The sequence below is a fragment of the Natronohydrobacter thiooxidans genome (assembly GCF_001884735.1).
Taxonomy (GTDB): Bacteria; Pseudomonadota; Alphaproteobacteria; order Rhodobacterales; family Rhodobacteraceae; genus Roseinatronobacter; species Roseinatronobacter thiooxidans_A.
Map to the genome: position 1 here is coordinate 1 of NZ_MJAP01000035.1, position 57,671 is coordinate 57,671.

General features: G+C 61.4%; 54 protein-coding genes. 18 read left to right on the plus strand and 36 right to left on the minus strand.

From position 1 onward, the window contains the following. The 12 genes from BG457_RS18325 to ubiA all read right to left on the minus strand — a co-directional run. Positions 1–489 (minus strand): GTP-binding protein (locus BG457_RS18325; protein WP_139257687.1); only part of this gene is annotated, 489 nt, incomplete at its 3' end. Between the two features lie 88 nt (positions 490–577). Continuing rightward, the gene (gene fusA / locus BG457_RS18330; RefSeq protein WP_071799310.1) at positions 578–2,695 is read right to left on the minus strand and encodes an elongation factor G; all 2,118 of its coding nucleotides are present in this window, start codon (positions 2,693–2,695) and stop codon (positions 578–580) included. A 32-nt stretch (positions 2,696–2,727) separates the two neighbouring features. Beyond that, positions 2,728–3,198: a 30S ribosomal protein S7 gene (gene rpsG, locus BG457_RS18335; protein ID WP_071799311.1), complete on the minus strand. Its 471-nt coding sequence runs from the start codon at positions 3,196–3,198 to the stop codon at positions 2,728–2,730. A gap of 12 nt (positions 3,199–3,210) precedes the next feature. After that, the gene (rpsL, locus tag BG457_RS18340; protein WP_071479239.1) at positions 3,211–3,582 is read right to left on the minus strand and encodes a 30S ribosomal protein S12; all 372 of its coding nucleotides are present in this window, start codon (positions 3,580–3,582) and stop codon (positions 3,211–3,213) included. Positions 3,583–3,847: 265 nt separating this feature from the next. Then, positions 3,848–4,654 (minus strand): glycosyltransferase, encoded by an 807-nt coding sequence (locus BG457_RS18345; protein WP_071799312.1) that lies wholly within the window; start codon positions 4,652–4,654, stop codon positions 3,848–3,850. A 99-nt stretch (positions 4,655–4,753) separates the two neighbouring features. After that, a complete protein-coding gene (gene rpoC, locus BG457_RS18350; protein ID WP_071799313.1) occupies positions 4,754–8,983 on the minus strand; it encodes a DNA-directed RNA polymerase subunit beta' in 4,230 nt (1,409 codons plus the stop codon). A gap of 97 nt (positions 8,984–9,080) precedes the next feature. Then, positions 9,081–13,214, minus strand: a complete 4,134-nt coding sequence (gene rpoB / locus BG457_RS18355; RefSeq protein ID WP_071799314.1) for a DNA-directed RNA polymerase subunit beta — start codon at positions 13,212–13,214, stop codon at positions 9,081–9,083. Between the two features lie 261 nt (positions 13,215–13,475). Beyond that, a complete protein-coding gene (rplL, locus tag BG457_RS18360) occupies positions 13,476–13,853 on the minus strand; it encodes a 50S ribosomal protein L7/L12 (RefSeq protein WP_071799315.1) in 378 nt (125 codons plus the stop codon). 73 nt (positions 13,854–13,926) lie between these two features. After that, positions 13,927–14,442 (minus strand): 50S ribosomal protein L10, encoded by a 516-nt coding sequence (rplJ, locus tag BG457_RS18365; RefSeq protein ID WP_071799316.1) that lies wholly within the window; start codon positions 14,440–14,442, stop codon positions 13,927–13,929. Between the two features lie 357 nt (positions 14,443–14,799). Further along, positions 14,800–15,120 carry a hypothetical protein gene (locus tag BG457_RS18370; RefSeq protein WP_071799317.1) on the minus strand — a complete coding sequence of 107 codons (321 nt, stop codon included), beginning with the start codon at positions 15,118–15,120 and terminating at the stop codon, positions 14,800–14,802. Between the two features lie 45 nt (positions 15,121–15,165). Next, positions 15,166–17,199 carry an OmpA family protein gene (locus tag BG457_RS18375; RefSeq protein ID WP_084657731.1) on the minus strand — a complete coding sequence of 678 codons (2,034 nt, stop codon included), beginning with the start codon at positions 17,197–17,199 and terminating at the stop codon, positions 15,166–15,168. A gap of 36 nt (positions 17,200–17,235) precedes the next feature. Beyond that, positions 17,236–18,216 carry a 4-hydroxybenzoate octaprenyltransferase gene (gene ubiA, locus BG457_RS18380; RefSeq protein WP_071799319.1) on the minus strand — a complete coding sequence of 327 codons (981 nt, stop codon included), beginning with the start codon at positions 18,214–18,216 and terminating at the stop codon, positions 17,236–17,238. A gap of 12 nt (positions 18,217–18,228) precedes the next feature. On the opposite strand from ubiA, the gene BG457_RS18385 reads away from it, so the two are divergent. The 5 genes from BG457_RS18385 to BG457_RS18405 all read left to right on the plus strand — a co-directional run bounded on the left by BG457_RS18385 (position 18,229) and on the right by BG457_RS18405 (position 22,833). Then, entirely contained in the window at positions 18,229–18,963 is a 735-nt protein-coding gene (locus BG457_RS18385; protein ID WP_071799320.1) for a 16S rRNA (uracil(1498)-N(3))-methyltransferase, read from the plus strand. Continuing rightward, positions 18,960–19,922 (plus strand): phosphotransferase, encoded by a 963-nt coding sequence (locus BG457_RS18390; RefSeq protein ID WP_071799321.1) that lies wholly within the window; start codon positions 18,960–18,962, stop codon positions 19,920–19,922. The genes BG457_RS18385 and BG457_RS18390 overlap by 4 nt, the downstream gene beginning before the upstream one ends. Further along, positions 19,913–20,437 carry a hypothetical protein gene (locus BG457_RS18395; protein WP_071799322.1) on the plus strand — a complete coding sequence of 175 codons (525 nt, stop codon included), beginning with the start codon at positions 19,913–19,915 and terminating at the stop codon, positions 20,435–20,437. The genes BG457_RS18390 and BG457_RS18395 overlap by 10 nt, the downstream gene beginning before the upstream one ends. Positions 20,438–20,505: 68 nt before the next feature. Further along, entirely contained in the window at positions 20,506–21,876 is a 1,371-nt protein-coding gene (locus tag BG457_RS18400; RefSeq protein WP_071799323.1) for a glutamate--cysteine ligase, read from the plus strand. Between the two features lie 54 nt (positions 21,877–21,930). Next, positions 21,931–22,833: a lysophospholipid acyltransferase family protein gene (locus tag BG457_RS18405; RefSeq protein ID WP_084657732.1), complete on the plus strand. Its 903-nt coding sequence runs from the start codon at positions 21,931–21,933 to the stop codon at positions 22,831–22,833. On the opposite strand, the gene ccoS is transcribed toward BG457_RS18405, so the two are convergent. The 5 genes from ccoS to BG457_RS18430 form a co-directional block, all read right to left on the minus strand. Then, positions 22,821–23,000 (minus strand): cbb3-type cytochrome oxidase assembly protein CcoS, encoded by a 180-nt coding sequence (gene ccoS, locus BG457_RS18410; protein WP_071799325.1) that lies wholly within the window; start codon positions 22,998–23,000, stop codon positions 22,821–22,823. The genes BG457_RS18405 and ccoS overlap by 13 nt on opposite strands. Positions 23,001–23,008: 8 nt before the next feature. Beyond that, positions 23,009–25,192 (minus strand): heavy metal translocating P-type ATPase, encoded by a 2,184-nt coding sequence (locus BG457_RS18415; protein WP_071799326.1) that lies wholly within the window; start codon positions 25,190–25,192, stop codon positions 23,009–23,011. 11 nt (positions 25,193–25,203) lie between these two features. Then, the gene (locus BG457_RS18420) at positions 25,204–25,674 is read right to left on the minus strand and encodes a FixH family protein (protein WP_071799327.1); all 471 of its coding nucleotides are present in this window, start codon (positions 25,672–25,674) and stop codon (positions 25,204–25,206) included. Then, positions 25,671–27,101, minus strand: a complete 1,431-nt coding sequence (ccoG, locus tag BG457_RS18425) for a cytochrome c oxidase accessory protein CcoG (protein ID WP_071799328.1) — start codon at positions 27,099–27,101, stop codon at positions 25,671–25,673. Before ccoG ends, BG457_RS18420 begins: the two co-directional genes overlap by 4 nt. 250 nt (positions 27,102–27,351) lie before the next feature. Next, the gene (locus BG457_RS18430; RefSeq protein WP_084657733.1) at positions 27,352–28,263 is read right to left on the minus strand and encodes a LysR family transcriptional regulator; all 912 of its coding nucleotides are present in this window, start codon (positions 28,261–28,263) and stop codon (positions 27,352–27,354) included. A gap of 96 nt (positions 28,264–28,359) precedes the next feature. Here BG457_RS18430 and BG457_RS20380 point away from each other — a divergent pair, with 96 nt between their 5' ends. Further along, positions 28,360–28,527: a hypothetical protein gene (locus BG457_RS20380; protein ID WP_175546834.1), complete on the plus strand. Its 168-nt coding sequence runs from the start codon at positions 28,360–28,362 to the stop codon at positions 28,525–28,527. A 59-nt stretch (positions 28,528–28,586) separates the two neighbouring features. On the opposite strand, the gene ccoP is transcribed toward BG457_RS20380, so the two are convergent. Genes ccoP through ccoN form a run of 4 tightly spaced genes read right to left on the minus strand, consistent with a single transcriptional unit; the run spans position 28,587 to position 32,103 of the window. Next, the gene (gene ccoP, locus BG457_RS18435; RefSeq protein WP_084657734.1) at positions 28,587–29,519 is read right to left on the minus strand and encodes a cytochrome-c oxidase, cbb3-type subunit III; all 933 of its coding nucleotides are present in this window, start codon (positions 29,517–29,519) and stop codon (positions 28,587–28,589) included. Beyond that, positions 29,519–29,737, minus strand: coding sequence for a cbb3-type cytochrome c oxidase subunit 3 (locus BG457_RS18440; protein WP_071799329.1), 219 nt, complete (start codon positions 29,735–29,737; stop codon positions 29,519–29,521). The genes ccoP and BG457_RS18440 overlap by 1 nt, the downstream gene beginning before the upstream one ends. 12 nt (positions 29,738–29,749) lie before the next feature. Beyond that, positions 29,750–30,481 carry a cytochrome-c oxidase, cbb3-type subunit II gene (ccoO, locus tag BG457_RS18445; protein ID WP_071799330.1) on the minus strand — a complete coding sequence of 244 codons (732 nt, stop codon included), beginning with the start codon at positions 30,479–30,481 and terminating at the stop codon, positions 29,750–29,752. A 14-nt stretch (positions 30,482–30,495) separates the two neighbouring features. Then, complete coding sequence (ccoN, locus tag BG457_RS18450) at positions 30,496–32,103, minus strand: cytochrome-c oxidase, cbb3-type subunit I (RefSeq protein ID WP_071799331.1); 1,608 nt, start codon at positions 32,101–32,103, stop codon at positions 30,496–30,498. Positions 32,104–32,305: 202 nt separating this feature from the next. Between ccoN and BG457_RS18455 the strand changes: the two genes are divergently transcribed. After that, positions 32,306–33,145, plus strand: a complete 840-nt coding sequence (locus tag BG457_RS18455) for a universal stress protein (RefSeq protein ID WP_071799332.1) — start codon at positions 32,306–32,308, stop codon at positions 33,143–33,145. 65 nt (positions 33,146–33,210) lie between these two features. On the opposite strand, the gene BG457_RS18460 is transcribed toward BG457_RS18455, so the two are convergent. Both BG457_RS18460 and fnrL read right to left on the minus strand, forming a co-directional pair. Continuing rightward, complete coding sequence (locus tag BG457_RS18460) at positions 33,211–33,642, minus strand: hypothetical protein (protein WP_071799333.1); 432 nt, start codon at positions 33,640–33,642, stop codon at positions 33,211–33,213. A gap of 101 nt (positions 33,643–33,743) precedes the next feature. Then, entirely contained in the window at positions 33,744–34,496 is a 753-nt protein-coding gene (gene fnrL, locus BG457_RS18465) for a transcriptional regulator FnrL (RefSeq protein ID WP_071799334.1), read from the minus strand. A 55-nt stretch (positions 34,497–34,551) separates the two neighbouring features. On the opposite strand from fnrL, the gene hemN reads away from it, so the two are divergent. Next, complete coding sequence (hemN, locus tag BG457_RS18470; protein ID WP_071799335.1) at positions 34,552–35,907, plus strand: oxygen-independent coproporphyrinogen III oxidase; 1,356 nt, start codon at positions 34,552–34,554, stop codon at positions 35,905–35,907. A gap of 16 nt (positions 35,908–35,923) precedes the next feature. On the opposite strand, the gene BG457_RS18475 is transcribed toward hemN, so the two are convergent. The 6 genes from BG457_RS18475 to BG457_RS18500 all read right to left on the minus strand — a co-directional run bounded on the left by BG457_RS18475 (position 35,924) and on the right by BG457_RS18500 (position 43,655). Beyond that, positions 35,924–37,141 (minus strand): glycosyltransferase, encoded by a 1,218-nt coding sequence (locus tag BG457_RS18475; RefSeq protein WP_071799336.1) that lies wholly within the window; start codon positions 37,139–37,141, stop codon positions 35,924–35,926. 16 nt (positions 37,142–37,157) lie between these two features. Further along, positions 37,158–38,762 carry an ABC transporter ATP-binding protein gene (locus BG457_RS18480; protein WP_071799337.1) on the minus strand — a complete coding sequence of 535 codons (1,605 nt, stop codon included), beginning with the start codon at positions 38,760–38,762 and terminating at the stop codon, positions 37,158–37,160. Next, positions 38,759–39,901 (minus strand): ABC transporter permease, encoded by a 1,143-nt coding sequence (locus BG457_RS18485; RefSeq protein ID WP_084657739.1) that lies wholly within the window; start codon positions 39,899–39,901, stop codon positions 38,759–38,761. Before BG457_RS18485 ends, BG457_RS18480 begins: the two co-directional genes overlap by 4 nt. A 63-nt stretch (positions 39,902–39,964) precedes the next feature. After that, the gene (locus BG457_RS18490; protein ID WP_071799338.1) at positions 39,965–41,053 is read right to left on the minus strand and encodes a microcin C ABC transporter permease YejB; all 1,089 of its coding nucleotides are present in this window, start codon (positions 41,051–41,053) and stop codon (positions 39,965–39,967) included. A 3-nt stretch (positions 41,054–41,056) separates the two neighbouring features. Further along, positions 41,057–42,958 carry an extracellular solute-binding protein gene (locus BG457_RS18495; protein ID WP_139257867.1) on the minus strand — a complete coding sequence of 634 codons (1,902 nt, stop codon included), beginning with the start codon at positions 42,956–42,958 and terminating at the stop codon, positions 41,057–41,059. Positions 42,959–43,148: 190 nt separating this feature from the next. Next, the gene (locus BG457_RS18500) at positions 43,149–43,655 is read right to left on the minus strand and encodes a c-type cytochrome (protein ID WP_071799340.1); all 507 of its coding nucleotides are present in this window, start codon (positions 43,653–43,655) and stop codon (positions 43,149–43,151) included. 122 nt (positions 43,656–43,777) lie between these two features. Between BG457_RS18500 and BG457_RS18505 the strand changes: the two genes are divergently transcribed. After that, the gene (locus tag BG457_RS18505) at positions 43,778–44,608 is read left to right on the plus strand and encodes a prephenate dehydratase (protein ID WP_071799341.1); all 831 of its coding nucleotides are present in this window, start codon (positions 43,778–43,780) and stop codon (positions 44,606–44,608) included. Between the two features lie 9 nt (positions 44,609–44,617). Here BG457_RS18505 and BG457_RS18510 read toward each other — a convergent pair whose 3' ends face one another. From BG457_RS18510 to BG457_RS18530, 5 genes are all read right to left on the minus strand, one after another. Next, positions 44,618–45,211, minus strand: a complete 594-nt coding sequence (locus BG457_RS18510) for a glutathione S-transferase family protein (protein ID WP_071799342.1) — start codon at positions 45,209–45,211, stop codon at positions 44,618–44,620. A gap of 11 nt (positions 45,212–45,222) precedes the next feature. After that, entirely contained in the window at positions 45,223–46,245 is a 1,023-nt protein-coding gene (gene holA, locus BG457_RS18515) for a DNA polymerase III subunit delta (RefSeq protein ID WP_071799343.1), read from the minus strand. Further along, on the minus strand, positions 46,242–46,727 hold the full coding sequence (locus BG457_RS18520) for a hypothetical protein (RefSeq protein WP_071799344.1): 486 nt from the start codon (positions 46,725–46,727) through the stop codon (positions 46,242–46,244). Before BG457_RS18520 ends, holA begins: the two co-directional genes overlap by 4 nt. Next, positions 46,714–49,278 carry a leucine--tRNA ligase gene (leuS, locus tag BG457_RS18525; RefSeq protein WP_071799405.1) on the minus strand — a complete coding sequence of 855 codons (2,565 nt, stop codon included), beginning with the start codon at positions 49,276–49,278 and terminating at the stop codon, positions 46,714–46,716. Before leuS ends, BG457_RS18520 begins: the two co-directional genes overlap by 14 nt. A 96-nt stretch (positions 49,279–49,374) precedes the next feature. Further along, complete coding sequence (locus tag BG457_RS18530) at positions 49,375–49,884, minus strand: DUF3576 domain-containing protein (RefSeq protein WP_071799345.1); 510 nt, start codon at positions 49,882–49,884, stop codon at positions 49,375–49,377. Positions 49,885–50,144: 260 nt separating this feature from the next. Here BG457_RS18530 and BG457_RS18535 point away from each other — a divergent pair, with 260 nt between their 5' ends. From BG457_RS18535 to BG457_RS18545, 4 genes are all read left to right on the plus strand, one after another. Then, entirely contained in the window at positions 50,145–51,047 is a 903-nt protein-coding gene (locus tag BG457_RS18535) for a porin (RefSeq protein ID WP_071799346.1), read from the plus strand. Positions 51,048–51,175: 128 nt separating this feature from the next. Beyond that, on the plus strand, positions 51,176–51,316 hold the full coding sequence (locus BG457_RS20385; protein WP_175546835.1) for a hypothetical protein: 141 nt from the start codon (positions 51,176–51,178) through the stop codon (positions 51,314–51,316). A gap of 4 nt (positions 51,317–51,320) precedes the next feature. Beyond that, positions 51,321–51,605, plus strand: a complete 285-nt coding sequence (locus BG457_RS18540; RefSeq protein ID WP_071799347.1) for a porin — start codon at positions 51,321–51,323, stop codon at positions 51,603–51,605. 4 nt (positions 51,606–51,609) lie between these two features. Further along, entirely contained in the window at positions 51,610–52,257 is a 648-nt protein-coding gene (locus BG457_RS18545) for a YggS family pyridoxal phosphate-dependent enzyme (RefSeq protein WP_071799348.1), read from the plus strand. A 10-nt stretch (positions 52,258–52,267) separates the two neighbouring features. On the opposite strand, the gene BG457_RS18550 is transcribed toward BG457_RS18545, so the two are convergent. Together BG457_RS18550 and ribA are read right to left on the minus strand one after the other, a co-directional pair. Continuing rightward, a complete protein-coding gene (locus BG457_RS18550) occupies positions 52,268–52,777 on the minus strand; it encodes a L,D-transpeptidase family protein (RefSeq protein ID WP_071799349.1) in 510 nt (169 codons plus the stop codon). Between the two features lie 73 nt (positions 52,778–52,850). Continuing rightward, a complete protein-coding gene (gene ribA, locus BG457_RS18555) occupies positions 52,851–53,933 on the minus strand; it encodes a GTP cyclohydrolase II (protein WP_071799350.1) in 1,083 nt (360 codons plus the stop codon). A gap of 162 nt (positions 53,934–54,095) precedes the next feature. Here ribA and BG457_RS18560 point away from each other — a divergent pair, with 162 nt between their 5' ends. From BG457_RS18560 to BG457_RS18580, 5 genes are all read left to right on the plus strand, one after another. Then, on the plus strand, positions 54,096–54,782 hold the full coding sequence (locus tag BG457_RS18560; protein WP_071799351.1) for a response regulator transcription factor: 687 nt from the start codon (positions 54,096–54,098) through the stop codon (positions 54,780–54,782). Between the two features lie 222 nt (positions 54,783–55,004). Continuing rightward, on the plus strand, positions 55,005–55,793 hold the full coding sequence (locus BG457_RS18565) for an exodeoxyribonuclease III (RefSeq protein WP_071799352.1): 789 nt from the start codon (positions 55,005–55,007) through the stop codon (positions 55,791–55,793). Between the two features lie 69 nt (positions 55,794–55,862). After that, positions 55,863–56,762 (plus strand): thioredoxin family protein, encoded by a 900-nt coding sequence (locus tag BG457_RS18570; protein ID WP_071799353.1) that lies wholly within the window; start codon positions 55,863–55,865, stop codon positions 56,760–56,762. Positions 56,763–56,788: 26 nt separating this feature from the next. Next, positions 56,789–57,433 (plus strand): LON peptidase substrate-binding domain-containing protein, encoded by a 645-nt coding sequence (locus BG457_RS18575; protein WP_071799354.1) that lies wholly within the window; start codon positions 56,789–56,791, stop codon positions 57,431–57,433. Beyond that, complete coding sequence (locus BG457_RS18580) at positions 57,430–57,624, plus strand: Trm112 family protein (protein ID WP_071799355.1); 195 nt, start codon at positions 57,430–57,432, stop codon at positions 57,622–57,624. Before BG457_RS18575 ends, BG457_RS18580 begins: the two co-directional genes overlap by 4 nt. The last annotated feature ends 47 nt before the right edge of the window (positions 57,625–57,671 follow it).

The window sequence follows — 57,671 nt, forward strand, 5'->3', positions numbered from 1 at the left end:
AATATCGTCGCCCGGATAGTCATAAGAGGACAGCAGCTCGCGGATTTCCATCTCGACGAGTTCCAGCAGCTCCTCGTCATCGACCTGATCGACCTTGTTCATGTAGACGACCATATAGGGGATGCCCACCTGACGACCGAGCAGGATATGCTCGCGCGTCTGCGGCATGGGGCCGTCGGCGGCGTTCACCACCAGGATCGCGCCATCCATCTGCGCAGCACCGGTGATCATGTTCTTCACATAGTCCGCGTGGCCGGGGCAGTCGACATGCGCATAGTGACGGTTCTCGGTCTCGTATTCCACATGCGCGGTCGAAATGGTGATCCCGCGCGCTTTCTCTTCGGGTGCACCATCGATCTGGTCATAGGCGCGGAACTCACCGAAATACTTCGTGATCGCAGCCGTCAGCGTCGTCTTGCCATGGTCAACATGGCCGATCGTGCCGATGTTCACATGCGGTTTATTGCGTTCAAACTTTTGCTTTGCCATCTTGGCCTCTCCTCAAACTCTTGTGGTGTGGCGGGCGGTCGCCCGTCCTACGGGGGGTGGTAGGTGGGGGTAACCCCCACCACACCGATCAGGCGTATTTCTTCTGGATCTCGTCCGAGACGTTCTGCGGAACCGGCTCGTAATGGTCGAACTGCATCGTGAAGTTGGCACGTCCCGAGGACATGGAGCGCAACGTGTTGATATAGCCGAACATATTCGCCAACGGCACGAAAGCGTTGATCGCAATCGCGTTGCCGCGCTGATCCTGGCCAGTGACCTGGCCCCGACGCGAGGTCAGATCGCCGATGATCGAACCGGTATATTCTTCCGGCGAGACGACCTCGACTTTCATCATCGGCTCAAGCAGTTTCGCACCGGCCTTTTTCAGTCCCTCACGCATGCACATCCGCGATGCAATCTCGAAGGCGAGAACCGACGAGTCCACATCGTGATATTTGCCGTCCAGAAGTGCGACCTTGAAATCGATCACCGGGAAGCCAGCCAGCGGGCCGCTATCCATGACCGATTTGATGCCCTTCTCGACGCCAGGCACGTATTCCTTGGGAACCGTACCACCCACGATGCGGGATTCGAATGAATAGCCCTCGCCCGGCTCGGTCGGCGCGATTTCCAGCTTGACCTCTGCGAACTGACCGGACCCACCCGACTGTTTCTTGTGGGTATAGGTGTGCTCGATCTTGTGGCCGATGGTTTCGCGGTAAGCCACCTGCGGCGCACCGATATTCGCTTCCACCTTGAATTCGCGCTTCAGACGGTCGACCAGAATGTCGAGGTGCAATTCGCCCATGCCCTTCATGATGGTCTGACCCGATTCGAGGTCAGTCTCCACGCGGAAGGACGGGTCTTCTGCTGCCAGACGGGCCAGACCCTGGCTCATCTTTTCCTGGTCATTCTTGGTCTTCGGCTCGACGGCAATCTCGATCACCGGCTCGGGGAAGGTCATGGTTTCGAGAACCACAGGCTTCGCCGGATCGCAGAGCGTATCCCCGGTCGTGGTTTCCTTCAGACCAGCCAGCGCGATGATGTCCCCTGCAAAGGCTTCATCGATCTCTTCGCGGTTGTTCGAATGCATCATCATCATCCGGCCAACGCGCTCTTTCTTGCCCTTGGTCGAATTCATCATCGAATCGCCCTTCTTGAGCGCGCCCGAATAGATCCGCGTGAAGGTGAGCGAGCCGACGAAGGGGTCGTTCATGATCTTGAAGGCCAGTGCCGAAAACGGCTCTGCGTCATCCGCGTTGCGCGCGATGTTGCGGGTCTCAGTCTCGTCACCCGGCGCAAAACCCATATAGGCAGGCACATCAAGCGGACCGGGCAGGAAGTCGATCACCGCGTTCAGCAGCGGCTGGACGCCCTTGTTCTTGAAGGCCGAACCAGTGCAGACCGGCACGAAATCCAGAGCCAGCGTCCCCTTGCGGATCAGGCGACGCAGCGTGTCCGCATCGGGCTCGTTGCCTTCGAGATAGGCTTCCATGACGTCGTCATCCTGTTCGACGACAATCTCGATCATGTTCGAGCGCCATTCGTCGGCCAGGTCTTTCAGGTCATCACGGATCTCCTGACGGGTCCAGCTTGCGCCCAGATCCTCGCCTTTCCAGGTCCATTCTTCCATCGAGATCAGGTCGATGATGCCTTCGAGCTTGTCCTCGGCACCAATCGGCAGTTGCACGGGCAGCGGGGTCGCGCCGGTGCGGTCCTTGATCATCTTCACGCAGTTGAAGAAATCCGCGCCGATCTTGTCCATCTTGTTGACGAACACAATCCGCGGGACCTTGTAGCGGTCAGCCTGACGCCAGACGGTTTCCGTCTGCGGCTCGACACCGGCGTTTCCGTCCAGCAGACAAATCGCACCATCAAGCACGGCGAGCGAACGCTCGACTTCGATGGTGAAGTCAACGTGTCCCGGCGTGTCGATGATGTTGAAGCGGAACTTCTCGCTCAGCGGGGTCTGACCGTCGATGGTCTTTTCCCAGAAGGTGGTGGTTGCAGCCGAAGTGATCGTGATGCCACGCTCCTGCTCCTGCTCCATCCAGTCCATGGTGGCGGCACCATCATGAACTTCACCGATCTTGTGCGACTTGCCCGTGTAATACAGGATACGCTCGGTCGTCGTCGTCTTGCCGGCGTCGATATGCGCCATGATACCGAAATTCCGGTAGCGCGTGAGAGGGTATTCGCGTGCCATGATATTGATCCTCAGGCTTGCAGTGTTGCGTCTTACCAGCGGTAGTGGCTGAATGCCTTGTTGGCATCGGCCATCTTATGCGTGTCTTCCCGCTTCTTGACGGCAGAACCGCGCGAGTTGACCGCATCGACCAGCTCACCGGCCAGACGCTCTTCCATGGTGTTCTCGTTACGGGTGCGCGCAGCCTTGATCAGCCAGCGGATCGCCAGCGCCTCGCGGCGCGACGGGCGCACTTCGACCGGAACCTGATAGGTGGCACCACCGACGCGGCGCGAGCGCACTTCGACGGACGGTTTGATGTTGTCGAGCGCTTCATGGAACACTTCGATGGGCGCGCGCTTCAGCTTCGCCTCGACGCGATCCATCGCGTTATAGACGATCGATTCGGCGACCGACTTCTTGCCGTCGATCATCAGGTTGTTCATGAATTTCGACAGAACCTTGTCGCCGAATTTGGCGTCAGGCAGGATTTCGCGCTTTTCAGCAGCGTGACGACGAGACATTCAAGGCTCTCCTTACTTCGGACGCTTCGCGCCATATTTCGAGCGGCGCTGCTTACGGTCTTTGACGCCCTGGGTATCCAGAACACCACGCAGGATGTGGTAACGCACACCGGGAAGGTCTTTTACACGACCGCCGCGGATCAGCACGACCGAGTGCTCTTGCAGGTTGTGCTTTTCACCGGGGATGTAGCTGATGACCTCGTAGCCATTGGTCAGGCGCACCTTGGCGACTTTCCGCATGGCCGAGTTCGGCTTCTTCGGCGTTGTGGTATAGACGCGCGTGCAAACGCCGCGTTTCTGGGGGCACTGCTCCAGATGCTGCGACTTGGAGCGCTTGACTTTCGGCTGCCGCGGCTTGCGGATCAGCTGTTGGATCGTTGGCATTCCGGTTCTTCCCGTTTCAACCCGTTTTTCATGGCGCTTTCACGCCGCTCACTCGCGTGCGCCCGGTCCATCAGGGCAGAACGCACAAAACCGCTTGCGTCCCGATTGGGGGGCGCCGCGGTGGAATTCCAGAGGATCGGGGCTGACTGGCCCGGATCATGACCACTACAATTTTGATACCATGACATGTCGGACCAGTTGCCGGACTCGTCAGGTTGTGGCGCGTATAGGGGGAGTCGCGGGGGATGTCAACAGCAGCAGCGCGTCAGGGCGCGAGAGCCAGCAAGCTTGCCTGATCATGGCAGAAATGACGGCGCAGAACAGTGTCGATCTGCGCCGCATCATAGTCGATCCGCTTGCCGGAAACCAGCGCGCCAGAATCGTTGTCGCGGTGAACCGTGCGTATGAAACGCGGGGTCAGCGCCTCGGTATAGGTGTTCCAGCGCGTATGGACCTGGCGATGATCGGTCGAAAAGATTGTCGGGCGCGCGTCAACCTGCGCGAGCATACCCATTCCGATCCCCAGAGGCAGCTTTTCGATCACGCCATATAGCCGGTTTCCCTGCTCTGAGAGCTCAAGAAACAAACCGTTGTTGAAGCAGACCACTGCAGGCGCATCTGCAGGTCCGGCAGCGGCGACAGTGGGCGCGATGCGCTTTTGCGCCTCAACGACATCGCGGCCCAGCGCGTCGTCGTCATCGAGCCTGAGCGACAGGATATGCGTCGCCTCGGGGCGGGTGCAGGCCTGGAGTGCGTCTTTGGTCGATCTGTAATTGTTGTACGGCGGCAGCGCGACGATATGCGCATCACGCAACGGTGCGATCAACTGGGCCAGTCGGGAGCGCGCGCTGGCCGGGAAATCCGTGCCCACCAGCACCGCCAGCGTGAAATCCGGATCGGTCTGCCCAAGCAACGACGGCAGGGTCAGGGCCTCGAACAGCCGGAAGCGGCGTTCCAGCCGGTCGGGGGCGTAAAGTGTGGCGCGGGCAGCGTCCAGCCCGTCGCGCGAGAGACGAAAGCCCCCCTCCGCAACATAGGAAAACCGGATCACGATAATGACCTGCATCCGCATGAAGCCTACTCCTTCTCGGGCGAGATTGCCCGAGAGACCCAACAAAGAAAAGCCCCCGCAACTTGCGTTGCGGGGGCTTGTCGCGCGTGCAGCGCGGGCTTAGTCGTCCTTGCGGCCAAAGACCATATCGGCCTCGGACATCTCGGCAGGCTCGGGTGCGGCCAAGGCCGCCGCCGCTTCCGCCTCGGCACGGCGGGCTTCCAGAACCTTGCGGTCCCGTTCTGCCGCGATGCCGCGCACTTTCGCAACGACACCGCCCGTACCCGCCGGGATCAGGCGCCCCACGATCACGTTCTCTTTCAGGCCGACCAGATGATCGCGCTTGCCCTGAACCGAGGCTTCGGTCAGCACGCGGGTCGTTTCCTGGAAGGAGGCGGCCGAGATGAAGCTGCGCGTTTGCAGCGACGCCTTGGTGATCCCCAGAAGGATCGGCTCGCCTTTCGCAGGCTCCAACCCCTGAGCAAGTGCCTTTTCGTTCACCTCATCGAACTCGGCCTTGTCAACATGCTCGCCTTTCAGCAGCGTCGTTTCGCCACTGTCGAGGATCTCCCATTTCTGCAGCATCTGCCGCACGATCACCTCGATATGCTTGTCGTTGATCTTCACGCCCTGCAGGCGGTAGACGTCCTGCACTTCGTCAATCAGGTAATTGGCCAGCGCCTCGATCCCGAGGATGCGCAGGATATCATGGGGGGCGGGGTTGCCATCCATGATGTAATCGCCGCGCTGGACGAAATCGCCCTCCTGCACCGGGATATGCTTGCCCTTGGGCACCAGATATTCCGCCGGTTCCAGCGTCTCATCGACGGGTTGGATACGGATGCGGCGCTTGTTCTTGTAGTCCTTCTCGAAATGCACATAGCCATCGATTTCGCAGATGATGGCATGATCTTTCGGACGGCGCGCCTCGAACAATTCGGCCACACGCGGCAGACCCCCGGTGATGTCCTTGGTCTTGGCACCTTCGCGCGGAATACGCGCCACAACGTCACCGGCCACGATATCCTGCCCGTCCTCGACCGACAGAATGGCGTCGACCGACATCGGATAGGTGATCGGATTGCCCGCCTCGTTGCGCATCGGCTCACCGCTTTCGGCATCCATCAGGATCACTTCCGGCTTGAGATCGCCACCTTTCGGCACCGAGCGCCAGTCGGTCACGATCTTCTGCGTCATGCCGGTGGCCTCGTCGGTCTCATCACGGACCGAAAGGCCCGCAATCAGGTCAACGAAACGCGCGCGCCCCGTGGTCTCTGCGATGATCGGCAGGGTATAGGGATCCCATTCGAAAAGCTTCGCGCCACGTTCGATCTGCTCGCCATCCTTGACAAAGAGCTTCGCGCCATAGCCCGGCTTGAAGGTCGCGCGTTCGACATTGTTCTCGTCGATGATCGCAACCTGCATGGACCGGCCCGTGACGATCAGATCGCCCGCGGAATTGGTGATCGTCTGCGCATTGCGCAGCTCGATCCGGCCCGCCGCATTCGCTTCCTGGAAGGACTGGCTGCCACCCTGTGCGATACCCCCGATATGGAAGGTCCGCATGGTCAGCTGTGTGCCCGGCTCACCGATGGATTGCGCCGCGATGATCCCGACCGCCTCGCCCTTGTTGACCAGCGTGCCGCGCGCAAGGTCACGCCCGTAGCACTTGGCGCAGACGCCTTCTTCGGCCTCACAGGTCAAGGGCGAGCGGATCTTGACCGTCGCCACGCCCGCGCCTTCGATTGCATCCGCGTCACGCTCGCCGATCAGGGCATTGCGTGCCACCAGCAATTCGCCGGTCGCAGGGTCGGTCACATCCTCTGCCGCGACACGGCCGAGAACGCGCTCGGCGAGCGACGACACGACCTCGCCATCGTTCACCGCCGCCTGCGCGGTGATGAAGCGATCCGTGCCGCAATCATCCGAGCGCACGATGCAATCCTGTGCCACATCCACCAGACGCCGCGTCAGATAGCCCGAATTCGCAGTCTTGAGCGCGGTATCGGCCAGACCTTTGCGCGCACCATGGGTCGAGTTGAAGTATTCAAGAACGGTCAGACCTTCCTTGAAGTTCGAGATGATCGGCGTCTCGATGATCTCGCCCGAAGGCTTGGCCATCAGACCGCGCATCCCGCCCAGCTGCTTCATCTGTGCAGGCGAACCCCGCGCCCCGGAATGGGACATCATATAGACCGAGTTCGGCTCCAGTTCGCGGCCTTCCTCGTCGCGGCGCACCGCCGAGATCTCGCCCATCATGGCATTCGCCACAGCGTCCGAGCATTTCGACCAGGCATCCACAACCTTGTTGTATTTCTCGCCCTGGGTGATCAGCCCGTCCAGATACTGCTGCTCGAACTCCTTGACCTGATCACGCGTATCGCCCACCAGATCCCATTTGCTGTCGGGGATGAGCATGTCATCCTTGCCGAAGGAAATCCCGGCACGGAAGGCTTCGCGGAACCCGAGGCTCATGATCTGGTCACAGAAGATGACCGACTCTTTCTGACCGCAATAACGGTAAACATTGTCGATGACGTTCTGGACGTCCTTCTTGCGGAGCAGGCGGTTGACCAGCTCAAACGGCGCTTTCGCATTCATCGGCAGAAGCGCACCCAGCCGCAAGCGGCCCGGCGTGGTCTCATACCGACGCAGAACTTCGTTGCCGTCTTCGTCGATCTGCTTGATGCGGCACTGGATCTTCGCGTGCAGATGCACTTCGCCAGCAGCCAGCGCGTGTTCCACTTCCTCGATCGAGGAGAAGATCATGCCCTCGCCGGTCATGCCCTCGCGCATCATCGAGACATAGTAGAGCCCCAGAACCATGTCCTGCGACGGCACGATGATCGGCGCACCATTGGCGGGCGACAGCACGTTATTCGTGGACATCATCAAGACACGCGCTTCAAGCTGGGCTTCCAGCGAGAGCGGCACATGCACGGCCATCTGGTCGCCGTCAAAGTCGGCGTTGAAGGCCGAACAGACTAGCGGGTGAAGCTGGATCGCCTTGCCTTCGATCAGAATCGGCTCGAATGCCTGAATGCCCAGACGGTGCAGCGTGGGTGCCCGGTTCAGAAGAACCGGGTGCTCGCGGATCACCTCATCCAGAATATCCCAGACTTCGGGACGCTCTTTCTCGACCAGCTTCTTGGCCTGTTTCACCGTCGAGGACAGCCCTTTGGCCTCCAGCCGCGAATAGATGAAGGGCTTGAACAGCTCCAGCGCCATCTTCTTGGGCAACCCGCATTGATGCAGCTTCAGCTCGGGGCCGGTCACGATGACCGAACGGCCCGAGAAGTCCACGCGCTTGCCCAGAAGGTTCTGACGGAAGCGCCCCTGCTTGCCCTTGAGCATATCCGAGAGCGATTTCAGCGGGCGTTTGTTGTTGCCCGTGATCACCCGGCCGCGGCGGCCATTGTCAAAGAGCGCATCAACCGCTTCCTGCAGCATCCGCTTTTCGTTGCGCACGATGATATCGGGCGCACGCAATTCGATCAGGCGCTTGAGGCGGTTGTTGCGGTTGATGACGCGGCGGTAGAGATCGTTCAGGTCGGACGTCGCGAAACGGCCCCCGTCCAGCGGCACCAGCGGGCGCAGTTCCGGCGGGATCACCGGCAGCACGGTCAGCACCATCCATTCCGGGCGGTTGCCGGATTCGATGAAATGCTCGACCACTTTCAGCCGCTTGATGATCTTCTTGGGCTTCAATTCGCCCTTGGCCTCTTTCAGTTCTTCGCGCAGGCGCAGGGCTTCATCTTCCAGGTCGATATTCGCGAGCATTTCGCGGATCGCCTCGGCGCCGATATTGGCAGTGAAGGCATCGGCACCATACTGATCCTGCGCGTCAAGGAATTCTTCCTCGGTCATCAACTGGCCGTAGACCAGATCGGTCAGACCGGGTTCGATGACGACATAATTCTCGAAATAGAGGATGCGCTCCAGATCCCGCAGCGTCATGTCCAGCATCAGACCGATGCGCGAGGGCAGCGATTTCAGAAACCAGATATGGGCAACGGGCGCGGCCAGCTCGATATGGCCCATACGCTCGCGCCGGACTTTCTGCAGCGTGACTTCCACACCGCATTTTTCGCAGACAACGCCGCGATATTTCATGCGCTTGTACTTGCCACAAAGGCATTCGTAATCCTTGATCGGGCCAAAGATACGCGCGCAGAAGAGGCCGTCGCGCTCGGGCTTGAAGGTCCGGTAGTTGATCGTTTCGGGCTTCTTGATCTCGCCATAAGACCACGACAGGATACGCTCGGGCGATGCCAGCGAGACGCGGATCTGATCGAAGGTCTTGGGCTGGGCCAAGGGGTTGAACGGGTTGGTGGTCAGTTCCTGGTTCATCTGTCTATCCTTGAAAGGCTCGGGGGAAAGAAAGGCGTGGTGCGTGCGGAGCACGCACCGTACCGCCGCAGCGTAGGGTGCGTGATCTCACGCACCTTCAGCCCTCTTCCTCCGAATCCAGGAGTTCCATATTCAGGCCGAGGCCACGGACTTCCTTCACCAGCACGTTGAAGGATTCGGGCACACCGGCCTCGAAATTGTCCTCGCCCTTGACGATCGATTCATAGACCTTGGTCCGGCCTGCCACGTCATCCGACTTCACGGTCAGCATCTCCTGCAGCGTGTAGGCCGCGCCATAGGCTTCAAGCGCCCAGACCTCCATCTCACCCAGCCGCTGGCCACCGAACTGCGCCTTACCCCCCAGCGGCTGCTGGGTCACAAGGCTGTAGGGCCCGGTCGAGCGTGCGTGCAGCTTGTCATCGACCAGATGGTGCAGCTTGAGCATGTATTTCACACCCACGGTCACCGACCGCGCGAACTGCTCGCCCGTGCGCCCGTCGAACACCACGGACTGGCCCGAAGTGTCGAAGCCCGCGCGCGCAAGCGCGTCATTGACATCCGCTTCTTTCGCGCCGTCAAAGACCGGGGTGCCGATCGGCACGCCGCGCGTGACCGTCGAGGCGGCCTCGACCAGCGCGTCCTCCTCCATGCCGTCGAAGACGTCATTGTAGAAGTCATCGCCATAGCCGATGCGCATCGCCTCGCGCACCGGGGTCATGTCACCCGAGCGGCGATAGTCCTGCAGCGCCTCGTCGATCTTGACACCCAGGCCGCGCAAGGCCCAGCCCATATGAGTCTCCAGGATCTGACCGACATTCATCCGCGACGGCACGCCGAGGGGGTTCAGCACCAGATCGACCGTGGTCCCGTCCGCGAGGAAGGGCATGTCCTCTTGCGGCACGACTTTCGAGATCACACCCTTGTTGCCGTGACGACCGGCCATCTTGTCGCCCGCCTGAAGCTTGCGCTTCACGGCGACAAAGACCTTGACCATTTTCATCACGCCCGGCGGCAGATCGTCGCCACGACGGACTTTCTCGACCTTATCGTCGAAACGGGCCTGCAACTGGCGCTTCTGCTGGTCGAAAAGCGCATTCAGGGCTTCGACTTCCTGCGCTTCGGCCTCATCGGCCAGCGCAAGCTGCCACCACTGGCCGCGGCTCAGGCTTTCCAGAAGTTCCTCATTGATCTCGGAATTGGGTTTCACGCCCTTGGGGCCTTTCACCGCAACCTTGCCAAGGATCAACTGACGCAGGCGCCCGTAGATGTTGCGCTCCAGGATCTCCAGCTCGTCATCGCGGTCGCGCGACAGGCGGGCAATCTCTTCGCGCTCGATCTGCAGGGCGCGCTCGTCCTTGTCCACGCCGTGGCGGTTGAACACGCGCACTTCCACGATCGTGCCATAAGCCCCCGGCGGCAGGCGCAGCGAAGTGTCGCGCACATCGGATGCCTTTTCGCCAAAGATCGCGCGCAAGAGCTTTTCTTCCGGCGTCATCGGGCTTTCACCCTTGGGCGTGACCTTGCCCACCAGAATATCGCCCGCCTGCACTTCCGCGCCGACATAGACGATCCCTGCCTCATCCAGATTGCGCAGGGCTTCTTCGCCCACATTCGGGATATCGCGGGTGATCTCTTCCGGCCCGAGTTTGGTGTCGCGGGCCGCGACCTCATACTCGTCGATATGGATCGAGGTGAAGACGTCATCCTTGAGGATGCGCTCGGAGATCAGGATCGAGTCCTCGTAGTTGTAGCCATTCCACGGCATGAAGGCCACGACCACGTTCCGGCCGACGGCCAGTTCGCCCATATCGGTGCAGGGACCGTCTGCGACCACTTCACCGCGCGTCACCTGATCGCCCACTTTCACCAGCGGGCGCTGGTTGATGCAGGAGGACTGGTTCGAGCGCTTGAACTTGCGCAAGCGGTAGATGTCCACACCCGGCTCGCCCGGTTCCAGCATCTCGGTGGCGCGCACAACGATCCGCTGTGCATCGACCTGATCGATGACACCGGCACGCCGCGCCATGATGGCCGCGCCCGAGTCGCGGGCCACAACACCCTCGATCCCGGTGCCGACCAGCGGCGAATCCGCCTGCAACAACGGCACCGCCTGACGCATCATGTTCGAGCCCATCAGCGCGCGGTTGGCGTCGTCATTTTCCAGGAAGGGAATGAGCGAGGCCGCAACCGAAACCAGCTGCTTCGGCGACACGTCGATCAGATCGACCGAATCCGAGGGCGAGAGCATGAAATCGCCGCCCTTGCGGGTCGAGACCAGATCATTGACGAAGCGCATATCGCCATCAAGCTGCGCATTGGCCTGCGCGACCGTATGGCGCTGCTCTTCGGTGGCCGAGAGATAGACCACCTCATCCGTCACCTGCCCGTTCACGACCTTGCGGTACGGGGTCTCGATGAAGCCATATTTGTTCACGCGGGCAAAGGTGGCCAGCGAGTTGATCAGACCGATATTCTGACCTTCCGGCGTCTCGATCGGGCACATGCGACCGTAATGGGTCGGGTGCACGTCGCGCACCTCGAAGCCCGCGCGCTCGCGCGTCAGACCCCCCGGCCCAAGCGCGGACAGGCGCCGCTTGTGGGTGACTTCCGACAGCGGGTTGGTCTGGTCCATGAATTGCGACAGCTGCGAAGAGCCGAAGAATTCGCGCACCGCCGCCGCCGCCGGCTTGGCGTTGATCAGATCCTGCGGCATCACCGTGTCGATCTCGACCGAGGACATGCGCTCGCGGATCGCGCGCTCCATGCGCAGCAGGCCGACGCGATACTGGTTTTCCATCAATTCGCCGACCGAACGGACACGACGGTTGCCGAGGTGGTCGATATCATCGACCTCGCCCTTGCCATCGCGCAACTCCACCAGACCACGGACACAGGCCACGATATCTTCGGGGCGCAGCGTGCGCAGCGTGTCGGGCGCATCCAGTTGCAGGCGCATGTTCATCTTCACGCGACCCACAGCCGACAGGTCATAGCGCTCGGAATCGAAGAACAGCTGGTCAAACAGCGCCGAGGCGGTGTCGACCGTGGGCGGCTCGCCGGGACGCATGACGCGGTAGATATCCATCAACGCGCCGTCGCGGCTCCAGTTCTTGTCTGCCGCCATGGTGTTGCGGATATAGGGGCCGACATTCACACCATCGATATCGAGCACGTCGATCTGGGTGATATCATTGTCGAGAAGTGTCTTGAGTGTGCCGCCCTTGACCTCGCCATCCTTGTCCAGATCCCAGGTCAGCTCATCCCCGGCCTCGACATAGATCTCGCCGGTTTCCTCGTTGATGATATCATGCGCCACATAGCGCCCCACGATCCGGTCGAAGGGCAGCAGCAATTCCGTGACCTTGCCCTCGTCGATCAGCTTCTTGACCGCACGCGGAGTCATCTTGTCGCCGGCCTTGCAGATCACCTCGCCCGTGGCTGCGTCGACCAGATCGAAAGTCGGGCGCGTGCCGCGCACGCGCTCGGGGAAGAATTTCGTGACCCAGCCCTTGTTCTTCTTCAGGCTGTAGGTGACGCGATCATAATAGGCATCCATGATCTGGTTCTGATCCATGCCCAGCGCATAGAGAAGCGTCGTCACCGGCAGCTTGCGGCGACGGTCTATGCGCGCATAGACGATATCCTTGGCGTCAAATTCGAAATCCAGCCAGGAACCGCGATAGGGGATGATCCGGCACTGGAACAACAGCTTGCCCGAGCTGTGCGTCTTGCCTTGGTCATGGTCGAAGAACACGCCGGGGCTGCGGTGCATCTGGCTGACCACCACGCGCTCGGTGCCATTGACCACGAAAGTCCCGTTATGCGTCATGAGCGGCATGTCGCCCATGAAGACATCCTGTTCCTTGATGTCCTTCACCGATTTCGCACCGGTATCCTCATCGACATCGAACACGATCAGGCGCAGCGTCACTTTCAACGGTGCGGCATAGGTCATGTCGCGCTGCATGCACTCGTCGATATCGTATTTCGGCTTCTCCAGATCGTACTTCACGAATTCGAGAGTTGCCGTCTCGTTGAAGTCCCTGATCGGGAAAACCGACTGAAACACGCCCATGATGCCTTCGCCATCAAGCGGCTTTTCAGCATCGCCGGAGCGCAGGAACAGATCGTAGGAGGATTTCTGAATCTCGATCAGATTCGGCATCTCCAGCACTTCGCGGATCTTGCCGAACATCTTGCGGATACGTTTCTGGCCAACATAGGATGCCATGCGCGTCGTCACCTTTCCTGGTCTTCGCGGGCGGGCGGGCTGTCGGGCCTCAGCCGCCGGCCGCATGCGAAACGGGTGTGGGGCTCTATTCCTGCGCACCCTCCCACAGGTGCGCTCCCGAGCCGATCACTTTCCCTGGACAATGCTCTGACCAGATAACCCGGCCCAGAGCGCTGTCCAGAAACAGCGATAAACTGGGGCTGGCGTGACCAGCCCCAGTTTGCGATTCTGTCAGATCGAGATGCCGCGCATCCCGCCCGATTACTTGAGCTCGACCTTCGCGCCAGCTTCTTCGAGCTTTTTCTTGATCTCTTCTGCTTCCTCTTTCGGAGCAGCTTCCTTGACGGCCTTGCCACCAGCTTCGACCAGATCCTTGGCTTCTTTCAGGCCAAGACCGGTGATGCCACGGACTTCCTTGATGACCGCAATCTTGTTTGCGCCGGCATCCACGAGGATGACGTCAAACTCGGTCTTTTCTTCTGCAGCGGGGCCAGCATCAGCCGCCGGGCCAGCCACCATCACAGCGCCGCCAGCTGCGGGCTCGATGCCGTATTCGTCTTTCAGGATGGTTTTCAGTTCCTGAGCTTCGAGCAGCGTGAGGTTCACGATTTGCTCTGCAAGTGCTTTGAGATCAGCCATTGTTTCGTTCCATGTCTTTCAGGGTTTGAGTGTCCAACGCGAGCGCAACAGCGCCACGCGGGCCTAAGGTTGCTTATGCCGCTTCCCGCTCTTCGAGCGTTGTGAGGATCGAGGCAATATTCGAAGCAGGTGCGCCAATCGCGCCAGCGATGTTCGAGGCGGGTGCGCCAATGCACGACACGACCTGAGCAATGAGCTCTTCGCGCGACGGCATCTTTGCGACCGACGAAACACCGGCGGCATCGAGCGCCGTTTCACCCATCGCGCCACCAATGATCACCAGCTTCTGGTTTTCCTTGGCATAGGCATCGACCACTTTCGCCGCAGCGACTGGGTCTTCCGAATAGGCAAGAACGGTCATCCCGGTCAGAAGGCCCGAAATGCTTTCGCAGGGCTTTCCTTCAAGGGCGATCTTGGCGAGCCTGTTCTTGGCGACGCGTACAGCCCCACCCGCATCACGCATGCGTGCGCGCAGGACTTGCATCTCCGCAACCGTGAGGCCCGTGTATTGTGCAACCACAACCACGCCAGAGCTTTCGAAGATCTGGCCGAGCTCGTCGACCACTTTCTCTTTTTGGGCTCTATCCACAGGGTCTCTCCAGTTTATGGAGGGTTTCCCCTCCGGCTCGTTGCGTCAGGCAATCTGCCTGACATGAGGTCCGAACGGGCCTTCCCAATATCGCCCGAGGAAATCTCCCCAGACCTGTATTGTTCCACTCCCGTCTCAGGCAGGAATTATGATGGTCAGACCATCACCCACCGTCTCGGACGAATCATCAAGGCAAATGCGCAAGCGCCCATTGCCCTGACGAAGTGGCTCCCTAGACGATGTGGGCGGCAATGCCAAGGGCGAAAATGCCGCTTATGCGCAACAGCACCGTGATCGGGGGGCAAGCACCTTTGCGCATCGGCATCCGCTGGCACCGCTTTTCGGTGATACGTCGTATTACTGCGTGCCCTGAAGCTGGGCGCGGTAGTATTCGGCTTCGGCGCGGGCCTCGCGCAATCCATCCATCGCGGCAGCAAGTTCGGCTTCGGACTGCGCCAGCCGAGTGGTCAGATCACGTTCGCGATTTTCCACATAGTCGATCGCCTGATCGCGGATCAGTTCCGCCTCGTGCAGCGCCTGCGCCATGCGGTCCAGCTCGCCCAGATCCTGCTGGCGAACCCGCGTGAAACGATGCACCAGCCAGTTCGCGGCCCATCCCAGACCGAAGGTCACGAACAGAATGATTGCCGTCACGGTCACAAATTCAATGCGGTCCATCTATCCCCCATTCGACTGGCGCCTTGTGACAGCGCTGTTCGTTTTTCATTGTTGCGGTCGCTCGACCGGGCGCGTTGTGTCTCCGGCGCCTTCCGTCACCACGATCTCCAGATCGGATTCGTCCATTGGCTCTGCCTCGGCGGCCTGCGCGGCAGCATCCGCTGGCGCATCGCCCTCGCGCTCTGCCGCTGCCGCCTCGGCCGAAGCGCCGGTCAGTTTGAACTCGATGCGCCGGTTGGCTTCACGACCGGAAGCTGTGGAATTATCGGCAATCGGAAATTCCGGGCCGTAACCCTTGGTCGTGAAATCCGACACCAGCGCACCGCGTGCCAGAAGCGCCGCCTTCACGGCATCCGCGCGCTGCTGGCTCAGGCGCATATTGGTCTCAAGCCGACCCTGGCTGTCGGTATGCCCGCCGATTTCCATCTCAAGGCGGCCACAATCGCGCAGGATCTCGGCGATCTTGTCCAGCACCCGCGCGGCATCCGAGACAATCGAGGCCGAGCCGGGATCGAATGTGATCTGCTGGTCGGTCAGGGTTTCGTCGATCCAGACTTCGCAGCGCGCAGGCGTCGGCTGCATCGCAATTGGATCGAAACGCTCGTCATAGCGGATATTGAGCGAGAACACCGCCCCCTGCCCCAGCTTGTCGGCCAGCACGCGCGAAAGCTCATCCGAAACCGCGGTATTGCCGGAAACCCCGGTCACGTCGAAACGATCCGGCCGCACGCGCACCATGCCGAATTCCAGTTGCGACAGCGCATCCACGGCAAGAAGCGCGCGCACGGGCCAGCCTTCGGGCAGGTCCGGGTCCACCCGCGCGGACATCTGCACGGATTGAAGGCCGTATTCAGCGCGGGCCAGAGATTGCACGGCATCGCGTAGTCTTTCGTCGGTCAACCGGCCACGAAGTATGACTGCCCCTTCCTGCGACCGGCTGGCGACGAATTCCAGCGCATCTTCGCTGCGGGCCAGATCATCGTCAGTCGGGGGCAACCGGGTCGCATTCAGGGAAAACGCTTCCGGAAGACGGTTTTCCAGCTCGCCCGCGACCTGATCGAAACTCTCGGCAGATACGGAATTGGGCACAACCAGAGACACATCGGTATCCGCAAGCGTCACGCTGCCCGCGCCCAGCCGTGACACGGCGCGGATCGCCTCGACGGCCCCCGCCTGCCAGCGCGGTGTTGGCGTGCCAAGACCGATCACGCAGGAGAGCACCCCGGTCGCCCCGGCCCCGCGCGCGGCGTTGAGGATCGCGTTGCGCGCCTCGGTCGTATCTGCGGAACAGGCATCAAACCGGGCGCCCTCTTCATCGATGACGAAACGCAGCGTGAAGGGCGTGATGACCGGGCGAGGTGCGGAGATATTGACACTGGCAATCAATCCGCGCGGGCGTTCGCGGGTCAGCTTGTCGCGCATCTCGTTGCGCTGTCTTTCGCTTTCCGCCAGACCGACAACCGCGACCTGATCAGCCCCGATGGAAACCTTGCTGCTCGGGATCATGGCCAGCGCGTTCAGCCCATAGGAAACGGCCTGCTCCCAGCCAAAAGGCACGGGATGGCTAGCGGTTTCCAGCATGTTCACCACAGAGATTTCAGGATCAATTGCTTCTATCCGACTTACAACCGAGGACAGGTCATAGGCAGCCGGAATCAGTCCGATCAACTGCACTTCCAGCCCGTTGCGTAGAATCTCGATGGAGAAACGGGGCGCGGAAATCTCCATCGACGGCGCGACCGTGATCTCGTCGATCACACGTTCCGCCGGGATGACGGAGGACACGGCACTCAGCGCGCGGAACCGCGTCGCCTCGTTCGCCGCCTCGCCGCGCAAGGTCAGCAGCAAGCCATCGCTGGACACCTCGGCCCAGTCCAGCCCCTGTTCCGCCAGGACCGCAGAGGTATCGCGCTCCAGCACATGTTCGATCCAGCGCACAGCCGCAGACGCCGCGAATACCGCCAAAAGCGCGGCCAACGCAAAGGCAAGCGCCATGAGCATTGTCGCCTTATGCGCAGAGCCAAGGCGACTTGCATCAGAGCGCAATCGCTGCGCCAGAATAGCTAATTTTTCCTTCATGCGGCGTCCCCTAGCGCCTGAGCGCGACAGGTGCAATCAGACGAAAACCGTGATGGCAAGAAACAGCGCAGCCAACAAGCCCGCATCCCTGTTAGAGCGGAACAAGCGCAAGCACATCTGCGTGTCATTGATGTCAAGCCTGCCCAACTGCCAGTTCATATGCCAGCCAAGCGCCCATGCGCCTGCCAGACCCAGCGACATTTTTAGCGGGTCCGCAAGCGGTGCCAGCGCATAGATCACTGCCAGAGACATCAGGACCACCGTCGCCACCAGAAAGGCGCGCAGCCAGGTTTCGGTCTTGTCGCCGAACAGGCGCGCGGTGGATTTCACGCCGATAAGCTCATCATCCTCGCGATCCTGATGGGCATAGATCGTGTCATAGAACAGCGTCCAGCAGATGCCCGCAAGATACAGGAAGAAGGCCGGCAATCCGATGGAGCCGGTCTGCGCAGTCCAGGCCAGAAGCGCACCCCAGTTGAACGCCAGCCCCAGAAAGACCTGAGGCCACCAGGTGAAGCGCTTGGCGAAGGGATAGATCGCGACCAGTCCCAGCGACATCAGCCCAAGCCCGATGGCCGTCCAGTTGAAGGTAAAGAGGATCAGTGCCGCGATCGCGGCCTGCGCGCCCATCCAGATTGCCGCTTCGCGCACCGTCACCTGACCGGAGGGGATGGGCCGCGACCGGGTGCGCGCCACCTTGTCGTCAATGTCGCGATCAGTAATGTCGTTCCATGTACATCCCGCCCCGCGCATCAGAAATGCGCCGATTGCGCAGCCGATGAAAATCCAGAAGGTCAGCCAGCCAGCCGCCTCCGGCCTGGCGGCCGCGCCCAGAAACAGACCCCACCAGCAAGGCAGCAGCAGGAGCCATGTCCCGATCGGGCGATCTGCGCGCGACAGCCGCAGATAGGGTTTCAGGTCATCCGGGGCGTACTCGTCCACCCAGTTGGACGCAGGCGCATCGCTCACGCCACCCTTTTGCGCTGCACCCTCTGGCCTTTGCTCGGTCTCGGTCATACTCTCGGTCCCATGGACAGTGACAGCCTTCGCGCGAAAATTCGCCTCTATGTAGATCAGCCTTTGGGTCAGGGGCAACCCGTTGCCCTGTCACAGCCACAGGCGCATTATCTGGCCAATGTCCTGCGCAAGGGGCCGGGCACGCCGCTTGCGCTGTTCAACAGCCGCGATGGTGAATGGCGGGCCGAGCTTGCAGAGATCGGCAAACGCGGCGCGGTAGCGCTATGTCAGGCATTGGCCGCGCCCCAGCATATGCCCCCCGATCTATGGCTGATCTTCGCGCCGATCAAGAAGGCGCGCACGGATTTCATTGTCGAGAAAGCCACCGAGCTGGGGGCCGCACGCATCTTGCCGGTCCAGACCGAGTTCACCAATTCCGAACGCATCCGGCAGGACCGGCTGCAGGCCCATGCCATCGAGGCCGCAGAGCAATGCGGCGGAACCTTTGTCCCGGAGGTCGCCGGGTTGCAGCCGCTTGCGCGCCTGCTGGAGCATTGGCCGGAAGGGCGCGCGCTGATCTTTGCCGACGAATCGCTTGTCGATCAGTCCCGTGCGGCAGTTCTGCCCAGCGCCCCCGCCGCCATCCTGATCGGCCCCGAAGGCGGCTTTTCCGAGGCCGAGCGCAAGCGGTTGCGCGCGATGGCACATATCCACCCTCTGGCGCTCGGGCCGCGCATCCTGCGGGCGGATACAGCCGCTGTTGCGGCCCTGACGCTCTGGCAATCGCAACGAGGCGACTGGGGATGATCGGCCTGATCCGCCGCGCAACCACTGAACGCAAGTCCGTCGCTGCCTTCCGGCGCGCCGTGCTCGACGGTTTCGGCAGCGACGCCCCGCAGAAGCTGCGGCTCATCAAGGATGGTCCGCTCGCGCGGGTTGCTTCCGGGAACTGGCGCGGGCGCGAGGTGATCGTGAAACAGTTCCACAGCCGCGATCCCGAAACCGATATGGCCGCGATGGTTGCGGAACATGACCGGCTTCACCAGCTTTTCCCCCATGGCCCGCTGCGCGCAGGCCTGATGCTGGCCCATGCTGCCCCGCAGGCCATCGCAATTCTGGAGAAAGGCTGCGGAACGCGGCTGGATCATGTGCTCGACCATGCAGATGACAGCACGCGCACGAGACTTGTCGAGCAGTCCGGCGCATGGCTCGCGCGCGCCCTCGGGGAAGGTCGGGAGCGCGGCGCACTGCACTCACGCTTCTGGCGCGACCAACTCGCGAATGAGGTCCGCGAACTCCGCGCGGCCTCTGAGCTCACAGCACTGGTGACCCGCGCATTGGGGCATTGGAATGCGCTTGGCATGTCCCTGAACAAGGGTCCGGTGCCGCGTGGCCCGATCCACGCAGATTTCGCGCCACATAACATCCTTGTCGATCAGGCGCGTGGAGAGATCTGGGCATTCGACATTCAACGCATGACCCCTATGCCGCTGGGGCTGGATTTTGCACGGCTGCTTGTGGCTCTGTCGGTTCAGGCACAGCGGCAATTCCCGGAAACACCACTGGCATATGGCGTCCTCGCCGCAGATCGCGCGGCCCTTCTATCGGTTCCGGGGCTGGAGCATGACGCGACGGAGCTTCCTTTTCTGGATTTTTTCATCGGACATCGGCTCGTCAAGGCGCTGATTGACAAGCCTGACCACCCGAACACCCCGATCCTGCAACGCTCGCTGATCAACTGGCTGGATACACCGCGATGCCTCTGATCCGTCCCGAGATTGCCGCGACACTCAGACGCTGGTCCGAAGTCCTCATCGGGCTGGGTGTCGCGGGCTTCGGTCTCTGGGCGCTGCAGGCGCGCGGTGCGTTCTTTCAGGGGCTGGCCGGACTGGTCATTCTTGCCGGTCTTGCGCTTGCCGTGATCGGCTGGCGCCGGATGCGCTTTCATCGCGAGGGCACAGCCCCCGGTGTCGTGCAGGTCATTGAGGGGCAGGTCAGCTATTATGGCCCGACGGATGGCGGATTCATCGCGCTGGGTGATCTGGTCGAGCTGCATCTGGTGGACAGGGGCGCAAGCTGGCTGCTGATCGCACAGGACGGCACAAGGCTGGAAATCCCTGTTGCGGCGGCGGGTTCTGATGCGCTCTTCGACGCCTTCACCCACCTGCCGGATCTGCGGATGCAGGCGCTTCTGGACGCGCTGGACGCGCCGGATCCGCCGCCAGCCCGCGCTATCTGGTTGCACCCCGCGCGGCGCGCAAAACATTTGCACCTGCGCTGAGCCTTGACAGGGCTCGCCGCAGACGACAAATCTCGCGCAACTGAAGAACGGAAGAGATCGGAACGCAGATGTCCATACCCCAATCCGGCGGCGGGCCGATCGAGCATGTATCGCAACTGGCCGAATATCTGGCCGCAGGCTGCAAACCGAAAGATCAGTGGCGCATCGGCACCGAGCACGAGAAATTCGGCTATTGCCGCGACACGCTCGATCCCCTCCCCTATGACGGTCCGCGCTCGATCAAGGCCATGCTCGAAGGGCTGCGCGACCGGTTCGGCTGGACCCCCGTTCTGGAAGGCGCGCATATCATCGGGCTGGAAAAGGACGGCGCGAATGTCAGCCTTGAACCCGGCGGGCAGCTGGAACTGTCGGGCGCACCGCTGGAGACGATCCACCAGACCTGCGACGAAGTAAACCAGCACCTGCGCGAAGTGCGCGAAGTTGCTGATGCGATTGGCGTGGGCTTTATCGGGCTCGGGGCCGCGCCGATCTGGACGCATGACCAGATGCCGGTGATGCCGAAAGGGCGCTACCGGCTGATGACGGATTACATGGACCGCGTCGGCACCATGGGCAAGACGATGATGTATCGCACCTGCACGGTGCAGGTGAACCTCGATTTCGCCTCCGAGGCCGATATGGTGCAAAAGCTGCGCGTGGCGCTGGCGCTGCAGCCGGTCGCCACAGCGCTTTTCGCCAATTCGCCTTTTCTTGAGGGCAAGCCGAATGGTCACAAAAGCTGGCGCGCGCGCGTCTGGCGCGATCTCGACCCCGCGCGCACTGGCATGCTGCCTTTCGTCTTCGAAGACGGGTTCGGATTTGAGCAGTGGGTCGATTACGCGCTCGATGTGCCGATGTATTTCGTCTATCGCGACGGCCAGTATATCGATGCGCTGGGCCAGAGTTTCCGCGATTTTCTGCGCGGGGAACTGCCCGCCCTGCCCGGCGAGATGCCGTCGCTTTCGGACTGGGCGGACCATCTGACGACCATCTTCCCCGAAGCGCGCGTCAAGAAATTCATTGAGATGCGCGGCGCGGATGGCGGGCCGTGGCGCAGATTATGTGCGCTGCCTGCCTTCTGGGTCGGGCTGACCTATGACCAGAGCGCGCTTGATGCTGCCTGGGATCTGGCGAAAGGTCTGGATGCGCAAACCCGCGACGGGCTGCGTGTTGCAGCCTCGGTCGAGGGGCTACGGGGCGAGGCGGGCGGCGTCCGGCTGCAGGATCTGGCCCGAGAGGCGGTCGCGATTGCCGAGGCCGGACTGAAAGCGCGTGCCCGCCCCGGTGCGGGCGGTATGTTGCCCGATGAAACACATTTCCTGAATGCTCTGAAAGAGAGCGTCGAGACCGGGCAAACGCCTGCCGACGAGTTGCTGGCGCGCTATCACGGCGACTGGCAAGGCGATCTGACCCGTATCTATGGCGACTACAGTTACTGATCCGGCCTGCTGGCATGGCTTGACGCCCAACGGGATGCAGGGCAATCACCCTGCATGACAGATTCAGGAAATATGGACAGGCCAGAGCCGGTAAGCTGGAAGCACTGGCTGGAAGATCGCGTGACTGCGGTGCTTCTCGGGTTTGGTCGGCTGCTGCCCTATCCTGCGCGCATTGCCACCATCGGCTGGATTGGGGCGCATGTCATCGGTCCGCTTGCCGGGTTACGGACACGCATTCGGGCCAATCTCGCGCTGGTCGCACCTGACCTATCGCCCGCAGAGGTAGAACACCTGTGCCGTGCCGTGCCCGGCAATATGGCACGCGCCATCGCCGAGACCTTTTCGGGCGATGCTTTCATCACCCGTGTCAGACATAGCCCGATCGAGGGCGCGGGCTGGCAAGCCTTGCAGGACGCGCGCGACACGGGCCAGCCTGTGGTGCTGGTGACCGCGCATTTCGGCAACTATGACGCTGCCCGCGTGGTGCTGCGCGAGGCCGGTTGCAAGATCGCGGGCATCTACATGCCCATGGCCAACAAGGCATTCAACACCCGCTATGTTGCCGCCATGGAGCATATCGCCGCCCCGGTCTTTCCGCGCGACCGGGCGGGACTGGCGGGGTTGCTTAAACATCTCCGTCAAGGGGGCATGATCGGGCTGGTCGCTGATCATTACATCACGCATGGCGAATTGATCGACTTCATGGGCGAGCCCGCCCGCACTGCACTTTCTTCCGCCGAAATCGCGCTCAAACATGACGCGCTGCTGGTCCCGGTCTATGCGATCCGCCAGCCCGACGGGCTGAGCTTTCGCATCAGGGTCGAGGCACCCATACCCCATACAGACCCGCTGACCATGACCAAGGCCCTGAATGCCTCGGTCGAGGCGCTGGTACGGGCGCATATGGATCAATGGATGTGGACCCATAAACGCTGGAAGCGCAATCAGCCGCGCTGATCCTCGTCCACGGGTTTCGGCTTGTCATCATAGCGCGGATCCAGAATGCGCTGGCTGTCGCCCTCAGGATCATCATACTGGCCCTTGCGCAGGCTCCACAGGAAAGCCACCAGGCCGAGCAAACCCAGAAAAAGCGACGCCGGTATGAGCAGGGCCAGAACTTCCATGATATTCCCTATTTCAGCCGCAACGCATTCAGTGTGACCGTGATCGAGGAGATCGACATCACGAAGGCCGCCCAGAGCGGGGTGGCCAGGCCAAAGAGCGCGATCGGCACGAAGATGATGTTGTAGATCCCCGATTGCCACAGATTTTCGCGAATGCGCTGCATCGCGGTTTTCGACAGGCTGACCGCATCCGCCACCGGCGCAAGATCACGGCTCAGAAGCACCATGTCGGAGGCCGCACGCGCCGCGTCCAGCGCGGATGCTGGCGAAATCGAGACATGTGCTGTCGAAAGCGCCGCCGTGTCATTCAGCCCGTCACCCACCATCAGCACCTTGTGGCCTTCGGCATGAAGCGCCTCGATCTTCGCGGCCTTGTCCGCAGGCAGGGCTTCGGCTTGCCATTGTGCGATCCCCAGACGCTGCGCCAGATCGCGCACCACTTCAGGCACATCGCCGGACATCAGCCAGACCTCCTTGCCCTGCGCCTGCAAGCTGCGCACCACGGTCTGCGCGCCGGGGCGCAATTGATCGGCAAAGCTGAAACAGCGGGTCTCTGCACCAATCGAGAGATAGGCCGCCGTCACGGCCCCCGCTTTCGCGCCAACCCAATCGGCACGACCCAAACGCACGCGCTGGCCCTGCCACTGGCCCTCGACCCCATAACCCGGCACCTCTGTCAGTTCGGCAATCTTTGCGGGGGGCAAGCCGCGTTCGCGAATGGCACGCGCAAGCGCCTGTGCCAGCGGATGGCTGGACGCCTCGGCCAGACCAAGGGCGACACGCAAATCACCTGTGGCATGCGCGTCCAGATTGGTCGGCTCTGGCGTGCCCATGGTCAGCGTTCCGGTCTTGTCGAACACGACCGTATCCACTTCGGCCAGACGCTCCAGCGCCGTGCCGTCCTTGATCAGAAGCCCCTTGCGGAACAGCTTGCCGCTGGAGGCTGTCACAACTGCAGGCACGGCGAGGCCCAGCGCACAGGGGCAGGTAATGATCAGCGAGGCCACGGCGATATTCAGCGACAGCCGCAAATCGCCCCCAGAGAGCCAGAACCACACGAAGAACGCCCCGAGCGACAGGATCGGAATGGTCGGCGCATAGGCGCTTGCGGCTTTTTCGGCAATCGTGGTGTAGCGCATCCGCGCGGATTCAGCATTGGCGACAAGATCGGCCATGCGGTGCAGAGAACTGTCCTTACCCGCTGCCGTCACGCGCACTTGCAGGGGCCCGGTCAGATTGACCTCGCCCGCGCTGACCAGCGTAGCGGGACCGGCAAAAACCGGTAATGTCTCGCCTGTCAGCAGCGCGCGGTCCAGTTCGGATTGCCCCTCGGTCACGACCCCATCGACGGGCACGCGCCCGCCGGGACGCACCAGCACGATATCCCCCACGGCCAGATCGGCCACTGGGACCACACTTTCGACGCCCGCCCGCAGCCGTGTCGCGCGCGGCACCTCCAGCGCGGCCAGTTCCTGCGCTGCAGAGCGCGCGATGGCGCGGGCGCGAAATTCCAGATAGCGCCCGACCAGCAGGAAGAAAATCAGCATCACGACCGCCTCAAAGTAGGCGTGTTCGCCGGATTGCAGCGTCTCATAGGTCGAGATGAACACCGTGAGCAGGATCGCAAAGGAAATCGGCCCGTCCATGTCCATCCGGCGCGCGCGCAGGGCTTTCCACGCATTGCGGAAGAAGGGGCGGCCTGCGAAAGCCACGGTCGGCACAGCGATCAGGCCGGAAATCAGATGGAAGAGATCGCGCGTCGCGCCTTCGGCCCCGGACCAGACCGCAACGGACAGAAGCATGATGTTCATCATGGCAAAGCCCGATACGCCCACCATCATCAGCAGTTCGCGCCCCTGACGTTCGGTTTCGGTCATCGAGAGCGTGCCGACATCCAGCTCATGCGCCTCATAGCCCAGCCGGTCCAGCCGCGCGATCACATCGCTGGCCTCGACCCCGGCCTTCGCATCCACGCTCAGCCGCCTCAAGGTCAGATTGAGCCGGGCGGAATTGACGCCCGGCATCTTTGCCAGATCGCGCTCGATGGTCGAGATACAGGCCGCGCAATGCACGGCCGGGACCGATACGAGGATTTTTGCATCCGGCACTGCAGCACGCCCCGCCAGCGCTTCGGCGGCGGGGGCAGCATCGCAGGCCGGACAGGCCGAGGGACGGATCGTGATCGTGCTCATGGCACCCCTGTTCAGCGCAGGTGCAAGACGACGCGCTGGCGGAACTCGGTCCCGTCAGCCGCGACTGCGTGCAAGCGAATGTTCCAGTTGCCCTTGCCGATTTCGACCGGCGCGCGATAGGCCCCCTCGCTGAACCGGAAGTCCGGCACCAGGTCGTCGCGCACATGGGTCGCGGCCCCAAGCACGGCATCGAGATGCGCCACCTGCACCGGATTGCCCGCCGGATCAGTGATCGCCAGCGCCAGTTCACCATCCCGATGCGTGGCTTTCACATCCCAGCCAAGCGCAAGCTGTTCCGCCAGTTCCTGATTGAAATTCTGGCTGGCGACAAAAGAGTTATCCACTTCCAGCCCCGGAAAAGTGCTGACCGCGTTGAAAGCAAGGGTCAGATTGGCCGCAAGGATCACACCGAAGGACGATACCGCGATGATCAGCACCTTTCGGCCTGTCATCCTGAACCCGGTCTGCTTGTCCTGTGTCATTGAGTTCTCCCGTTGAAGATCGTGTCGGAATACACCCGGTCATTGGTGCCGGGGATGGTGGCCCAGATACGCACCGCGCTGCGTTCGGCGGTGTTCGAGGGCGTTTCAGGGGCGGCTGTCAGATAGACCCGCAACAGCGCCATCTCATCGGGTCCGACCGTCACGCGCCGCCCCGGCTCGCCCTCTATCGAGAGGCGCAGATCCGGGTTCTCGGTGATTGAGAGCACGAAATCCCGCTGCTCATGATACATATTGCGCAGGCGGATGTCATAGACATTGCGCACCGTGCCATCGGAGAGCACGACATGCGTCGGGTTGCGCAGCGGGGCCACGCTCATATCCATATCCGAACGGATGAACAGCGCGACGACGAGCCCGATCCCGACCAGCCCCCAGATCGCAGTATAAAGCATCGTGCGCGGGCGCAGGATATGTTTCCAGACGGATTTCTGCGGCGCACCGGATTGCTCGGCTTGCTGATCCGACAGGGCCATATAGGCCACCAGCCCGCGCGGTTTGCCGATGCGGTCCATCACCTCGTCGCAGGCGTCGATACACAGCCCGCAGGTGATACATTCCATCTGCTGCCCGTTGCGGATGTCGATGCCCATGGGGCAGACATTGACGCAGGCCATGCAGTCGATGCAATCGCCCTGCGTCGGGTCAAGCTGGCCTTTCTTCAATTTCCCACGCGGCTCGCCGCGCCAATGGCGATAGTCGATGGTGATCGTGTCCTCGTCCATCATGGCAGCCTGAATCCGCGGCCAGGGGCAGGCATAGATGCAGACCTGCTCGCGGAAGAACCCTCCGAACAGGAAGGTCGTCATCGTCAGCACAAGGACCGTCATATAGGCAATCGGATGGGCCTGACCGGTAAACAGATCGACCAGTAAGGTCGGCGCATCGGAAAAATAGAAGACCCATGCCCCCCCGGTCGCCATGCCGATCAGGAACCACACCGTCCATTTCAAGCCGTATTTGCGGATTTTCTCGAAGTTCCATGCCTGGCGATGCAGGCGCAAACGAGCATTCCGGTCGCCTTCGACCCAGCGCTCGACCAGAATGAACAGATCCGTCCAGACGGTCTGCGGACAGGCATAACCGCACCAGACCCGCCCCAAAGCCGAGGTGAACAGGAACAACCCGATCCCCGCCATGATGAGAAGGCCGGCCACGAAATAAAATTCATGCGGCCAGATCTCGACCATGAAAAAGAAGAAGCGCCGGTTCGCAAGGTCGAGCAGAACCGCCTGACCGGGCATGTCGGGGCCACGGTCCCAACGAATCCAGGGAATCAGGTAATAGATGCCCAGCATCACTGCCAGCAGCCACCACTTCATCGTCCGGAAATTACCCTTCACCCGGCGCGGAAAAATCGGCTCACGCTTGGCATAGAGGCTGGGCGGGTTCGGATCTTGCGCATTCACCAGAAGTTACTCCTGCAATCGGCTTGGCATGTATTCCCATGCACAGCGACAGGAAACCTTGACCTGAATCAAACCAATGTTCCAAATGTATATTTGGACAAGATGACGCAGGCTTTCGGAGGATCTGCAGTGCGCGTGTGACACCGGCCTCTGACAACACGCGCGAACAGGAATACAGAGGCCGGTGTGGCCCAAGCAGATGGGCTGCCCGCATTTAGCATCAGAGCGCCGAGCCACACATTGACGCAGATCAAATTCGCGGGACTGCGGAGATCCGTCCGGGTGTTATAGACGCTTCACGCCGGACCCATTTGCAGAAGGCGCGCAGGGCAGGGCGCTGCAAGCCCGGACGGGTTACAAGGTAGTAGGCGCGTTCTGACACATCCCGCATCGCGATCTGCAAACGTCCTGCATCAAGATCGGCCTGTACAAGTGTTTCCGTCACCACCGCCAACCCATGCCCGGCGCGCGCCGCTTCCAGTACCAGATTGCCCGGCAGATGGATCACACTGCCGGGACTGAGAAGTCTTTTCACGCCCTGCCGCGACAGGAAGAGGCTCGCCTCGTTCTGCTCAAGCTCACTCAGCCAGGGCAGCCCTGCCAGTCCCTCGGGCGCCGCAGATTGCGCCTGCGCGAGAAGATCGGGCGCTCCCACCACAATCAGCGGCGCAGGCAGCAGCAATTCGGCCTCAAGGCCGCTCCACTCTCCCTTGCCATGCCGGATCGCCGCATCAAATCCACCCGGCTCCAACGGACGCAGGGCGGGGCTGGGATCCAGCACCAGATCGACACCCGGATGCGCCAGTCGAAATGATCCGAGACGCGGTACCAGCCAGGAACTGGCAAACATGGATGTGGTCGAAATCTGCAGCGGGCGCTGACGCTGCGCATCGGTCACATCCTCGACCGCCCGCTGGATTTCGCCGAATCCGCGGCGCAGCCCATCGGCTAGGTGGCGACCGGCATCGGTCAGTTCCATCTTGCGCCCGACACGCGACACCAGTTCCAGATCGAGCGCCTTCTCCAACGCCCGGATTTGCTGGCTAATCGCGGCATGCGTCACGCCAAGCTGCGTTGCTGCGGCAACAACGGATCCCGCATCCACCATGGCGCTGAAAGCGCGCAGTGCCGAAAGCGGTGGCATGTCCCGCCAGTCTATCATGTAAGTTTTTCTAACATGTTGGAAATATTCCGGAGTGGCTTTCGACGCGGCAAATGATCAATAAAGACATATCACTGCAATCACTCGGAGGCTACCATGCTGGAAGTCCAGGCGAAATTTCTCTTCATTGCCTCGCGCCTCTCAACGCTGGGCGAGTTGCATGAACCCGATCAGCCGGAACGTCGGCACTACCGCGCGGCTGCACGCAAATCCGACTTTGTGCGCCTCAGCGCACCGACCCCGCAGCGCCCGCAGGCAGCGTGACCAAAACGAAACCGGCCCCCTCGCAAGGGGGCCGGTTTGAGACCTGATCGCAGTCGTGATTATTGCCCGCCGCCCAATTGGTGGACATATGCCGCCACTGCACGGATTTCGGCCTCGCGCAGACGGTTCTCGAAGCCCGGCATCACACCGAAACGCGAGTAATAGACCGACTCGCGGATCGCTTCGGGCGAGCCCCCATAGAGCCAGATCTGATTGTTCAGCGCAGGCGCCCCGATGAAGTAATCCCCTTCACCGCTCTCGCCGTGACAGGACGCACAATTCATCTCGAAAACCTCTGCACCCGCCGATGCAAGGGTTGCATCGTGATCTGCGCCCGACAGCGACAGGACATGGGCGACAACCTGATCGATTTCCTCATTGCTGAGAAGACCATCCGCGCCGAATGCGGGCATTGCCGAATAGCGCGTATCCGCGAAATCCTCGTTGCGGATACCCCAGGTGATCGTCGTCACGATATCCTCCATCGTGCCGCCCCAGAGCCAGTCATCATCCAGCAGATTCGGGAACCCGCTGGCCTGCACGCCTGCGCCGCCCTGCCCGTGGCATTGCGAACATTGCGCGCGGAACACCGAGCCACCGGCATTGATCGCAAACCGGTGCAGTTCGTCATTGTCGCGAATCGCGTCGAGGTCGGTTTCAACGAGCTGCACGAAGAACTGCTCGTTGCGCGCCTCGAACTCTGCGAGTTCAGAGGCTACATTGGCGCGCGAGGAATAGCCGAGCACACCGGATGTTGCCTGCTGGATCCCCGGCCATGCCGGCATGGCGATCCAATAGCCGACCGACCAGATGACGGTCAGGATGAAAATCCAGACCCACCAGCGCGGCATCGGGTTGTCGTATTCCTCGATCCCGTCCCAGCTATGGCCCGTGGTCGGTGGATCCTGTTTCAGCTTCACAGCCGGGTCAGGATATTGCCGCGAGGGAGGTCTGACCTTGTTCTCCGGCGTCTTGTTTTCAGGATCGACCATCAGTGGGCCTCTTTCGAACTTGGGCGACTTTCCCTGACGGAGCCGGTATTGCCCCCTGCAGGTTTGTCATCATTGCGGAAAATCATGTTCGCGGTCTCGTCATGGACCTTGCTCGATCCCGGACGCAGGATGAAGACGAACACCCCGATGAAGAAGAGGAACATGAACAGCAGATGCCAGCTATCGGCAAATGCGCGGAGCCAGGTATAGGTTTCCATAGCCCTCCCCCCTCAGCGATTGGCCACAGGCACGAAGGTCTCGAAATCGACCAGAGTGCCCAGCATCTGCATATAGGCGATGATCGCATCCATCTCGGTGACACGCCCCTCCTGCCCGTCGAAATTCCGCTGCTGCGCGCCGGGATAGCGATCAGCAACCGGGTCGCCGAACTCGTCCACCTGCGCAAAGAAGTCATCCACCGCCCGGTCGATCATCTCGTCGGTATAGGGATGGCCCAGCACCCGGTAGACACGCATGATATCCTGCACATGCTCGGCATGCTCGCGCGTCAGCACCCGGTTCATCATGTAGCCATAAGACGGCATGATGGATTCCGGCACCACAGCGCGCGGGTCGATCATATGCTGAACATGCCAGTCATCCGAGTAGCGCCCACCCAGACGGGCGAGATCCGGCCCGGTCCGTTTGGACCCCCACTGGAACGGATGGTCATACATCGATTCCGCTGCCAGCGAGTAATGGCCGTAGCGTTCCACCTCGTCGCGCATCGGGCGGATCATCTGGCTGTGGCAGACATAGCAGCCCTCGCGCAGATAGATTTCCCGGCCCTTGATCTCCAGCGGCGAATAGGGGCGCATGCCTTCGACTTTCTCGATCGTGTTGTCGAGATAGAAGAGCGGCACGATCTGAACGATCCCCCCGATGGTGACGACCAGAAACGACAGCACCAACAGCAGCGTGGCATGCGTCTCGATTTTCTTGTGATGGTCAAGAATACCCATTTTCCTGCCCTTTCTTATTCAGCAGGCACTGCGGAAGCAGCAGGCGCAGGCTTGCGCGCGGGGCTGCTCGTCACAGTTTTCCACAGGTTGTAGCACATGATGACAGCCCCCGCGAGGAACAGCACCCCGCCCAGACCCCGCACCACATACATCGGGAATTTCGCGGCCACCGTGTCAGCGAAAGAGTTCACAAGGAAGCCCTGCGCATCGACTTCGCGCCACATCAGCCCTTCCATGATCCCCGTCACCCACATCGAGGCGGCGTAGAGCACGATCCCGATGGTCGCGAGCCAGAAATGCCAGCTGACCAGCCGCAGGCTGTAAAGCCCCTGACGCTGCCAGAGTTTCGGCACGAGGTAATAGAGCATCCCGAAGGTGATCATCCCGTTCCAGCCCAGCGCGCCCGAATGAACGTGCCCAATGGTCCAGTCCGTGTAATGCGACAGCGAGTTCACGGCCTTGATCGACATCATCGGCCCCTCGAAGGTGGCCATGCCGTAAAAGCCCACGGCCACCACCATCATGCGGATGATCGGATCGGTGCGCAGCTTGTCCCAGGCGCCAGAAAGCGTCATCAGACCGTTGATCATGCCGCCCCAGCTCGGCATCCACAGCATGATCGAGAAGGTCATGCCCAGAGTCTGCGCCCAATCCGGCAGCGCCGTGTAATGCAGATGGTGCGGACCCGCCCAGATATAGAGGAAGATCAGTGCCCAGAAATGCATGATCGACAGCTTGTAGCTGTAGACCGGGCGTTCGGCCTGTTTCGGGATGAAATAATACATCATCCCAAGGAAGCCGGCCGTCAGGAAGAAGCCCACGGCGTTATGGCCATACCACCACTGGATCATGGCCGATTGCACGCCCGACCAGACCGGCACCGATTTCGAGCCGAAGACCGAGACCGGGATCGCAAGGTTATTGACCAGGTGCAGCATTGCCACGGTGATGATGAAGGCCATGTAGAACCAGTTGGCCACATAGATATGCGGCTCGCGGCGCTTGATGATCGTGCCCATGAAGACCAGCAGGAAGGCGACCCAGACAATCGTCAGCCACAGGTCGGTCAGCCATTCGGGCTCGGCATATTCATTGCCCTGGGTCGAGCCCAGCACATAGCCGGTCGCCGCCATGACGATGAAGACCTGATAGCCCCAGAACACGAACCATGAGAGCCCCCCGCCCCAAAGTCGCGCCGCCGAAGTACGCTGCACGACATAGAAAGCCGATGCGATCAGCGCGTTCCCGCCAAAGGCGAAAATTACCGCAGAGGTATGCAGGGGACGCAGACGCCCGAAATTCAGATATCCCTGCGCCCATTCGAAATTCAGCTCCGGCCAGGCCAGTTGAAAGGCGATGACCACACCGACCAGAAAGCCCACGACACCCCAGAAGGCCGTCGCGATCACGCCATAGCGCACCGGCCCATCCATGTACTCGTTCTGGTTGGCAACTGGAACCGGCTCTCCGATTCGGCGGATGACCCAGATGAAGGTGACGGCGGCTGCCAGAATGATCACCAACATATGGACCAGATATGGCAGATCGCGTGCCATGCTGGCAGCGATTGCGGCGATCACCACAATCAACCCCAGAACAGCAAGCTTGATGTAATCCCACATAGTCTGCGTCCCTTGTTCTCGCTCTGCCGCGAAAATACGCGCGGCAGACACAGTTTTGCATGGTGCCTTTTGTCACGCCTGCCGCAAAGGGACTTTGATTCAGGTCAATGTCTGATGTTCAATGGATTGCGACAGATCATCGCGAGGCAGGTTTTCCTGCGCCAAGCTGCATGCACATGACCGTCCCAAGGAGGGCACCCCAATGGCCTATAAATCCATCTGCACATTTATCGCGTCAGAGGCGCAGGCCGACGGTCTGATTGCCTCTGCACAAAGCCTTGCCAATAGGTTCGACGCGCATCTCGAAATCTGTTGTCTGGGCATCGATACGACTCAGAGCGTGGGCTTCTATGCCGGGGCCCCGGCGATGATCTATCAGGATGCGCTCGATCAGGCGCGCGCCAGCGCTGATGCGCTTGCAACCCGTGTGAAAAAGCTGCTTCAGCATGCCGATCTGCGCTGGAGCGTCGACACAGCGATCCTGACCCTTGGCGGAATTTCCTCTTATGTTGGACTGAAAGCCCGGTTCTCGGATCTCATCGTCCTGCCGCGACCCTATGGCGACGGGCATGGACCGCAGGACGAGTTCATAACCGAAGCGGCCCTTTTCGATGGTGGCGCGCCCGTGTTGGTTCTGCCCAAGCTGGGCCGCGAATTGCCGGATTTCGCCAAGATCGTGCTCGCCTGGAACCAGAGCGACGAGGCGCTGGCCGCGACCCGCGCCGCTCTGCCCTTGCTGAAGCTTGCGGATATGGTCAATGTCGTCGTGGTGGACCCGCCGGTGCACGGTATCGAACGTTCGGACCCCGGCGGGATGCTGACGCAGCTGCTGGTGCGCCACGGCGTTACGGCGGATATCTCGGTTATCGCCAAGACCCTGCCGCGCATCAGCGACATGTTGCGGCGGCATGCGCAGGATCAGGCCGCAGATCTGCTTGTGATCGGGGCGTACAGCCATTCGCGTCTGCGGCAGGCGATACTGGGCGGCACAACGCGCAATCTGCTGGAGGAGACCACGATCCCGGTCTTTCTGGCGCGCTAGGAGAGCTTCCGCTGGGGCGGAGCAGGGCCAAGTGGCAAGCCGGTCCAAGGTGATCGGCCGCGCCTTTAGAAACCGCGCCGCACCAGTTCCCGCGCGATCAGCGCTTCTGCATCGGCCAGATAAGGCCGCATGAACTCGGACGCGGCTTCGCGGTCATGGCGCGCATGTCGCGCGTAAGTCAGAAGAAGCGAGTCAGAAAAACCGCGCAGACCGGTCTGGAAGCGCAGCGCCTGCGTCGGATCGAGCATTTGCAGGTTTTCTTGCGGCAGTTCCGGCAGATCGCGCTCAATGCCCGCGCCCCTTGGCGCCGTCAAATCCGCCGATATGGACGCCGTGCGCCAAGCGGAATGGCCGACATAGCCCGCGCAGATAACAGCCAGCGCGATCAGACCGAAACCTGTCCTGCTGCCGCTCGCCCGGCCCTGCGCCACGCGGCCTGGTCCCTGACGCGGCTGCGTGCGGACCAGCGCGTCGTAATCTTTGTCCCAATCGAACATGAACCGGTCCCAGTTGCGCGACCGTCTCTGGCTACGCGCTGCTCGGGGCAGCAACAGGTCAAAATTGCGACAAAGCTATGGTCGGGTACGCGATGCCCGAATCAGACCAGAAATCCACCGTCCGAATCGTCGCCGGTCTCTTCCAGGAGACGATCAAAATCGGGAATCACAATCTGGCGCTTGCCTTCCGTCACGATCAGCCCCTCCTTGCGCAGGGCGGACATCTGGCGGCTGACGGTTTCCAGCGTGAGGCCAAGATATTCCGACATTGCCTCTCGCGTCAGCGGAAGATCGAAGCGCAGCTCCCCGTCAGAGGTGTTCAACTGCAGAGAGGCATCACGCCGGGCGATGATGCAGACAAGGCTGGCAATCTTCTCGCGCGCGGTCTTGCGGCCGAGCAGCAGCATCCATTCGCGCGCCGCATCCAACTCGTCCAGCGTCATCTCCAGAAGCCGCTGCGCGATATGCGGCGTGCGCAGCATCATCTCTTCAAACGGCTTCTTGCGAAAACAGCACATCACCAGATCGGTCGCCGCAGTCACGTCATAGGCCGAGGTTTCGCGGCCCGGACGCCCCACGAAATCAGATGGCAGCAGCAGACCGACCATCTGTCGACGCCCGTCTTCCATGGTCTGGCTCAGGGTCGCGATTCCGGTGACGACCGAGGCCACGAAATCCATCTTGTCCCCGGCCCAGACCACCGTTTGCCCGGCCTCGAAGCTACGGTAATACTTGAATTGCTCCAGAAGTTCCAACTCGTCAGATTCGCACCGGGCGCAGACCGCCCGATGACGGATCGGGCAGTCATTGCAGTCTTGCGAATAGGGCTGGATCTTGGGGTAGGTTCTGGTCATCAGCTATTGATCTACATCAAGGCGCGGGGGGCGGAGACAATTAAAACCTACCGCCATGACGCACATAAAGCAACTTTCCGAATTGGGTTTGTTCGACGCTCGTGTACCCCGGTACACCAGCTATCCGACCGCACCGCATTTTTCACCCGGCCTGCCAGCCGACACCTTTGCGCAGTGGATTCAACAAATTCCCGAGGGAAGTGCAATCTCGCTTTACCTGCATGTGCCCTTCTGCCGCAGGTTGTGCTGGTTCTGCGCCTGCCGCACACAGGGCACATCAAGCGACGCGCCGGTGCTGGCCTATGCCCAGACGCTCAAGGCAGAGCTGGAAATCTTCCGTAAACACCTGCCCCAAGGCGTGGAGCTTGCGCGCCTGCATTGGGGCGGCGGCACACCGACAATGCTGCCCGCGCCCGCCATGCGTGAGCTGTCGGCGCATGTGTTCGACATCGCGCCGCTTGCCGAAGGCGGCGAGTTCTCGGTCGAGATTGACCCCAACGAGATTGACGATGCGCGCCTTGACGCTCTGGCGGAAGCGGGCATGAACCGCGCCTCGATCGGCGTGCAGGATTTCGACCCCGAGATTCAGGGAATCATCGGCCGGGATCAAAGCTTCGAGGTCACGAAAGCCGCCGTCGATGCCTTGCGCGCGCACGGCATCCAGAGCCTGAATGCCGACATCCTCTACGGTCTGCCGAATCAAACCCAGCGCAGGATCGCCGATTCGATTCAGAAGCTCTTGTCACTGAGCCCGGATCGGATCGCACTTTACGGCTATGCGCATGTGCCGTGGATGGCGCGGCGCCAACAGATGATCCCGTCCGACACCCTGCCCCGGCCCGAAGAGCGGCTGGATCTCTTCGAGACCGCACGCCGCCTGCTGGTCTGGGATGGCTATGACGAGATCGGCATCGACCATTTCGCGCGTCCCCATGACGGGCTTGCCCTTGCCGCAAGGACCGGAAAGCTGCGGCGGAATTTTCAGGGCTATACGGATGATACCGCACCCGTTCTGGTCGGGCTTGGCGCATCCTCCATCTCGCGCTTCCCACAAGGCTTCGCGCAGAACACTTCTGCGACGGCCCCATGGAAAAAGGCAATCGAGCAAGGTCTGTTTGCAACAGCACGGGGCCATGTCTTCACCCCAACGGATATCTGGCGCAGCCGCGCGATCGAGGCACTGATGTGTGATTTTCGCCTGTCACGGGAAGAACTGATCGGCTCTTTCGGTGCCGATGCCGATGTACTGGATGCGCTGATCGCCGAGGCCGCGATGCGCTTTGGCAAATTCGTGACGCTGACGCCGGACGGGCTGGAAATCACGCCGGAGGGTCGCCCCCTGACGCGCATGGCGGCAACTGTCTTTGACGAATACGCAATGGACAAGGCCGGGCACAGTTCCGCAGTCTAGTCGGCGCATCCCGCTTCTATGCAGCATTCTCGACAAACCGGATCAGGCGCGGCAGGCAGACACGTTTCAGATCGTAGTTCTCGATGATCGTCTCGCGCGCCGCCGTACGCAGCCGTCCCTGCCGTTCTGGCCTTGCCAGCGCATCTGTCAGCGCCTCTGACCAGCCGTCGATATCAAAGAAATCCACCAGAAGCCCGTTTGTGCCATCGGTGATCACCTCTTCCACCGGACCGGTGCGCGAGGCAATGACACAGGCCCCCATCGCCATCGCCTCCAGCATGGACCATGACAGTACGAAGGGCACGGTCAGATAGGCATGCGCGCGGCTGATCTGCAGCACGCGCTGGTAATCGCCATAAGGCACGCGCCCCAGAAAATGCACGCGGCTCAGGTCCAGCCGCCCCTCCAATTCTCGCAGGAATACCTCGCGCCAACAGCCCTGTGCCGGGGCCGCACCATAGCTGACCCCATCCCCGCCAATGATGACGACCTGCGCATGGGGCCGCATCTCCAGAACCTCGGGAAGGGCGCGCAGCAAGACATGCGTGCCGCGATAGGGTTCGAGATTGCGCGCGACATAGGTCAGAACCTCGTCACCCGCCCGCAGCAATTGCCCGTTCGGCAAGGTGAAGCTGGCGTGCGGATCAGGTTTCAGTACATCCGTATCCACCCCGTCATGCGTGATGGTGATCTTGTCGCGAAAGCAGGGCGGGAAGGTGTCGGCCTGCCATTCGGTCGGCGACAGGGCAGCATCCGCCTGCACCATGGCCAAGGCCAGATGCGCCTGCCGGGCCGTGACGGAAAACCCCGTCGTAGGGTCAGCGCGGCTGAATTCCGGGTCAAACCCCACATCCAGCCCCCGTGTGGCATAGAAAAACTCGGCATAGACCAGCAGCCGCGCCTCGGGCCAGACCTCGCGCAGGAACAGGGTCTCACCCCAGCCGGAATGACCGAAGATCACATCCGGGGTGAAACCCAGCTTGTCGCGCAACTGGATCGCCGCACGCGCAACGCGATGGGCGCGGTCTGTCATCGCGGTATAGGTGGTCCCGAGCCGCGACTGGCGCGGGTCCGGCGCAGGATCGGGCATCGGGTAGCGATAGGTTCTGATCTGCGTCGTCTGGCTGTTTGTCTCGGCAGTCAGCGCCACAACCTGATGCCCACGGGCGACAAGGGCAGGTGCAAGATGCTTGAACTGGCCGGGAAAGTTCTGATGGACTAGAAGCACCCGCACCTTGCAGCCTTTCGCGTTACGCAGCCCCGATGGCGGTTATGTCAAACGCGGCGGCCAGAAGCTGGCGCGTGTACTCGCTTTGTGGCGCGTCAAAAACCTGATCGATCTGCCCGGCCTCGACCACATCACCCTGACGCATGACGATCACCTTGTGCGAAAGCGCGCGCACCACGCGCAGGTCATGGCTGATGAACAGATAGGCCAGCCCGTATTTGCGCTGCAGATTGCGCAGCAATTCGACGATCTGCACCTGCACCGTCATGTCCAGCGCCGAGGTCGGCTCATCAAGCACCACCAGTTTCGGACGCAGGATCATGGCGCGGGCAATCGCGATGCGCTGACGCTGCCCACCGGAAAACTCATGCGGGTAGCGCTCCATCGTGGCGGGATCGAGCCCCACCTCGGCCATGATCTCGGCGACCAGTTCACGCGCGGACCGGCCAGTGGGCACGCCGTGTACGCCCAGGCCCTCGGCGATGATCTGCTCGACGGTCATGCGCGGACTCAGGCTGCCGAAGGGATCTTGAAACACGATCTGCAAATGGCGGCGCAGATTGCGCAAATCCGACGATTTGCGCCCCTGAATATCGGCGCCTTCGAACCAGATCGGTCCCTTGCTGGAAATCAGCCGCAGGATGGCGAGCGCCAGCGTGGTCTTGCCCGACCCCGATTCACCGACGATCCCAAGGGTTTCGCCCGCGCGCAGCGTGAGCGTCGCCTCATTGACGGCCTTCACATGGCCCACAGTGCGGCGCAGGAAACCGCGCTGGATCGGAAACCAGATGCGCAGCTTGTCAGTGCGCAGGATCTCACTCGCATCTGATGGCACCGGTGCAGGCTGGCCGGTCGATTCCGCGGCCAGCAGCTTTTGCGTATAGGGATGCTTTGGCGCGGCAAAGATGTCCGAGGTCGGCCCCTGCTCTACGATCTCCCCATCCTTCATCACGCAGACCCGATCAGCAAAGCGCCGCACGATATTCAGATCATGGGTGATGAACAGCAGGCTCATCCCCTCGGCGCGTTTCAGATCGACCAGCAATTCCAGAATCTGCGCCTGAATCGTCACATCCAGCGCCGTGGTCGGCTCGTCTGCGACCAGCAGTTCCGGCTCGTTGGCAAGCGCCATGGCGATCATCACGCGCTGTCTCTGCCCACCGGATAACTGATGCGGATAGGCCCCCATACGGCTTTCAGCGTCGCGGATGCCCACCTTTTCCAGCAATTCCAGCACCCGCTTGCGCGCCTTCGCCCCGCCCAGTCCCTGATGCAGAGACAGGCTTTCCGTGATCTGCTTCTCGATCGTGTGCAGCGGGTTCAGCGAGGTCATCGGCTCCTGAAAGATGAAGCTGATGTCATTGCCGCGCACCTGCCGCAACATCCGGTCAGACGCCCCGACAAGCTGATCGCCCCTGAAGGTCACAGAGCCTGTCACCCGCGCCGAATCCGGCAACAGCCCCACGGTCGACAGCGCGCTGACCGATTTGCCGGATCCGGATTCGCCCACCAGCGCGACCGTTTCGCCCTTGTGCAGGTGGAAGCTGACACCGCGCACCGCATGCACCTGGCGACCTTCCTGATGAAAGGTGACGGACAGGTTATTCACATTCAGGATACGGGTCATGCAAAGGTCTTTCTAGGATCGAATGCATCGCGCACGCCTTCAAAGATGAAGACCAGAAGCGAGAGCATGATCGCAAAGGTGAAGAAAGCCGAGAAGCCAAGCCACGGCGCCTGCAGATTATTGCGCGCCTGCAGCGTCATCTCACCAAGCGAGGGCGCCGAGGAGGGCAGACCGAAGCCCAGAAAATCGAGCGCGGCAAGGGATCCGATGACCCCGGTGATGATAAAGGGCAGGAAGGTCAATGTCGCCACCATGGCATTGGGCAGCACATGGCGGAACATGATCTTTGTGCTGGATACGCCCAGCGCGCGCGCGGCGCGGACATATTCGAAATTCCGCGCGCGCAGGAATTCAGCCCGCACCACCCCGACCAGACCCGTCCAGCCGAACAAGGTCATCAGAAACACCAACAGCCAGAAATTCATCACGAACATCGAGGAGAGGATGATAATGACATAGAGCGACGGAACCGAGTTCCACAGCTCGATCACCCGCTGGAACAGCAGATCCAGAACCCCCCCGAAAAAGCCCTGCACCGCCCCTGCGGCGATACCAATCACAGAGGTCAGGGTGGTCACGATCAGCGCAAAAGTGATCGACAGGCGGAAGCCGTAGATGATGCGCGCCAAGACGTCGCGCGCGGTGTCATCCGTCCCCAGCAAGTTTCGGTCATCCGGCGGGGATGGCGCTGCGCGCCCGATATCGTTGATCGTATTGTAGCTGTAGGGGATCAGTGGCCAGACCATCCAGCCAGACGTGATTTCTTCGCCGTCGACAATACCGGTCTCAGCCTGTGCCATCGCTTCGCGCGGATCATCCAGACAGAGTTCCGCCCCGCCCGTACGGATCAGGCATTGCACCTCCGGATCCCGATAGACCGCCTCGGTGCGGAAATCGCCGCCGAAGGTGGTTTCAGCATAGAAGCGGTGGATCGGAAAATGCAACTCGCCGCGGAAGCTGACCACGATGGGCCGGTCATTGGCGATATACTCTGCAAAAAGCGAAATTCCGTAGAGCACGCCCAGAATGATCAGCGACCAGAAAGCCCGACGATTCGCGCGGAAATTCCGCCAGCGCCGCCGGTTGAGCGCGGAAATCGTGACCCCGAATCGCTTCGTGGGCGGCGGCATGGTGGGCATGCCCTCTGATGGCAGAAGCGGATCAGGGGCCGAGACGAAGGCTTCGGGGCGCTGGTCCATGGCTCAGGTCTCCCGTGTCTCGAAATCGATACGCGGGTCAATCCAGACATACATCAGATCCGAGATCAGCCCGACGATCAGCCCGATAAGCCCGAAAACGAACAGCGTGCCGAACATCACCGGATAGTCGCGTGCGACGGTCGCCTCGAATGCCAGTCGTCCCAGCCCGTCGAGCGAGAAGATCGTCTCAATCAGGAGTGAGCCGCCAAAGAACACGCCCACGAACACCGCCGGGAAACCCGCAATGACAATCAGCATGGCGTTGCGGAACACATGGCCATAGAGCACCTTGCTTTCGGCCAATCCCTTGGCGCGGGCTGTCATCACATAGTGCTTGCGGATTTCATCAAGGAAGCTGTTTTTCGTCAGAAGCGTCAGCGTGGCAAAGGCCGAAATGGTCGAGGCGATCACCGGCAGCGTGATATGCCAGAAATAATCCGCAACCTTGCCCAGCGGGCTGAGTGTGTCCCAGACCTCTTGCGGGCTTGTCAGACCGCGCGCAGGAAAAATCTGCCAGTAAGAGCCACCTGCAAACAGTACCAGCAGCAGGATCGCGAACAGGAAACCGGGGATGGCATAAGCCACGATGATCAGCCCCGAAGTGAAAGTGTCAAAGCGCGAGCCATCGCGCACGGCCTTGCGGATACCCAGAGGGATCGACACCAGATAGGCAATGAGAGTCGACCACAGCCCGAGGCTGATCGAGACCGGCAGTTTCTCAATCACCAGATCGACGACCGAGATGGAGCGGAAATAGCTCGTCCCGAAATCGAAGCGCAGATAGTTCCACATCATATGGAAGAACCGCTCGACCGGGGGTTTGTCGAAGCCGAATTCGCGCTCAAGCTGGGCGATGAATTCGGGTGGCAGACCGCGTGCGCCCTGATAGCGCTCATTCTCGACAGCGCCGACATTCACATCCGCTCCGGCCCCGTCAAACCCGCCAAAAACATTGCCCTGACCTTCCATCTGGGCAATCACTTGTTCGATCGGCCCCCCCGGGACGAACTGGACGAGAAAGAAATTGATGAGCATCACCCCGAACAGCGTCGGAATGATCAGGGCGAGGCGTCGCGCGATATAGGCGCCCATTGCTTACCTCAGCGCCCCGGCCGCGCGCAATTCGGCAGCGCGCTCTGCGTTGAACCACCAGAAATCCAGCTCGCCCGTTGAATAGGGCGGCGTGTCTTCCGGGCGCTGGAAGATATCCCAATAAGCCACCCAGACAGTGTCGTTATACCAAGCGGGGATGATGAACAGTTCATGACGCAGCACCCGGTCCAGCGCCATCAGGGCTGCGTCGCGGGTTTCAGGGTCAGGCGCATCCAGAGACAGGTCGATGACCGCGTCCACGAGTGCACTGCGCAAGCCGGCAGGGTTGAACACATCATGCGCCGCCTCCGAGCCGAAACGTTGTTGCAGGCCCGTACCAGTATCCATGAAGGCGGCATACTGATCGAAGATCATGTCATAATCGCGGTTGCGGCGGCGGTCGGTATGCTGGGCCGGGTCAATGCGCTGAAACCGGGCATTGATCCCCAAGCCTTGCAGGTTCTGGGTGAAAGTCTCGACAATCGCATCCATCGTCGCGGAACCCGCGCTGGAGACGGGAATCTCTATCGTCATGCGCTGGCCAGCAGCATTGCGCAGGGCACCGGCGCTATCCACTTCCCAGCCTGCTTCCTCCAGAAGTGCCCTGGCAAGGCGCATATTCCGCCGGTCCGCCAATCTCGCGACATCCGAACTATGCGGGCTGCGCGCGGGCTGGGTCAGCACTTCTTCGGGGACAAGATCGCCGAGCGATTGAAGCAGTTCCAGCTCCAGCCCTTCAGGCGGGCCATCGGCCTGAAAACGTGTACCTTGGGTGAAGGATTCCCGCTGCCGGAAAAGCCCGTATTGCAGGGTTTCATTCGTCCACTCGAAATTCCACGCCAGCGCAATTGCTTCGCGCACGCGTTTGTCCCGCAAGAAGTCACGCTCCAGGTTGAACACGAATCCGGTGGGTGTCGGCGCGATGCCGGTTGGCAGTTCTTCGCGGAGCACATGTCCGCGCGTGATGGCGGGGAAGTCATAGCCTGTGGCCCATTGGCGTGAATTGTTCTCGGCGCGGAAGGTGTATTCGCCGGTCTTGAACGCTTCGAAAGCTGCAGCCCCATCGGCAAAATACTCGACCCGGATTTCATTGAAATTATGCCTGCCGCGGTTGATCGGCAAATCCGCGCCCCAGTAATCGGGATTGCGCCGATAGGTGATACGGCGATTGACATCGAAACTGTCCAGCACATAGGGGCCGGAACCCGGCGAGATCTCCATACGCGACTCGTCGAGCCGCGCGCCCGTTTCCTCATACCATTTCTTCGAGAAGACAGGGGTCGCGCCGACCTGATCGATCAGGGACCGGCGCGAAATACCGTCGGCGAAGGTGAATTTCACTGTGTGATCATCCAGCGCTTCCGCATCGAGCACCCGTGCGCTGACGCCTTGTGCATAGGACGGAAGGCCCTGCTCAAGAAACAAATTGTGCGAGAACACGACGTCATGCGCGGTCAGCGGCGTGCCGTCGGAAAAGCGCGCTTCGGGGCGCATATGGAAAATGACCCAATCCTTGCTTTCGGGGTATTCAACCGTATGCGCCAGAAGCCCATATCCTTCGCCATAGGCGTCGGCAGGCACAAGACCGCCACCAAAGGGTTCGGAGCTTTCCAGAAGGCTTTCATAAATGGAAGACGAAAAGGCGCCCGCCCGGCCCCGTATCGTGAAGGGATTCATGGAATCGAAGGTTCCCTGCGCCGAAATCGAGATGATCCCTCCCTTCGGGGCGTCCGGGTTCACATAGCGCAGATGCTCGAAATCGGAATCGTAGCTGAGATCACCGTAGAAGGAGTAGCCATGAGCGCGGATGATCTCTGCCGTATCTTCGGCCAGCCCCGGACTGGCGAAGATGCCCGCAAGAATAACCCCGGTGACAGCACGGCGCGCAGCATGGATGCGGGACATGGGCAACTCCTCCTCTGACGGGCCTCTCTGACTATGGGCCTTCATGACTTTTATTTAGTGTTTCTGCGTCGCTGTCGACCATTGCGCAAGGATTTCAACGCCAAGACAACGGAAATTGATGGCAGCGCGACAAGAAAACAGGCCGCCCGGTTCCCCGAACGGCCTGCATCCTGTCCCGGTTTGGGAAAGATCAGCTTTCGCTTTCGATATAGGCGATCAGGTTCGCACGGTCCTGCACATTGGCAATGCCGCGGAAGTTCATCGAGGTGCCCGGCGCGACCCCGCTCGGGCTCTGGAGGAAGGCCGACAGGACTTCCGGCGCCCAAACATCACCCACTTGCGCCAAAGCGCCGGAATAGTTGAAGCCATCCACATCCATGATTTCACGGTTCACGATGCCATACAGATAGGGACCGACCCCGTTGCGCCCCTGCTCAAGCGAGTGGCAGGCGCGGCACTGCGACCACAGACGCGACCCGGCGCCGGCATCAGCCACTTCCCAGGCTTCATCGAAAGACAGCTCTGCCACTGGCTCTGCGGCGGCATCATCGGCACCCGTATCAATGATGAACGCCTGCGGCGCGTTCGCATTGCGCGGCGTGTAGAGTTCATTGGCAGCCCAGTTGCCCAGAAGAAAGACCAGCAGCGCGCCACAGAAAGCGGCAACGGCCTTGGTGATCACCATCGTGTCAAACATATCGCAATCCTGTAGCCCAGCTCATTTGGGCCTATGTATCCGCTTCCCCTTGCAGGATTCAAGCGGTAGTTACCGCGACGAAATGCCCATTCGGGCGAAACAGGACAAGTGTGAGCGGAAACATGGCAGGAATGATCGCATTTCAAGGGGAATTGGGTGCCTATGGGCATCAGGCCTGCGTGGATGCCCGCCCGGAATTCACACCCCTGCCCTGCACGACCTTTCACGACACAATGGCGGCCGTGCGCGAGGGCGCGGCGGAACTAGCCATGGTCGCCGTCGAGAACTCGATTTACGGGCGCGTGGCGGATGTTCACCAGCTTCTGCCCGACAGCGGGTTGCATATCGTGGACGAGGCTTTCGTGCGCGTTCATGTCAACCTGCTGGGCGTCAAGGGCGCGACCGTCGAACAGGTGAAAGAAGCGCATGGCCACCCGGTGATCCTGCCGCAATGCAGCGGCTTCCTGCGGCAGCACGCGATCAAGGGTGTGATCAGTTCCGACAATGCCCGCGCCGCCCGTGAAATTGCCGAGCGCGGCGATCCATCCCAAACCGCCCTTGCCAGCGAGATGGCGGCCCGGATCTACGGTCTGGATGTGCTTGCCCGCCATATCGAGGACCGGCCCGACAACACCACCCGCTTCCTGATCATGGCCCGCAATATCGACCTTGGGCGGCGGGGCGAGCAGATGATGACCAGCTTTTTGTTTCGCGTGCGAAACATTCCTGCCGCGCTCTACAAGGCAATGGGCGGGTTTGCGACAAACGGTGTGAATATGGTCAAGCTTGAAAGCTACATGGTCGACGGCTCTTTCACCGCGACCCAGTTCTTCGCCGAGATCGAGGGCCATCCCGAGGATGACAATGTGGCGCGCGCATTGGACGAATTGCGCTATTTCACGTCCTATCTGCACATTCTGGGCACCTATCCGGCAGATCCCGCGCGGCGCTGACGCGGTGTGTCAGCCCATGCTCGCGATGACCTTCACCAGCGCCGGGCGCGCGGTCATGCGGTCGAGATAGGTACCCAGGCGCGCTTCCTGTATCGGAAACTTCGCGACCTTTGCCCAGATACCGCAATGCGTCAGGATGATATCGGGCACGGTCATCTTGTTGCCCATCAGATAGGGCCCCTCGCCCATCCGGTGCACCAGGGTCTTCTGGCTGTTGGTAAATTCCCAGATCAGCGATTCCTTGATCGAGGATTGCCGCAGCGCTTCGGGCAGGATGAAAGAATGGCGCGCGGCCATCCATAGGGCCGCATCAAATTCATCGAGCAGGAACTGCGTCAGGCTGTCCTGCCGGGCGCGGTCGAGGGTTCCGGCGGGATAGGTCAGCGTGCCGTGCTTATCCGCCAGATACTGGATGATCGCGGTCGAATCGGTAATCGGAGTGCCGTCTTCGATCAACACCGGCACCTTGCCTGCCGGGTTGAAGCTGATCACCCCTTCCGAACGCGGTGCCGCGGGGACATGCTCATAGGGCTGGCCCAGTTCCTCCAGCATCCAGAGCACGCGCGTCGCGCGGGAATTGGCCTTGCCGATCACTGTATACATCTGTGCCCCTTCTACCTGCGCCCCAGCATGGCCAGCCGGATCAGCGCGCGTTCCATTACCGCCATGCTGGGCGCGTTCGAAGAGGAGCGCAAGATCAGATCGGCCTCGACCAGATCTGCGAGCGCACGTTCCAGCCGCGCCAGCCCCCAGCCCTGCGCCTGCGCCAGCAACCGGTCGCGGCGCGGGCCAAAGATCGGCGGGCGCGCGCGCTGGATACCTGCCGACGGCCCGCCCGGATCGCAACTGATCGCATGCAGGCTGCGAAAATGCCGCATCGCCATGATCGCCAGCGTGACCGCCGCCACGCCCTGCGCCTGCAACCGCTTGAGCAGCGGGCCGATCTGCGCCGCCTGCCCTTCGGCAACGGCATTGAGCAGATCATCGACCGCCGCTTCGGTGCTGATAGGCGCGATCGCAGCGATATCTTCGGGCGCAAGCGGCGCGCTGTCCCCGAATTTGTAGAGCGCGAGTTTTTCCAGTGTCTGCCGGAAATCGCCCGGATCGAGCGCGCGCGACAGGGCCACCAGATCGCGCATCGCATCGCCGCTGATCTGCGTCAGCCCGGCCTGCGTCAGTGCCGCCTCGATCTCGTCGCGTGAGGGTGGCTCGTCATAGATCCCCACCGCTCCGGCATTGCGCGCGCCCTCAAACAGCTTGCGCAGTCTGGAACTGGCCTTGAGCGCGCCCGCCGTGACAACAAGCTGCGCATCACCTGCACGCCAGTCGCCCAGCGCCTGCGCAACCGCATCGCTCACCTGATCATTGGCATCCTCGACCAGCACGGCGCGCGGCCCCGGAAAGAAGCCTTGCGCCTTGACCGCATCGACAAGACCAGCCGCGTTGCGACGGATTTCCGCCCCCGGCAGCCGCTCGAATCGCATCTCCGCCTCGCCTTGCGGCCCGACAATGGCCGCGATCAGATCCTGCCGCTTCAGCGCCACGCGCATCGCATCCTGTCCGTAGATCAGGAGCCCCGCCAGGGCCGGATCGGGCTTTGCGATCAGCCGCGCCAGATCGCGGGCGTTCAGCTTCATTCCACCAGCGCCGCCATGAGCCGCGCCGCGACCTGATCCGCCAGAATCCGCATCAGCCGCTTTTGCGCATCTTCCTGCGCCCGGAGCGTGGCAAGCTGGGTGTCGGTGGTCGAGTAATTTGTGAAATTGCGCAGCTTGCCCCGGGTGACGGTCTCGCCTGTCGCGATCTCGGTCAGACTATAGGCGATTTCCCCGAAGAGGGTGATTCGCGTCTGCCCAAGCCCGCTGACCTGCGCCGAGCCGCGTTCAGATGTGCTGATCGTATAGGCCAGATCGAATCGCGGCGCGGTCGGGCGACCCAGACGTTCTTCAAACGCCGCGTTGAAATCGAAATCCGCTGCTGCGGTCGGATCCGCCGCGCGCACCTGCCCCCGCAGCGCCTGCCCCGGCCCACCCGGCGCATAGGCCGGGGTGAAGCCGCAAGCCGCCAGCGGCAGGGCCGCCAGTGCCAGAAGGACCGTTCTGCGATCAGACCACGACATTGATAATGCGCCCCGGCACCACGATCAGCTTGCGCGGCGCAGTGCCGCCCAGAGCCTTGACCACAGCATCATGCGCAAGCGCCAGTTTTTCAACCTCTTCCTTGCCCATCCCGGCAGGCACCTCGATTTCCGCGCGGCGCTTGCCATTGATTTGGATAGGTAGTGTGATCGTGTCGCGCACCAGCATGGCCGGATCGGCCTTGGGCCATGCGGCCTGTGCAATCAGGCCCTGACCGCCTTGCATGGTCCAGATTTCCTCGGCCAGATGCGGCACCATCGGCGCCATCAATTGTGCAAGGATCCGCATGGAGGTTTTCTGCGCGGCACCGCTGGCTTGCGATTTCGACAGCGTGTTGGTGAAGGCGTAGAGTTCCGCAATCGCCTTGTTGAAGGCGAAATTCTCGATGGCGCGGGTGCAATCGGCTATCGCGCGATGCATGGCGCGCATCAGGTCGGTATCGGCATCCGACGGCGTGCCATCCTCCATCACAGCGATCCGGTCCGACAGCGCCCAGACACGGCCCAGGTGCTTGAACGCCGCTTCCGCCCCGGCGCTGGTCCATTCCACATCGCGTTCGGGGGGGGAGTCGGACATGACGAACCAGCGTGCTGTATCGGCCCCGAAAGCTTCGATGATATTGACCGGATCGACCACATTCTTCTTGGATTTCGACATTTTGGCGGAGGGGATGACTGTCACTGCCTCGCCCGTCGTGCGCAGTTTCCCGTCTTCGACATCTTCGGGCAGGTGATACACAGCGCGGCCCTTAGCGTCGCGCGTCAGGTAAATCTCATGCGTCACCATGCCTTGCGTGAACAGCGCATTGAACGGCTCGGACGCGGATTCGGGCAGATGCCCGGTCTTGACCATCGCGCGGGCGAAGAAACGCGAATACAAGAGGTGCAGAATCGCATGTTCGATCCCGCCGATATACTGGTCCACATTCATCCAGTAGGCGGCGTCCTCGGCATCCGTCGGCGTGGCCGCATGGGGCGAGGTGAAGCGGGCGTAATACCAGCTTGAGTCGACAAACGTATCCATCGTGTCCGTTTCGCGCTGCGCCGCGCCGCCGCATTTTGGGCAGGTGCACTGCCGCCAGGTCGGGTGGCGGTCGAGCGGGTTGCCGGGTTGATCAAACGTCACATCATCGGGCAGGCGAACCGGCAGGTTCTCCTTAGCCTCTGGCACCACGCCACAGGTCGGGCAATGCACGACCGGAATCGGGCAGCCCCAGTAGCGCTGGCGGCTCAACCCCCAATCGCGCAGGCGGTATTGCGTCACGCCGTGGCCTACGCCCTGTGATTCGCAAAAGCTGATCGCGGCCTCGACCGCCTCAAGCCCGGTCTGCTCCTGCTCGCCCGCAAACCCGCGGATAAAGCGCACGCGATCCGTCTTGGGCGGCACAAAAGCCGTATCGGTGACGGGGGTTTCATCGTCCAGCGCGACAAAGACATCCGGGTGCGGCAGCCCGTATTTCCGCGCGAAATCCAGGTCGCGCTGGTCATGCGCCGGACAGCCGAAAATCGCGCCGGTGCCGTAATCCATCAGGATGAAATTCGCGATATAGACCGGCAATTCCCATTCATTGTCAAACGGATGGCGCACCGTGATTCCGGTGTCGAAACCCTTTTTCTCGGCCTTCTCCAGCGCTTCTTCCGTGGTGCCGATCCGGCGGCATTCGGCCACGAAATCCGCCACTTTCGGGTCGTGGCGCTCCAGATGTTTGGCCAGCGGATGATCGGGCGAGATACCGACGAATGACGCCCCCATCAGCGTATCCGGGCGGGTGGTATAGACCTCGATCCGGTCAAACCCCTCGGGCGCGGCCACGGTCGAGAAGGCGAACTGCAGGCCCCGCGACTGTCCGATCCAGTTGCGCTGCATCAGGCGCACTTTTTCGGGCCAATGCGCCAGCCCGTCCAAAGCCGCCAGCAATTCCTCGGAATAATCGGAGATCTTGAAGAACCATTGCGTCAGCTCGCGGCGTTCAACCTCGGCGCCCGAGCGCCAGCCCTTGCCGTCGATCACCTGCTCATTGGCCAGAACCGTCATATCGACCGGATCCCAGTTCACCACCGCATTCTTGCGATAGACCAGCCCGGCGGCCAGCATGTCGATGAACATGGCCTGTTGCTGGCCGTAATATTCCGGGTCGCAGGTCGCGAATTCGCGGCTCCAGTCGATTGACAGACCAAGCGGCTTCATCTGCTCGCGCATCACCGCGATATTGCCATAGGTCCAGTCTTTCGGGTGGCCGCCCTGTTCCATCGCCGCATTCTCGGCGGGCATGCCGAACGCATCCCAGCCCATCGGATGCAGTACCGAGAAGCCCTGCGCCAGTTTGTAGCGCGCGACCACATCGCCCATCGTGTAATTGCGTACATGGCCCATATGGATGCGCCCCGACGGATAGGGGAACATCTCCAGCACATAGTATTTCTGCCGCGCGGGATCACGCCGCGCCTTGAACACCTCGGCATTGTCCCATGCCTGTTGCCATCTGGATTCAATCCCTTGCGGGCTGTAGCGCGCGTCGCTCTGGCTGGCCATCATCACATTCCTGCATCAAGTCATGAAAAAGCCGGGCGCTACCGGCCCGGCTCTCTTAGCGCCCGCAGGGGGCAAGGTCCAGATCACGAGGCGGAGTTACAGGCCCCGGTCCCGAATCCTCAGTTGCCGCGCCCGCGTCAGGATCGCGTCTTCCACCGCGCGGATGGTTTCGCGGCTGGCCGGGCCACCCGAGGTCATCAGCGCCACATTCAAAGAGCGCGCATCCAGCGCCGGGTCATTGATCAGGACCGCAGCACGGTAAGCCCGCCCGCCCCCCGGCGGCGTCCCGAAGCCCGTGACGATCACGCCAGAGAACGGGTCCACCGATTGCACCGGCAGGAAATTCAGCACCTCAAGCGAGGCGTTCCACAGATATTTGTTGACCTCGACCGTTACATTCGGCGGTTGGGCATTCGAGAACAGATCCCAGACCGTCGATTGCCGGGACGCCCCGCCAGAGCGATCACGTTCATGGATTTCAGCGCTCGCGGCGCGCGACCGCTCGCCCCCCTGAAAGAAATTCCCGAACCCGCCCCCGCCGCAGCCCGACAGGACCAGAACCAGCCCGAACATGGCGGCAATGCGCGACGCGCCTTTATATGTCATTGCAAAGTTCCCTCGTCAAAGCTGCACCTTGTCTAACTTGATAAGTGGCATGGAACAAGAGTGTAGCGCGCGGATCCCGGCCCCGTCTCCCGCGCATGTCCTGTCGCTTGCATCCGGGGCGTGACAAATCTGCATCATTTCTGACCGGTTCAAACCAGTCGTCCCGCTTTGTCTTGAAAAACACCCCCAAAAGGATGAAACAGGCTCAGACCTCGCCGGATTTGGTGAGGCGAGGAACTCCTTACACAACGAGGGAAAAAATGAAAAAGCTTCTTCTTGCTTCGACCGCTCTGGTCCTGTCGGCAGGCGTTGCAGCAGCAGATGTCGCTCTGTCGGGCGACGCATGGATGGGTCTGCGTTACAACAATGCACTGCCTGCGAACAAGACCCAGATGGTCAGCCGCGCACGCGTCACCTTCACCCTGTCGGGCGAAACCGATGGCGGCCTGGCATTTGGCGGTTCGTTCCGCGCTGACGGCGCCACGGCAGCCGCTACCGAAGCCAACATGTCGCAAGGGTCGGTGTTTATTTCCGGCGACTTCGGCAAGCTGACGATGGGCGATGTTGACTCGGCGCTCGAAGCTACCTGGTTCCGCACCCGTCATATTGGCGTGCTGGAAGGCGCTGGTGGATCGCGTGCATCTGCTCTGGGCTCAGCAACGACTGGCGCACTGTATGAATACTCGCTCGACGGTCTGAAAGTTGCTTTGGGCGCTGGCCAGCTGAATAACACCTCGCAGAACCTGTCGGTCGGCGTTCAGTACAAGATGGACGGCTTCGGTGGTGCGCTTGGCTACGAGCGTGTGAAAGGCGCTGGTGACCACGCACTGCTCAGCGTTGAAGGTGGCTTCGAGGGCATCACCGCGCGCGCATTCTACGGTCGCCTGAAAGTGAACGCTGGTCAGACTCTGGCCGGGATCGCTGGGGGTGCAACAGGCACGACAGCAAAACAGTACGGTGTAGACGTGCACGGGTCCTTTGACGAAATCGGTGTGCAGGCTCGCGCGAAGCGCGGTTTTGCAGGTGAAAACCACCTCGGTCTGGGTGTAACCTACGACCTGGGCGGCGGTGCCAAAGTTGGTGCCAGCGTCAATCGTGTGTCCGCGTTTGGTGTAAACCCACGCACCACCACGGCTGACTTTGGTCTGGCCTTCACGTTCTGATCCCTCACAGGATCAGTTGCGGAAAGAGCGGGCTTTTGCCCGCTCTTTTCTTTTTGTTCTCGCCGCTCTTTTCCCGCAGATCGTTCTGACCTAAAACAAGGCATCAATAACGGTCCAAGGTCCTGCGCATGTTTACACGCCTGCCCCTCGTCCTGATCCTTGCCGCGAGCCTTCTGGCGGCCTGCGAAACCACCTCTGCTGCGCTCGATGGTGTCGGCGGTGTCTTTGTCGGGGCTGGGCAGGACGTTCGCAGCCTGAACCGGCGTTAGGATCATGCTGAGCGCCGTCCTGTTTCTCCTGCTGAGCACGGCGCCCGCCGCCGCCCAGAACGCTGGTCCAACCGTGTCGGGTGACGCGCGCATGGGACTGGTCTGGCAATCGCAGCCCGATTGGGCGGGCCAGCGCGAGAACGGGATACGCATGACCAGCCGGGCCCGCCTGAAATTTCAGTTCACCGGCGAAACCGATGGCGGGTTGCGCTATGGCGCGAATTTCAAGCTGGATCAGAACAAGGACAGACCATCCCGGCCACAGGTTTTCCTTGGTGGCGGTTCCTGAGCGCATGTCCCTGACCGATATTCAGACCCGCATCTCGCAAGCCGAAGCCCGCGCAGAACGCGCGCCCGGCTCTGTGCATCTGATCGCTGTCTCCAAGGAGCAGCCCGAATCGCATGTGCTGCCGATACTGGAATCGGGCCACAGGGTATTTGGCGAGAATCGCGTGCAGGAAGCGGTCGGAAAATGGCCTGCATGGCAAGAGCGCTTCGGCAAGGTCGAGCTGCACCTGCTCGGCCCGCTTCAGACCAACAAGGCGCGGCAGGCCATGGCGCTCTTTCAGGTGATCCATTCGCTCGACCGCCCCAAGCTCGCCCGGACGCTGGCGCGGCTGGCGCAGGAGACTGGCGCCTGCCCGCAGCTTTTCATTCAGGTCAATACCGGCGCAGAGCCGCAAAAGGCCGGGATACTGCAGCCTGACACTGACGGGTTCATCGCGGAGTGCCGCTCCCTCGACCTGCCGGTGATCGGATTGATGTGCATCCCGCCGGTCGAGGCCGATCCCGCGCCACATTTTGAACAGCTGGCCGCGATGGCGCGGCGCAATGATCTGCCCTGCCTGTCGATGGGCATGTCCGATGATTTTGAAACCGCCATCGCCCATGGGGCCACCCATGTCCGGGTCGGTTCCGCAATCTTTGGTGCGCGCGGATAGGTGGCGGCTGTCAGCGGGCCAGAGTTTCGGGGACGATCAGGCGGGTCTGATAGTGGATCATGGGCGCAATCCTGTGCAAATCCGCGCGGTCCAGACCAATACATCCTGCGGTCGGATAGCCCGGCCTGCGCCATTGGTGAATGAAGATCGCGGATCCCCGCCCGCGCTGTGCCAAGGGCCAGTTCCAGTCGGTGATGATGACAAGATCATAGAGCGGATCGGCCCGGCGCAGGCATTCGTGACTATGCCCATAGGGCGCGCGCACCATCAGGTTATAGTCCTTTTGGGACACGTCATCCGACCACAGATCGCGCGGGCGGATCGGTACGGCCCAATCGGCTGGCCGCGCCATCCGGTCAGCCCGATAGAGCATTCCGACCAGCCGGTGCACCCCCACTGGCGTTGCCCCGTCGCCTTCGCGCTTGTCGGCACGCACGCCGCCGCGCCCGATGCTGCAGGGCCAGAGCCGGCCCATGAAGCGCAACCCTTGCCGGGTCAGAACCATGTCGAACCGGGTCATTGCGCGCCCCCGCCAGACGCCCGCGAAGCGTGCAAGGGCGGGTGGGTGCGCACGCTGAGCGGGCGCTCCCCCCTCACAGCAAATGCCCCGATTTCAGCGCCTTGGTCGCCAGATAGGCCCGGTTCTCCTCGGTCGCGCCCACATGCAGCGGGACGCGCTCGATCACCTGCAAACCATGATCATTCAGCATCTCCACCTTGCGGGGATTGTTCGTCAGCAACCGCACCTGCGAAAATCCCATCTTGCGCAAAAGCCCGGCCCCCACGCGAAAATCGCGCTCATCATCCTCGAATCCCAGCCGGTGATTGGCCTCGACCGTATCGAACCCCTGATCCTGCAGCGAATAGGCGCGCATCTTGTTGGCCAGACCGATCCCACGCCCTTCCTGATTGAGATAAAGCAACACACCTGCCCCCTCGCGCCCCATCTGCGCCAGTGCCGCACGCAGTTGCGGCCCGCAATCACATTTCAGCGATCCGAGCACATCGCCGGTGAAACAGGCCGAATGCAGGCGCGCGAGCACCGGAGCGCGCCGGTCCGGCTGGCCGATCTCGATGGCATAATGCTCGACCCCGCCATCTTCGGGGCGGAAGACATGCACCCGTCCGGCTTTGGCGGCCTCCATCGGCAGGCGTGCCGAGACCACGGGCGCGAATTCGCTTTCCCGTGCCAATTCCCGTGCCAGCACCTCGGCCTGAACTTCGGTCAGATCCGGCATGCGCGTATTCTCTGGCACGGGCAACATTAGTGCCGCAGGCAAGAGCTGTGCCGATTTCACCAGGGCCAGGCCGACCCGCGCAAGACCGGCATCCCCGTCGCGCAAGCTCTTGAGCGGGCCTTTCATCGGCACCCGCAGATCATCTGCCGGATCCGCGACAGCGCGCAGCCATCTGCAATCCGCATCCTCCGGCACGATGATCCGCGCCAGATCACCATCATAGGCGCGGGCCTTCAGCGTCTCGGCGCGGTGCTGGGTGATCGCCAGCACCAACCCCTGCGCCAGTTCGCGCATCTCGTTCAACCGTGCAGGCGTCAGCACTTCGGCCGCCACCAGAATCGCCCGGTCGGGGCCGTCAGACAGAACAACCGGCACGCCGAGCCGTAAGTCGGCGCGGGCGCGGTTGATCCTTTCGATCGGGGTCAGGCCGAATAGCATAGGTCAGGCTCCGGGTAAGGCAGGTCCAGATGTAGACTGCCGATGCAGGAATTGAAACAATCCAGCGCCCTGCGACACGTCCGCGTGAGTCTTTTGTTGCAAATCTTGCAGCCCCCCCAAGCGGGACTCATCTTCACATCAGTAACACGAAAGGGTGACCCTATGGCGAAGCTGAACAAGATTCTTCTGGTGGATGATGACGATGATCTGCGCGAGGCGCTGTCCGAACAACTGGTGCTGACCGATGAATTCGACGTGTTCGAGGCCGCCAACGGGGCCGAGGCGATGGAACAGGTCCGCGCCGGACAGTTCGACATGGCCATTCTCGATGTCGGCCTGCCGGACACGGACGGGCGCGAATTGTGCAAGCGGATGCGCAAGGCCGGGTTCAAATCGCCCGTCATCATGCTGACGGGCCACGATTCTGATGCCGATACGATCCTTGGGCTGGATTCCGGGGCGAATGATTATATCACCAAACCGTTCAAGCTGCCGGTTCTTCTGGCCCGTTTGCGCGCGCAGTTGCGCCAGCATGAACAGTCGGAGAATGCTGTCTTTCAGCTTGGTCCCTATCTGTTCAAACCCGCCCAGAAAATGCTGGTGGATGAGAACGACCGCAAGATCCGACTGACGGAAAAGGAAACCAACATATTGAAATTCCTCTATCGCGCACCCGAAGGTGTCGTGCCGCGCGATGTGCTCTTGCATGAGGTCTGGGGCTATAATGCGGGCGTGACGACGCATACGCTGGAGACCCATATCTACCGCCTGCGTCAGAAAATTGAACCCGATCCGTCGAATGTCTCGCTTCTCGTGACCGAGTCGGGCGGCTATCGTCTGGCCTCATGAACAGGCCAAATGCGCCTTATTGTTGCCAATCTTGTAGGTAATGATACACTTATAAGGCGATTGTTCTTCGACATAACCTTCCCTTTGCGCCGGGGTAATGGCGCATCCTCCTCCCTGTTGGACTGTCCGGGCTTTTTGCCCGGACTTTTTTCTATCTCCATTGCCCTTGTCGCCTTGGCCCTGTCATGCCACTAAGACCCGCTTTCGACGGGAGACAAATCTATGGCCTTCACGCTTGCCACCTGGAATATCAACTCGGTCCGCCTGCGCGCGGGGCTTGTGCTGAAGCTCTTGCGCGAGGAAGCGCCCGATGTCCTGTGCCTGCAGGAATGCAAGAGCCCGGTCGAGAATATTCCTTTCGAGATCTTCGCGAATGCAGGCTATCCGCATTGGGTCGCGCGCGGGCAGAAGGGCTATAACGGGGTGGCGATCCTGTCACGCCTGCCACTGGAAGATGCAGGCCATATCGACTGGTGCGCCAAGGGTGATGCCCGGCATGTCGCCGCGCGTCTGGAAAACGGTGTGACGATCCATAACTGCTATGTGCCCGCCGGTGGCGATATTCCTGATCGCGCACTGAATGAGAAATTCGGGCACAAGCTGGATACGCTGACCGAGATGCGCGACCATTTCCGCGACTCCGCGCCGGAAAAGTCGATCCTTGTGGGCGATCTAAACATTGCCCCCCGCGAGGATGACGTCTGGTCGCACAAGCAGCTTCTCAAGATCGTCTCGCATACGCCCATCGAAGTTGCGCATCTGAGCGACGCACAAGAGGCAGGCCGCTGGGTCGATATCACGCGGCAGGATATTCCCGAAGGGTTGCTCTATTCCTGGTGGTCCTACCGCGCCCGCGACTGGGACGCTGCCGACAAGGGCCGCAGGCTGGATCATATCTGGGCCAGTCAGGATATTGCGGCATCCGGGAATGGCTCGCGCATCCTGCGGGATGCACGTGGCTGGGAGCAGCCTTCGGATCATGCGCCGGTATTCGCAAGTTTCGATCTCTGACGCCCCTTTTCCTCCGGGCACGCGCGGCCCATATATCAGACGCATCCGACACATTAGCACGAGGGCACCATGCTGGAATTTGGCGACAAGAGCACCGAGGCCGATCTGATCATCGAGGGGACCGATCAGGGGTTCATGACGCAGGTCATCGAGACCAGCCAGCAAGTCCCTGTCATTGTCGATTTCTGGGCTCCGTGGTGCGGCCCTTGCAAGACCCTTGGCCCGGCGCTGGAAGCTGAAGTGCGCGCGGCGCAGGGCAAGGTGCGCATGGTCAAGATCAATATTGACGAGCATCCCGGCGTCGCAGGCCAGCTGCGTGTCCAGTCGGTCCCCACGGTCTATGCCTTTTTCCAGGGCCAGCCGGTCGATGGGTTTCAGGGGGCGCAACCGCCCTCCGCGTTGAAGCAGTTTGTCGCAAAACTCTCGGGGCTTGCGGGGGATGGCGGATTGTCCGACGCGCTGGACGAGGCCGATACCATGCTGGACGAGGGCGCCGTGACCGACGCCGCGCAGATTTTCGCAGCGGTGCTGGCGGAAGACGAGGCGAATGCCCGCGCCTTTGCCGGGCTGGTGCGCGCGCAGATCGCCACAGGCAGTCTGGATCAGGCCGAGGCACTGCTGAACAATGCACCGCAAGCCATCGCCAGCGCGCCGGAGCTTGACGCCGTGCGCGCGATGTTCGCCCTCGCGCAACAGGCGCGCTCCGCAGGCCCGGTAGATGATCTGCGCGCCATGCTTGATGCGGACCCGGACAATCATCAGGCCCGGTTTGACCTTGCGCAGGCGCTGTATGCGAACGGAGAGGCCGAAGCGGCGATCGAGGAATTGCTGGATTTGTTCCGGCGCGATCGTGACTGGAATGACGGGGCCGCAAAAACCCAGCTTTTCACCATTTTTGACGCTCTCAAACCCACCGATCCACTGGTGGCGAAGGGGCGTCGTCGACTGAGTTCGATGATATTTGCCTGATTCCGCGCGCGCATTACCTTACCCCTATGTCGCGCCCTCAGGATTACCCCGATCTGATTCCAATCTTCCCGCTACCGGGCGCGCTGTTGTTGCCCCGCGCCCGACTTCCGCTGCACATCTTCGAGCCGCGCTATCTGGCGATGATCGAGGATTGCATGAAGACGCCGCATCGCCTGATCGGGATGGTACAGCCGCGCGACGTGCCGGGAACTGAACCGCGCCCACTGCATGCGATAGGCTGCGCCGGACGGCTGACCGCCTTTTCCGAAACCGAGGATGGGCGCTATCTGATCACGCTGACGGGGAAATCCCGGTTTCGGGTGCGCGAGGAAGTGCCCGGCTTCGCGCCATACCGCCGCTGTTCAGTGGATTGGTCCAGTTTCACACAGGATTGCGGGCAGGAAGAAACTGATCCCGGCCTGAAGCGCACAGCGTTCTTTGCCTTGCTCAAACGGTTTTTCGGCAAACACAAGCTCTCGACGGACTGGGACAGCCTGTCCGAAGCCGAGGATGAGTTGCTGATCAATTCGCTCTCCATGCTCTGCCCGTTTGAACCGGACGACAAGCAGGCGCTTCTCGAAGCGCCCTCTTTGCAGACGCGGCGGGAAACGCTTGTCATGCTGATGGAATTTTCCCTGCGCGGTGGCGGAACAGACGAGGTACTGCAATGAGTGATTCAGAAAAACCCCAACGGCTAATCAACCGGCAGATGCTGGAGGCGCTGGTCTGTCCGGTCACGAATGGTCGGCTGAGCTATGACGCCACCCGTCAGGAACTGATCTCGAAAGCGGCGCATCTGGCCTTTCCGATCCGCAACGGGATACCGATCATGCTGGTTGACGAAGCCCGCGAGATCGAATGATCCCTGTCGGGCTGCGACATGCGCCCTGAATGCGAAGCGCCCTGACC

Coding starts and splice junctions, on each gene's coding strand:
- fusA (WP_071799310.1), bottom strand. CDS start 2,695: ATGGCACGCGAATACCCTCTCACGCGCTACCGGAATTTCGGTATCATG.
- rpsG (WP_071799311.1), bottom strand. CDS start 3,198: ATGTCTCGTCGTCACGCTGCTGAAAAGCGCGAAATCCTGCCTGACGCC.
- rpsL (WP_071479239.1), bottom strand. CDS start 3,582: ATGCCAACGATCCAACAGCTGATCCGCAAGCCGCGGCAGCCGAAAGTC.
- BG457_RS18345 (WP_071799312.1), bottom strand. CDS start 4,654: ATGCGGATGCAGGTCATTATCGTGATCCGGTTTTCCTATGTTGCGGAG.
- rpoC (WP_071799313.1), bottom strand. CDS start 8,983: ATGAACCAGGAACTGACCACCAACCCGTTCAACCCCTTGGCCCAGCCC.
- rpoB (WP_071799314.1), bottom strand. CDS start 13,214: ATGGCATCCTATGTTGGCCAGAAACGTATCCGCAAGATGTTCGGCAAG.
- rplL (WP_071799315.1), bottom strand. CDS start 13,853: ATGGCTGATCTCAAAGCACTTGCAGAGCAAATCGTGAACCTCACGCTG.
- BG457_RS18370 (WP_071799317.1), bottom strand. CDS start 15,120: ATGGACCGCATTGAATTTGTGACCGTGACGGCAATCATTCTGTTCGTG.
- BG457_RS18375 (WP_084657731.1), bottom strand. CDS start 17,199: ATGAAGGAAAAATTAGCTATTCTGGCGCAGCGATTGCGCTCTGATGCA.
- ubiA (WP_071799319.1), bottom strand. CDS start 18,216: ATGACCGAGACCGAGCAAAGGCCAGAGGGTGCAGCGCAAAAGGGTGGC.
- BG457_RS18385 (WP_071799320.1), top strand. CDS start 18,229: ATGGACAGTGACAGCCTTCGCGCGAAAATTCGCCTCTATGTAGATCAG.
- BG457_RS18390 (WP_071799321.1), top strand. CDS start 18,960: ATGATCGGCCTGATCCGCCGCGCAACCACTGAACGCAAGTCCGTCGCT.
- BG457_RS18395 (WP_071799322.1), top strand. CDS start 19,913: ATGCCTCTGATCCGTCCCGAGATTGCCGCGACACTCAGACGCTGGTCC.
- BG457_RS18400 (WP_071799323.1), top strand. CDS start 20,506: ATGTCCATACCCCAATCCGGCGGCGGGCCGATCGAGCATGTATCGCAA.
- BG457_RS18405 (WP_084657732.1), top strand. CDS start 21,931: ATGACAGATTCAGGAAATATGGACAGGCCAGAGCCGGTAAGCTGGAAG.
- ccoS (WP_071799325.1), bottom strand. CDS start 23,000: ATGGAAGTTCTGGCCCTGCTCATACCGGCGTCGCTTTTTCTGGGTTTG.
- BG457_RS18415 (WP_071799326.1), bottom strand. CDS start 25,192: ATGAGCACGATCACGATCCGTCCCTCGGCCTGTCCGGCCTGCGATGCT.
- BG457_RS18420 (WP_071799327.1), bottom strand. CDS start 25,674: ATGACACAGGACAAGCAGACCGGGTTCAGGATGACAGGCCGAAAGGTG.
- BG457_RS18430 (WP_084657733.1), bottom strand. CDS start 28,263: ATGATAGACTGGCGGGACATGCCACCGCTTTCGGCACTGCGCGCTTTC.
- BG457_RS20380 (WP_175546834.1), top strand. CDS start 28,360: ATGCTGGAAGTCCAGGCGAAATTTCTCTTCATTGCCTCGCGCCTCTCA.
- ccoP (WP_084657734.1), bottom strand. CDS start 29,519: ATGGTCGATCCTGAAAACAAGACGCCGGAGAACAAGGTCAGACCTCCC.
- BG457_RS18440 (WP_071799329.1), bottom strand. CDS start 29,737: ATGGAAACCTATACCTGGCTCCGCGCATTTGCCGATAGCTGGCATCTG.
- ccoO (WP_071799330.1), bottom strand. CDS start 30,481: ATGGGTATTCTTGACCATCACAAGAAAATCGAGACGCATGCCACGCTG.
- ccoN (WP_071799331.1), bottom strand. CDS start 32,103: ATGTGGGATTACATCAAGCTTGCTGTTCTGGGGTTGATTGTGGTGATC.
- BG457_RS18455 (WP_071799332.1), top strand. CDS start 32,306: ATGGCCTATAAATCCATCTGCACATTTATCGCGTCAGAGGCGCAGGCC.
- BG457_RS18460 (WP_071799333.1), bottom strand. CDS start 33,642: ATGTTCGATTGGGACAAAGATTACGACGCGCTGGTCCGCACGCAGCCG.
- fnrL (WP_071799334.1), bottom strand. CDS start 34,496: ATGACCAGAACCTACCCCAAGATCCAGCCCTATTCGCAAGACTGCAAT.
- hemN (WP_071799335.1), top strand. CDS start 34,552: ATGACGCACATAAAGCAACTTTCCGAATTGGGTTTGTTCGACGCTCGT.
- BG457_RS18480 (WP_071799337.1), bottom strand. CDS start 38,762: ATGACCCGTATCCTGAATGTGAATAACCTGTCCGTCACCTTTCATCAG.
- BG457_RS18485 (WP_084657739.1), bottom strand. CDS start 39,901: ATGCCCACCATGCCGCCGCCCACGAAGCGATTCGGGGTCACGATTTCC.
- BG457_RS18490 (WP_071799338.1), bottom strand. CDS start 41,053: ATGGGCGCCTATATCGCGCGACGCCTCGCCCTGATCATTCCGACGCTG.
- BG457_RS18495 (WP_139257867.1), bottom strand. CDS start 42,958: ATGTCCCGCATCCATGCTGCGCGCCGTGCTGTCACCGGGGTTATTCTT.
- BG457_RS18500 (WP_071799340.1), bottom strand. CDS start 43,655: ATGTTTGACACGATGGTGATCACCAAGGCCGTTGCCGCTTTCTGTGGC.
- BG457_RS18505 (WP_071799341.1), top strand. CDS start 43,778: ATGGCAGGAATGATCGCATTTCAAGGGGAATTGGGTGCCTATGGGCAT.
- BG457_RS18510 (WP_071799342.1), bottom strand. CDS start 45,211: ATGTATACAGTGATCGGCAAGGCCAATTCCCGCGCGACGCGCGTGCTC.
- holA (WP_071799343.1), bottom strand. CDS start 46,245: ATGAAGCTGAACGCCCGCGATCTGGCGCGGCTGATCGCAAAGCCCGAT.
- BG457_RS18520 (WP_071799344.1), bottom strand. CDS start 46,727: ATGTCGTGGTCTGATCGCAGAACGGTCCTTCTGGCACTGGCGGCCCTG.
- leuS (WP_071799405.1), bottom strand. CDS start 49,278: ATGGCCAGCCAGAGCGACGCGCGCTACAGCCCGCAAGGGATTGAATCC.
- BG457_RS18530 (WP_071799345.1), bottom strand. CDS start 49,884: ATGACATATAAAGGCGCGTCGCGCATTGCCGCCATGTTCGGGCTGGTT.
- BG457_RS18535 (WP_071799346.1), top strand. CDS start 50,145: ATGAAAAAGCTTCTTCTTGCTTCGACCGCTCTGGTCCTGTCGGCAGGC.
- BG457_RS20385 (WP_175546835.1), top strand. CDS start 51,176: ATGTTTACACGCCTGCCCCTCGTCCTGATCCTTGCCGCGAGCCTTCTG.
- BG457_RS18540 (WP_071799347.1), top strand. CDS start 51,321: ATGCTGAGCGCCGTCCTGTTTCTCCTGCTGAGCACGGCGCCCGCCGCC.
- BG457_RS18545 (WP_071799348.1), top strand. CDS start 51,610: ATGTCCCTGACCGATATTCAGACCCGCATCTCGCAAGCCGAAGCCCGC.
- BG457_RS18550 (WP_071799349.1), bottom strand. CDS start 52,777: ATGACCCGGTTCGACATGGTTCTGACCCGGCAAGGGTTGCGCTTCATG.
- ribA (WP_071799350.1), bottom strand. CDS start 53,933: ATGCTATTCGGCCTGACCCCGATCGAAAGGATCAACCGCGCCCGCGCC.
- BG457_RS18560 (WP_071799351.1), top strand. CDS start 54,096: ATGGCGAAGCTGAACAAGATTCTTCTGGTGGATGATGACGATGATCTG.
- BG457_RS18565 (WP_071799352.1), top strand. CDS start 55,005: ATGGCCTTCACGCTTGCCACCTGGAATATCAACTCGGTCCGCCTGCGC.
- BG457_RS18570 (WP_071799353.1), top strand. CDS start 55,863: ATGCTGGAATTTGGCGACAAGAGCACCGAGGCCGATCTGATCATCGAG.
- BG457_RS18575 (WP_071799354.1), top strand. CDS start 56,789: ATGTCGCGCCCTCAGGATTACCCCGATCTGATTCCAATCTTCCCGCTA.
- BG457_RS18580 (WP_071799355.1), top strand. CDS start 57,430: ATGAGTGATTCAGAAAAACCCCAACGGCTAATCAACCGGCAGATGCTG.